This is a genomic window from Saccharothrix longispora (genome assembly GCF_030852425.1).
Taxonomy (GTDB): domain Bacteria; phylum Actinomycetota; class Actinomycetes; order Mycobacteriales; family Pseudonocardiaceae; genus Actinosynnema; species Actinosynnema longispora.
Window position 1 is genome coordinate 1 of the sequence record NZ_NSDM01000020.1, and the last position, 56,687, is coordinate 56,687.

At 73.0% G+C, this 56,687-nt stretch carries 53 protein-coding genes, 1 tRNA gene and 1 pseudogene (1 of these 55 running past the window's edge); 22 read left to right on the plus strand and 33 right to left on the minus strand.

Annotation, left to right across the window (positions count from 1 at the left end; genetic code table 11):
- Window positions 1-297 (minus strand): helix-turn-helix domain-containing protein (locus tag CKY47_RS32755; RefSeq protein WP_306750225.1); only part of this gene is annotated, 297 nt, incomplete at its 3' end.
- A gap of 612 nt (window positions 298-909) precedes the next feature.
- On the opposite strand from CKY47_RS32755, the gene CKY47_RS32760 reads away from it, so the two are divergent.
- From CKY47_RS32760 to CKY47_RS32785, 6 genes and pseudogenes are all read left to right on the plus strand, one after another.
- Window positions 910-1,590, plus strand: coding sequence for a YbaB/EbfC family nucleoid-associated protein (locus CKY47_RS32760; RefSeq protein WP_306750226.1), 681 nt, complete (start codon window positions 910-912; stop codon window positions 1,588-1,590).
- Window positions 1,591-1,597: 7 nt separating this feature from the next.
- Entirely contained in the window at window positions 1,598-1,918 is a 321-nt protein-coding gene (locus CKY47_RS32765) for a WXG100 family type VII secretion target (RefSeq protein WP_306750227.1), read from the plus strand.
- An 11-nt stretch (window positions 1,919-1,929) separates the two neighbouring features.
- Entirely contained in the window at window positions 1,930-3,060 is a 1,131-nt protein-coding gene (locus CKY47_RS32770; protein WP_306750228.1) for a hypothetical protein, read from the plus strand.
- Window positions 3,060-3,872 (plus strand): hypothetical protein, encoded by an 813-nt coding sequence (locus tag CKY47_RS32775; RefSeq protein WP_306750229.1) that lies wholly within the window; start codon window positions 3,060-3,062, stop codon window positions 3,870-3,872. The genes CKY47_RS32770 and CKY47_RS32775 overlap by 1 nt, the downstream gene beginning before the upstream one ends.
- Before the next feature lie 372 nt (window positions 3,873-4,244).
- Window positions 4,245-5,055: pseudogene (locus CKY47_RS32780) on the plus strand (helix-turn-helix domain-containing protein); the annotation flags it as partial.
- A 120-nt stretch (window positions 5,056-5,175) separates the two neighbouring features.
- The gene (locus tag CKY47_RS32785) at window positions 5,176-6,204 is read left to right on the plus strand and encodes an integrase core domain-containing protein (RefSeq protein WP_306750343.1); all 1,029 of its coding nucleotides are present in this window, start codon (window positions 5,176-5,178) and stop codon (window positions 6,202-6,204) included.
- Window positions 6,205-6,306: 102 nt separating this feature from the next.
- On the opposite strand, the gene CKY47_RS32790 is transcribed toward CKY47_RS32785, so the two are convergent.
- From CKY47_RS32790 to CKY47_RS32820, 7 genes are all read right to left on the minus strand, one after another.
- Window positions 6,307-6,380: transfer RNA gene (locus tag CKY47_RS32790), tRNA-Pro, on the minus strand.
- 180 nt (window positions 6,381-6,560) lie between these two features.
- On the minus strand, window positions 6,561-7,679 hold the full coding sequence (locus tag CKY47_RS32795) for a sensor histidine kinase (protein WP_306750230.1): 1,119 nt from the start codon (window positions 7,677-7,679) through the stop codon (window positions 6,561-6,563).
- Complete coding sequence (locus tag CKY47_RS32800; RefSeq protein ID WP_306750231.1) at window positions 7,676-8,335, minus strand: response regulator; 660 nt, start codon at window positions 8,333-8,335, stop codon at window positions 7,676-7,678. Before CKY47_RS32800 ends, CKY47_RS32795 begins: the two co-directional genes overlap by 4 nt.
- Window positions 8,336-8,356: 21 nt before the next feature.
- Window positions 8,357-9,763, minus strand: coding sequence for a ribosome biogenesis GTPase Der (der, locus tag CKY47_RS32805; protein ID WP_306750232.1), 1,407 nt, complete (start codon window positions 9,761-9,763; stop codon window positions 8,357-8,359).
- Window positions 9,760-10,404, minus strand: a complete 645-nt coding sequence (locus tag CKY47_RS32810) for a lysophospholipid acyltransferase family protein (RefSeq protein ID WP_306750233.1) — start codon at window positions 10,402-10,404, stop codon at window positions 9,760-9,762. The genes der and CKY47_RS32810 overlap by 4 nt, the downstream gene beginning before the upstream one ends.
- Window positions 10,401-11,129 carry a (d)CMP kinase gene (cmk, locus tag CKY47_RS32815; protein WP_306750234.1) on the minus strand — a complete coding sequence of 243 codons (729 nt, stop codon included), beginning with the start codon at window positions 11,127-11,129 and terminating at the stop codon, window positions 10,401-10,403. The genes CKY47_RS32810 and cmk overlap by 4 nt, the downstream gene beginning before the upstream one ends.
- Before the next feature lie 347 nt (window positions 11,130-11,476).
- Complete coding sequence (locus CKY47_RS32820) at window positions 11,477-12,595, minus strand: DUF1015 family protein (RefSeq protein ID WP_306750235.1); 1,119 nt, start codon at window positions 12,593-12,595, stop codon at window positions 11,477-11,479.
- An 18-nt stretch (window positions 12,596-12,613) separates the two neighbouring features.
- On the opposite strand from CKY47_RS32820, the gene CKY47_RS32825 reads away from it, so the two are divergent.
- From CKY47_RS32825 to CKY47_RS32840, 4 genes are all read left to right on the plus strand, one after another.
- Entirely contained in the window at window positions 12,614-13,096 is a 483-nt protein-coding gene (locus tag CKY47_RS32825) for a cation:proton antiporter regulatory subunit (RefSeq protein WP_306750236.1), read from the plus strand.
- A 5-nt stretch (window positions 13,097-13,101) separates the two neighbouring features.
- On the plus strand, window positions 13,102-14,283 hold the full coding sequence (locus CKY47_RS32830) for a cation:proton antiporter (RefSeq protein ID WP_306750237.1): 1,182 nt from the start codon (window positions 13,102-13,104) through the stop codon (window positions 14,281-14,283).
- A gap of 69 nt (window positions 14,284-14,352) precedes the next feature.
- Window positions 14,353-15,540, plus strand: a complete 1,188-nt coding sequence (locus CKY47_RS32835) for a S8 family serine peptidase (RefSeq protein ID WP_306750238.1) — start codon at window positions 14,353-14,355, stop codon at window positions 15,538-15,540.
- A gap of 206 nt (window positions 15,541-15,746) precedes the next feature.
- Window positions 15,747-16,286, plus strand: a complete 540-nt coding sequence (locus tag CKY47_RS32840) for a DUF6319 family protein (protein ID WP_306750239.1) — start codon at window positions 15,747-15,749, stop codon at window positions 16,284-16,286.
- A 66-nt stretch (window positions 16,287-16,352) separates the two neighbouring features.
- Here CKY47_RS32840 and CKY47_RS32845 read toward each other — a convergent pair whose 3' ends face one another.
- A complete protein-coding gene (locus CKY47_RS32845) occupies window positions 16,353-17,309 on the minus strand; it encodes a quinone oxidoreductase family protein (RefSeq protein WP_306750240.1) in 957 nt (318 codons plus the stop codon).
- A 5-nt stretch (window positions 17,310-17,314) separates the two neighbouring features.
- Window positions 17,315-18,118, minus strand: coding sequence for an SDR family oxidoreductase (locus tag CKY47_RS32850; RefSeq protein WP_306750241.1), 804 nt, complete (start codon window positions 18,116-18,118; stop codon window positions 17,315-17,317).
- 127 nt (window positions 18,119-18,245) lie between these two features.
- Between CKY47_RS32850 and fabG the strand changes: the two genes are divergently transcribed.
- Both fabG and CKY47_RS32860 read left to right on the plus strand, forming a co-directional pair.
- A complete protein-coding gene (gene fabG / locus CKY47_RS32855) occupies window positions 18,246-19,007 on the plus strand; it encodes a 3-oxoacyl-ACP reductase FabG (RefSeq protein WP_306750242.1) in 762 nt (253 codons plus the stop codon).
- Between the two features lies 1 nt (window position 19,008).
- Window positions 19,009-19,461, plus strand: coding sequence for a MaoC family dehydratase (locus CKY47_RS32860; RefSeq protein ID WP_306750243.1), 453 nt, complete (start codon window positions 19,009-19,011; stop codon window positions 19,459-19,461).
- A 60-nt stretch (window positions 19,462-19,521) separates the two neighbouring features.
- On the opposite strand, the gene CKY47_RS32865 is transcribed toward CKY47_RS32860, so the two are convergent.
- The 7 genes from CKY47_RS32865 to CKY47_RS32895 all read right to left on the minus strand — a co-directional run bounded on the left by CKY47_RS32865 (window position 19,522) and on the right by CKY47_RS32895 (window position 26,787).
- Window positions 19,522-20,094 carry a TetR/AcrR family transcriptional regulator gene (locus CKY47_RS32865; RefSeq protein WP_306750244.1) on the minus strand — a complete coding sequence of 191 codons (573 nt, stop codon included), beginning with the start codon at window positions 20,092-20,094 and terminating at the stop codon, window positions 19,522-19,524.
- Window positions 20,095-20,117: 23 nt separating this feature from the next.
- Window positions 20,118-20,873, minus strand: a complete 756-nt coding sequence (locus CKY47_RS32870; RefSeq protein WP_306750245.1) for a hypothetical protein — start codon at window positions 20,871-20,873, stop codon at window positions 20,118-20,120.
- Window positions 20,860-22,314: a vWA domain-containing protein gene (locus CKY47_RS32875; protein WP_306750246.1), complete on the minus strand. Its 1,455-nt coding sequence runs from the start codon at window positions 22,312-22,314 to the stop codon at window positions 20,860-20,862. Before CKY47_RS32875 ends, CKY47_RS32870 begins: the two co-directional genes overlap by 14 nt.
- Window positions 22,311-23,453, minus strand: a complete 1,143-nt coding sequence (locus CKY47_RS32880) for a hypothetical protein (protein ID WP_306750247.1) — start codon at window positions 23,451-23,453, stop codon at window positions 22,311-22,313. Before CKY47_RS32880 ends, CKY47_RS32875 begins: the two co-directional genes overlap by 4 nt.
- A 115-nt stretch (window positions 23,454-23,568) precedes the next feature.
- A complete protein-coding gene (locus CKY47_RS32885) occupies window positions 23,569-24,330 on the minus strand; it encodes an SDR family NAD(P)-dependent oxidoreductase (RefSeq protein ID WP_306750248.1) in 762 nt (253 codons plus the stop codon).
- Window positions 24,330-25,532: an acetyl-CoA C-acetyltransferase gene (locus CKY47_RS32890; protein WP_306750249.1), complete on the minus strand. Its 1,203-nt coding sequence runs from the start codon at window positions 25,530-25,532 to the stop codon at window positions 24,330-24,332. The genes CKY47_RS32885 and CKY47_RS32890 overlap by 1 nt, the downstream gene beginning before the upstream one ends.
- Before the next feature lie 106 nt (window positions 25,533-25,638).
- A complete protein-coding gene (locus tag CKY47_RS32895) occupies window positions 25,639-26,787 on the minus strand; it encodes an acyl-CoA dehydrogenase family protein (protein ID WP_306750250.1) in 1,149 nt (382 codons plus the stop codon).
- An 86-nt stretch (window positions 26,788-26,873) separates the two neighbouring features.
- Between CKY47_RS32895 and CKY47_RS32900 the strand changes: the two genes are divergently transcribed.
- Window positions 26,874-27,497 carry a TetR/AcrR family transcriptional regulator gene (locus CKY47_RS32900; RefSeq protein ID WP_306750251.1) on the plus strand — a complete coding sequence of 208 codons (624 nt, stop codon included), beginning with the start codon at window positions 26,874-26,876 and terminating at the stop codon, window positions 27,495-27,497.
- Window positions 27,498-27,535: 38 nt separating this feature from the next.
- Here CKY47_RS32900 and CKY47_RS32905 read toward each other — a convergent pair whose 3' ends face one another.
- The 3 genes from CKY47_RS32905 to CKY47_RS32915 form a co-directional block, all read right to left on the minus strand.
- On the minus strand, window positions 27,536-28,747 hold the full coding sequence (locus CKY47_RS32905; RefSeq protein ID WP_306750252.1) for a PIN-like domain-containing protein: 1,212 nt from the start codon (window positions 28,745-28,747) through the stop codon (window positions 27,536-27,538).
- Between the two features lie 87 nt (window positions 28,748-28,834).
- Complete coding sequence (locus CKY47_RS32910; RefSeq protein ID WP_306750253.1) at window positions 28,835-29,107, minus strand: GlsB/YeaQ/YmgE family stress response membrane protein; 273 nt, start codon at window positions 29,105-29,107, stop codon at window positions 28,835-28,837.
- Window positions 29,108-29,123: 16 nt separating this feature from the next.
- On the minus strand, window positions 29,124-30,044 hold the full coding sequence (locus CKY47_RS32915) for a sporulation protein (protein WP_306750344.1): 921 nt from the start codon (window positions 30,042-30,044) through the stop codon (window positions 29,124-29,126).
- A gap of 192 nt (window positions 30,045-30,236) precedes the next feature.
- Here CKY47_RS32915 and CKY47_RS32920 point away from each other — a divergent pair, with 192 nt between their 5' ends.
- The 3 genes from CKY47_RS32920 to secA2 all read left to right on the plus strand — a co-directional run bounded on the left by CKY47_RS32920 (window position 30,237) and on the right by secA2 (window position 37,102).
- On the plus strand, window positions 30,237-33,221 hold the full coding sequence (locus tag CKY47_RS32920; RefSeq protein ID WP_306750254.1) for an acetyl-CoA carboxylase family protein: 2,985 nt from the start codon (window positions 30,237-30,239) through the stop codon (window positions 33,219-33,221).
- Window positions 33,222-33,231: 10 nt separating this feature from the next.
- The gene (locus CKY47_RS32925; protein WP_306750255.1) at window positions 33,232-34,527 is read left to right on the plus strand and encodes an MFS transporter; all 1,296 of its coding nucleotides are present in this window, start codon (window positions 33,232-33,234) and stop codon (window positions 34,525-34,527) included.
- 253 nt (window positions 34,528-34,780) lie between these two features.
- Window positions 34,781-37,102, plus strand: a complete 2,322-nt coding sequence (gene secA2, locus CKY47_RS32930; protein ID WP_306750256.1) for an accessory Sec system translocase SecA2 — start codon at window positions 34,781-34,783, stop codon at window positions 37,100-37,102.
- A gap of 51 nt (window positions 37,103-37,153) precedes the next feature.
- On the opposite strand, the gene CKY47_RS32935 is transcribed toward secA2, so the two are convergent.
- Window positions 37,154-37,420: a hypothetical protein gene (locus tag CKY47_RS32935; protein ID WP_306750257.1), complete on the minus strand. Its 267-nt coding sequence runs from the start codon at window positions 37,418-37,420 to the stop codon at window positions 37,154-37,156.
- Window positions 37,421-37,532: 112 nt separating this feature from the next.
- Window positions 37,533-38,465, minus strand: coding sequence for an extracellular catalytic domain type 1 short-chain-length polyhydroxyalkanoate depolymerase (locus CKY47_RS32940; RefSeq protein WP_306750258.1), 933 nt, complete (start codon window positions 38,463-38,465; stop codon window positions 37,533-37,535).
- 85 nt (window positions 38,466-38,550) lie between these two features.
- On the opposite strand from CKY47_RS32940, the gene CKY47_RS32945 reads away from it, so the two are divergent.
- Window positions 38,551-39,903 carry a tannase/feruloyl esterase family alpha/beta hydrolase gene (locus CKY47_RS32945; protein WP_371320778.1) on the plus strand — a complete coding sequence of 451 codons (1,353 nt, stop codon included), beginning with the start codon at window positions 38,551-38,553 and terminating at the stop codon, window positions 39,901-39,903.
- A gap of 76 nt (window positions 39,904-39,979) precedes the next feature.
- Here the strand turns inward: CKY47_RS32945 and CKY47_RS32950 are convergent, their stop codons facing one another.
- The 3 genes from CKY47_RS32950 to CKY47_RS32960 are packed head-to-tail and all read right to left on the minus strand — an operon-like array spanning window position 39,980 to window position 43,986.
- Window positions 39,980-41,842, minus strand: coding sequence for a helix-turn-helix domain-containing protein (locus CKY47_RS32950; RefSeq protein ID WP_306750260.1), 1,863 nt, complete (start codon window positions 41,840-41,842; stop codon window positions 39,980-39,982).
- Window positions 41,843-41,846: 4 nt separating this feature from the next.
- Window positions 41,847-43,181 carry an MFS transporter gene (locus tag CKY47_RS32955; RefSeq protein WP_306750261.1) on the minus strand — a complete coding sequence of 445 codons (1,335 nt, stop codon included), beginning with the start codon at window positions 43,179-43,181 and terminating at the stop codon, window positions 41,847-41,849.
- 43 nt (window positions 43,182-43,224) lie between these two features.
- On the minus strand, window positions 43,225-43,986 hold the full coding sequence (locus CKY47_RS32960) for a 3-hydroxybutyrate dehydrogenase (protein WP_306750262.1): 762 nt from the start codon (window positions 43,984-43,986) through the stop codon (window positions 43,225-43,227).
- A 195-nt stretch (window positions 43,987-44,181) separates the two neighbouring features.
- Here CKY47_RS32960 and CKY47_RS32965 point away from each other — a divergent pair, with 195 nt between their 5' ends.
- Window positions 44,182-44,367: a hypothetical protein gene (locus CKY47_RS32965; RefSeq protein WP_306750263.1), complete on the plus strand. Its 186-nt coding sequence runs from the start codon at window positions 44,182-44,184 to the stop codon at window positions 44,365-44,367.
- Window positions 44,368-44,382: 15 nt separating this feature from the next.
- Here the strand turns inward: CKY47_RS32965 and CKY47_RS32970 are convergent, their stop codons facing one another.
- From CKY47_RS32970 to CKY47_RS33000, 7 genes are all read right to left on the minus strand, one after another.
- On the minus strand, window positions 44,383-45,570 hold the full coding sequence (locus CKY47_RS32970) for a hypothetical protein (RefSeq protein ID WP_306750264.1): 1,188 nt from the start codon (window positions 45,568-45,570) through the stop codon (window positions 44,383-44,385).
- Between the two features lie 308 nt (window positions 45,571-45,878).
- The gene (locus CKY47_RS32975; protein WP_306750265.1) at window positions 45,879-47,021 is read right to left on the minus strand and encodes an LCP family protein; all 1,143 of its coding nucleotides are present in this window, start codon (window positions 47,019-47,021) and stop codon (window positions 45,879-45,881) included.
- Window positions 47,022-47,112: 91 nt separating this feature from the next.
- Complete coding sequence (locus CKY47_RS32980) at window positions 47,113-47,502, minus strand: DUF3037 domain-containing protein (protein ID WP_306750266.1); 390 nt, start codon at window positions 47,500-47,502, stop codon at window positions 47,113-47,115.
- Window positions 47,486-48,280 carry a HipA family kinase gene (locus tag CKY47_RS32985; RefSeq protein WP_371320779.1) on the minus strand — a complete coding sequence of 265 codons (795 nt, stop codon included), beginning with the start codon at window positions 48,278-48,280 and terminating at the stop codon, window positions 47,486-47,488. The genes CKY47_RS32980 and CKY47_RS32985 overlap by 17 nt, the downstream gene beginning before the upstream one ends.
- Window positions 48,281-48,322: 42 nt before the next feature.
- Window positions 48,323-49,126, minus strand: coding sequence for an SGNH/GDSL hydrolase family protein (locus CKY47_RS32990; RefSeq protein WP_306750268.1), 804 nt, complete (start codon window positions 49,124-49,126; stop codon window positions 48,323-48,325).
- Between the two features lie 55 nt (window positions 49,127-49,181).
- Complete coding sequence (locus tag CKY47_RS32995) at window positions 49,182-50,240, minus strand: lactonase family protein (protein ID WP_306750269.1); 1,059 nt, start codon at window positions 50,238-50,240, stop codon at window positions 49,182-49,184.
- 142 nt (window positions 50,241-50,382) lie between these two features.
- Entirely contained in the window at window positions 50,383-51,249 is an 867-nt protein-coding gene (locus CKY47_RS33000) for a PPK2 family polyphosphate kinase (RefSeq protein ID WP_306750270.1), read from the minus strand.
- A gap of 141 nt (window positions 51,250-51,390) precedes the next feature.
- On the opposite strand from CKY47_RS33000, the gene rocD reads away from it, so the two are divergent.
- The 4 genes from rocD to CKY47_RS33020 all read left to right on the plus strand — a co-directional run bounded on the left by rocD (window position 51,391) and on the right by CKY47_RS33020 (window position 55,706).
- A complete protein-coding gene (gene rocD / locus CKY47_RS33005; protein WP_306750271.1) occupies window positions 51,391-52,614 on the plus strand; it encodes an ornithine--oxo-acid transaminase in 1,224 nt (407 codons plus the stop codon).
- Window positions 52,615-52,710: 96 nt separating this feature from the next.
- Window positions 52,711-54,084: a DUF2252 domain-containing protein gene (locus CKY47_RS33010; RefSeq protein ID WP_306750272.1), complete on the plus strand. Its 1,374-nt coding sequence runs from the start codon at window positions 52,711-52,713 to the stop codon at window positions 54,082-54,084.
- Window positions 54,085-54,166: 82 nt separating this feature from the next.
- Window positions 54,167-54,871, plus strand: coding sequence for a histidine phosphatase family protein (locus tag CKY47_RS33015; protein WP_306750273.1), 705 nt, complete (start codon window positions 54,167-54,169; stop codon window positions 54,869-54,871).
- Entirely contained in the window at window positions 54,849-55,706 is an 858-nt protein-coding gene (locus tag CKY47_RS33020; RefSeq protein ID WP_306750274.1) for an NAD(P)H-hydrate dehydratase, read from the plus strand. Before CKY47_RS33015 ends, CKY47_RS33020 begins: the two co-directional genes overlap by 23 nt.
- Window positions 55,707-55,876: 170 nt before the next feature.
- Here CKY47_RS33020 and CKY47_RS33025 read toward each other — a convergent pair whose 3' ends face one another.
- Window positions 55,877-56,687: the 3' portion of an ABC-F family ATP-binding cassette domain-containing protein gene (locus CKY47_RS33025; protein WP_306750275.1), read on the minus strand. It continues 809 nt past the right edge of the window; the window shows 811 of its 1,620 coding nt (coding positions 810-1,620); its start codon lies off the right edge, out of view; it ends in the stop codon at window positions 55,877-55,879.

Genomic DNA, 56,687 nt, shown 5'->3' on the forward strand with positions numbered 1-56,687 from the left:
GTAGGCCAGTCGGGCGGCCCGTTCACCGGCGGCGCGGAGGTCGTCGGCCAAGCCGGCGAGCAGGTCCACCGCTTCGCGGACGTAGCGCCAGGCGGTGCTGTGGGAGATGCCGAACCCGACGGCGAGGCGGGCGTGGATGTCGCCGTTGCGCAGGTGGGCAAGTACGAGCAGCGCCTGACGGCCGGGTTCCAGTCGACGCCATCGGGACCGACGCCGTGTTCGTTCCGCGCGGATGAGATCGGCCAGGCGGATGAGGGTGTGGTTGGACAGCGGAATCGCGGCAGGGTAAGACAGCACGGCGAGGCTCCCGGTTGGGGCATCGGATCTTGGTCGACTGCTGTCTTACCGGGAGCCTCGCCCACCGCGCCCCATCACCCAGCCCGGGCCGTGACCTGCACCGTCACGATGAAAATGGCTCAGTAAGCAGCACGAACGGTGCCAACCAAGCAGGGCGATATAGTCGTGCAGCAACCGCGAGTCGCCTTCAGTCCAACTTGAAGAGACGACCACTTGACCAACCGATATGTTGTCGACTCAACCCCCAGAATCGCCCAAACAATGACCTGAGCTGTGAAAACACTAAATCGGCAGGCGGCGGCGGTGCAGTTTGATGCACTTCATCGCGGTTCACTCCGGTTCATTCTCCTTGAATCCTCCCAATCGCCTCCCATCTTCCTTCCACTGCAGATTTATGTCGACCGCAACAGCCCTCGAACACATGTGCGTTCGACAAGCGCCCGTCTGCAAAGGCTCAATGCACAGGTCAGGGCCAAGGGGCTACCACTCCTGAACGGCCTCCGTCTCTTCCCACCCATTCGGGCACACAACGGACCCTTCACCTGCCATTATGGTTCCCGCTCCGTCGGCACCGCACGTGTCGTCGAGTCCGAACGTCCGGGAGGTCTTGTCGTGTCGGCTGAGTTCGACCAGCTCGTCGCCCGGTTCGAGCAGTTCCAGGCCAGGCTGCACCGGGTCGACGGGCAGTTCGCCGGCATCGGGGAGATGCAGCGGGAGTTGGCCTCGATGGAAGTGGTGGCGACCTCGCCGGACCGCGCGGTGACCGTCGTGGCGGGCCCGTCCGGGTCGATCAAGGACATCCGGCTGACCGACCACGCCATGCGCCGCCCGCCGCAGGCATTGGCTGCCGCGCTGATGGCGACCCTGCGCCAGGCCGTGGCCGAGGCCGCTCGCCGCCAGGCGGGCATCGTGGAGAACGCGCTCGGTGACGACATGCACCTCACCGACCAGGTGCTGGAGACCCAGGCGCAGCTGTTCGGGGTCACGCCGCAGGAGCTGCGCGCCATGACCGGGCAGGACCCGGCGCCCGCCGGCCCGTCCCATGGCGGTCCGCCACCGACGAGCCCGCCGCCGCACACACCGCCCGGGTCGGGGCCGGGGTTCCATCGGATGCCGCCCAACCCGCCCACCCGGCCAGCCCCGCCCCGCCGCCCCACGCCGGTCGAGGAACCGGAGGACTTCTCGCAGCGCCGGTTCCTCCGCGACGACCAACCGCCCTCACCTCCACGGCCGGGCCCCGCGCAGGACCGGGATGGTCGTTTCCCCAACCTCTACGACGACGAGGACCGGTGAGCCCACGATGAGCGGCTTCGAGGTCAGCCCGGACGAGCTGCGGGTCTTCGCCGGCAAGCTCGACGGCCACCGCGCCACCGCCGCCGAGATCGCCGGCCTGGCGGCCAAAGCGGACGTGTCGAACAAGTCCTGGGGCGTGGTCGGCCTGTTCGTCAAGGACAACTACACGCAGATGCTGAATGACCTGAACGAGTTGTTCACCGCCATGCAGGAGGGCCTGCAATCCGGTGCGGACAAGTTCACCGGCGCGGCGCAGGACTACGCCGACCAGGAGGAAGCGGTCAAGCAGCTGTTGAACGGCCTGCAGATCGAGCTGGACAACCAGTAGGGGCATCCACGATGGCGGAAGTGAAGACCACGGCCGGCGGCGTCGAGATCACTGTCGGGGAGAAGGACACCGGCCAGAAGGTCGCCGAGGCGGTCCCCTTCTACGGCAACTACCTCAAGACCGCGGAAGCGCTGGGCAAAGCGCAGAAGGACGGCGGCGCGGAGGTGACCGGCCTGGCCTCCGAGGGCACCGCCCTGATCGGGGCACTGGGCACGTCGGCCTACGGCATCGCCACCGACCCGATCGGCTGGCTGGTCGGCCAGGGGCTGAACTTCCTGATCAGCGTCGTACAGCCACTGGAGGATGCGATCCACTTCGTCAGCGGCGACGGCCCCGCACTGGCCCAGGCCGCGGAGAACTTCAACGCCATCGGCAAGGGCGTGGCCGAGCTGCGCAAGAAGTTCGACGAAGACCTGCAGAACTCGGTGATCAGCTGGGGCGGCCCCGCATCCGAGGTGGCGGGCGCGAAGCTCGGCGAGTTCGCGAGCGGCATCGACGGCGTGGCCGGCCAGGCCGGCGAGCTGGCGCAGATGCTCCAGATCTCCAGCATGATCATGACCATCGTCGAGGACTTCATCAAGGCGATCCTCACCGAACTGGTCACCTGGCTGATCATGATCTGGATACCCGCGCTGGCTGCAGCCGTGCCCAGCTTCGGGGCCTCGACCGCCGCCGCGGGCGCCGCGACCGGCGTGCGGGTCGCGGCCACCGGCAGCCGGGTGGCCCGCATCGTGGCCAGGCTTAAGCAGTTCCTGACCAGGATCCTCGACTTCCTGCGCAACCTGGCCCAGCGGGTCGGCAACGTCAAGACCGCCTTCCAGCGCTCCATGGCCAACAAGCAGATCAGCCACGCCGTCGCGGTCGAGATGAGGAAGGCGAAGCTGCCGGGCAGCGATTCACCGATGGTGAAGATCTGGGGCAAGAACGGCATGCTCGGCGAACGGATGCAGGACGGGTTCGACAAGTCCATGGTGGGTGCGGTCACCGACGCGACAGCTTCACAGCTGGGTGTCGGCAAGGGCACCAACGCCGGTATCGACAAGCCGATCCGGAACTACGGCGCAGGCCAGAAGGCCGCCGACTACGACGACACCGGCTCCGACCAGTCCAAGCAGCAGACCGAGGGGGACCTGGACATCTGATGGAGTACGTCCTCGATCTCGCACCGCTCATCGCGATCATCCTCGGACTGCTCGGCCTCGTGTTCTGGTGGCGTTGGCGCACCAAGCGCAAGGAGGAATGGGAGCACTCCGACGCCCTGTCCACACTCGCCGCCACCCCCGGAGGGAAGGTGGTCGGTCGGGAGGAGGCCCGCGCCTGGACAGCCGACCTGCTGCCACCCATGAAGTCCGACACCGAGGGCTTCATCGGTTGGCTGGGCACGGTGCGGCGGCCCCGCTTCGAGACCGCGCTGGACTTCCGGCGGGACGGCTGGTCGGTGCGCGTGAGCGAGGCGTCGATGGAGCAGGCCACCTCGGACAGCTCGAACACGTTCTACGAGCACCGGATCGAGGTTGCGACCTCGCCCCTGCCGGCGATGAAGATGTGCCGGCGGCTCCACGAGGGCTTTATGGGGCGACCGCCGACCCCGGCCCAGGCCGAGGCCGTCGGGCCGGCCGGTGAACCGCCGACGACCGCGGTGCGCGAGCAGCTGGACTGGCTGCCGGTCGGGCTGCCGGAACCGGCGAACCGGGAGTTCACCGTGTTCTCCACCGACCCGGCCGCCGTGTCCCGCGCCTTCACCCCCCAGGTCGCCGAATGGCTGGTCGCCGAGGCCGGCCCCAACCCGTTCCAGAGCCCGATGCCCATCCTGCTGATCTTCGAAGCGGGTTTCGCCTACACCACGGCGTCCCAGCGGATCGACCCCGACTACCTCCTGGCCCGCGTCGACATCATCCTGGGCCTGCTCGACCGGATGGGCGCGACCCCGGCCATCCCGCCCGTGACGACCTGAGGTCACGTGCCGAGGCCCGGCCGGCCAAACGGTGCGCAGCAGTTCCGGCAGTCGTCAAGCGGCACTCAACGACCTTCATCCGGCTGGCGGGCTGGTCGGTCCTGCCCGGCCGTTCCTCGACAGCCTGTGGGTGCCAGAACTCTGCAGAGGGATGCCGAGCTGTGGCGATCATGCCTCCTCTGCCGACAGGGCATGATCGTGAGGTGTGGCGTTACGACTGCTGTACCTGATCTTCGTCCGACTCGGTGGTTGGCTAGTTGTTGCGGGTCATGACGTTGGTGACGGCGGGTAGGACCTGAAGTAGGGGACGGGTCTTTCGGCGGCAGGATGAGAAGTGCGACCCACTCGTCCGCCGAGCAGAAAGACCCGTCCGTGCTCCACCGTAACGCGCCGCTGTCCGTCGAAGGCCGCCACCGCCTCGTCCAGCGTTGTAAGACCCGCCCGATCGCCCATGTCGCGGCCGAGATGGGCATCTCCCGGCAGTGCGCCTCCAAGTGGGTCAACCGCCATCGCCGCTTCGGCGAGGCCGGCCTGGCCGACCGCCCCAGCACTCCGCACCGGCAGCCCACCGCAACCCCCGCCGAGGTCGTGGTCCGGATCGAGCGGCTGCGGCGGGACCGCAAGTGGTCGGCCCGCCGCATCGGCCTGGAACTCGCCGCCGACGGCATCACCGTCTCGGTGCGCACCGTCGGCCGGCACCTGGCCCACCTGGGCCTCAATCGCCGCCGGTTCCTCGACCCCACCGGCGAGAACAACCGCGTGCCGCGGCGGATCGTGGCCCGCTGGCCGGGGCACATGGTCCACCTGGACGTCAAGAAGGTCGGCGTCATCCCCGACGGCGGCGGCTGGCGGGTCCACGGCCGGGGCAGCGAGCAGGCCAAACAGGTCGAACGCCAGCACCGGCAAGCCCCGCAGCTACACCTACCCGCACTCCGCGGTCGACGGGTTCTCCCGCCTGGCCTACACCGAAGCCCTGCCCGACGAGAAAGCGGTCACCGCGATCGGCTTCACCCACCGCGCACGGGCGTTCTTCGCCGCCCACGGCATCGATCACGTCCACCGCATCGTCACCGACAACGGCTCCCGCTACCGCGCCCACGACTTCGCCACCGTGCTACGCGGCGCCCGCCACCAGCGCATCACGCCCTACACGCCGCGCCACAACGGCAAGGTCGAGCGCTACCTGTGCCGCTCGAAAGTCATCGTCTCTGGTAGAGCAAACCTGTCACGGTGTTGCGAGCATGTCTGGGTGATCGTGTCCCTGCTGTTCAAGGTGGCCCGTAGGTTGCTGTCCGTCCCGTCGGTGCTTCTTCGGAGCGAGGCGGCGAAGGACGCCGAGCTGCTCGTGTTGCGGCACGAGAACGCGGTCCTTCGTCGACAACTGGCGGGTCAGGTTCGCTACGAGCCTGCGGACCGGTTCTGGTTCGCCGCCCTGTCCGGGCTGGTGGACCGTCGCCGGTGGCGGGAGGTCTTTCCGGTGACGCCGGGCACGCTGCTCGCCTGGCACCGCAGACTCATAGCTCGTCAGTGGGACTACTCGGCCCGTCGACGCACCGGACGCCCACCGACACGAGCGGCGGTCAAGTCGCTCGTGCTGCGGCTCGCCCAGGAGAACCCTCGGTGGGGTCATCGGCGAATTCAGGGTGAACTGGCCCGACTCGGCCACAGGATCGCCGCCTCAACGGTCTGGCAGATCCTGCACGACGCGGGCATCGACCCGGCGCCCCGCCGCACCGGTCCGACCTGGAAGGAGTTCCTCACCGCCCAGGCCCAGGGCATCATCGCGGCGGACTTCCTCCACCTCGACACCGTGCTCGGCAATCGCCTGTATGCACTGGCATTCCTCGAACACGGCACCCGACGCCTGCACATCACCGGCGTCACCGCCCACCCGACCCAGGCATGGACCACGCAACAGGCCAGGAACCTCGCCACCGACCTCGGACACCGGATGGAGTCCTTGCGCTTCCTGATCCGCGACCGCGACGGCAAGTACGGCCAAGCGTTCGACGCCGTCTTCCGGGCCGACGATCTTCGCGTGATCACGAGCGCGCCGCAGGCACCCCGGATGAACGCCCATTGCGAACGGGTCATCGGCACCATCAGACGCGAACTCCTCGACCACATCCTGATCACCGGCGAGAGCCACGCACGTCAGATACTCACGACCTACGAAGACCACTACAACCGGCACCGACCCCACCAGGCCCGAGACCAGCTACCACCCGAAGCCCGGCAACACCCCGCCGCGATACACGACCTCGACACCCACAGAGTGCTCCGCACCCGCATCCTCGGCGGACTCATCAACGAGTACAGACACACTGCCTGACCAGCAGCGATGACTTCTCGAGCGGCACAAGATCGACACTAGCGCACGAAAAAGCCCGCTGACCTGGGCTTTCATCCAGATCGAGCGGGCTTCTTCAGACCGTCGGGACGACAGGATTTGAACCTGCGACCCCTTGACCCCCAGTCAAGTGCGCTACCAAACTGCGCCACGTCCCGGCCGCATCCCGTTGTGGGGTGCGCGCATAGCTTAGCGCACCCGCAACCGGCCCCCGACGCGGCCCCCCGACTTTGCCGAACAGGGGGTTCTACCTGCGGAGACGGCGGAGGCCCGTGGTGGGCGGGCCTCCGCTGCCTTCCCCTCGGTCGGTACCGAATCCCCCGGTCGACGCCCGTCCACTATGCGGTGGCGTGGTCGGGGGCACTACCGCCTTTAGTCGAGTCATCTCCGTCAACTTTCGGGTGACCCGTCGGTAGCGTCGCCTCCAGCGTGAAGCTGCCGTCGGCCCTTGCTGTCGTCGTCAGGGTGCCGCCCAGCAGGCTCACCCTCTCGGAGAGGCCGTGCAGGCCCTTGCCGCCGTGGTCTGCGGTGGTGGCCGCCGGAGTGGGTGGGGGGCTGTTGGCCACGAGCAGGTGCATGCGGTCGCCGTGGGCGGTGATCCGGATCTCCACGGTGGCGCCCGGTGCGTGTTTGGTGACGTTGGTCAGGGCCTCTTGGACGACCCGGTAGGCGGCGCGCCCCACGGCTGCCGGCGGCGGTGGGCTGTGGCTCTCGCAGGTGACGGTCAGGCCTGCGGCTCGGGCTCGGTCGACCAGGGGTTGCAGGCCCTCCAGTCCTGGGGTCGGCTCAGGGGTGAGGAGGCCCAGGGCCGCTCGCATCTCGGTCAGCGACTCCTTGGCCAGTGCTCTCAGTCGGCGGGCCGTGTCCCTGGTGTCGCCGTCCTGGGTGGTGGCGGCCAGGGCTGCCGCCTCCACGGCTATGAGGGTGGCGTGGTGGCCTACGGCGTCGTGGATCTCGCGGGCGATCCTGGCTCGTTCCGCTGCCCTCGCACCGTCTTCCCTGGCCTCCAGTTCGGCGGCGCGGGCGCGGTGGGCTTCGGCGAGGCTCGCGGTCAGTTCGCGCCTGGTGGTGATCAGGGCACCGAGGGCGGTGGGGGCGCCGGACATGAACAGGCTGAACGTGACGGTCAGCAGTGCGGCGCCCGGAGGCAGTCCTTCGTGGGCTATGACGAATGCGGAGGGGACGACGGTCGCCAGCGCCACCCAGGTGATCATCAGCGGGGGGCGGGTCGTTCGTCCCAGGTGGTAGAGGGCCACCACGGCGGGTGGCCAGCCGAGGCCGCCCACCAGGGCCGGCAGGCAGAGGGCGGCCGCGGCCGAGGGGGCGCGGTGGCGCAGGGGGAGCAGGAGGCATGCCGCCAGGGCTGTGGGGATGGACCAGGTGAACGGGACGCCGCCGGCCATCAGGACCATCGCCGCGGGAACGGTGACCGCCAGGGCTTCGATCAGCACCGTCACCACGCGTCACGCACCTGGTGGGCCACGAGGGCTGCTTGCACCCGGTTCTCCACGCCCAGCTTGGTGAGGACCGTGGAGACGTAGCTCTTGACGGTGGCTTCGCTGAGCCCGAGCGAGGTGGCGATGGCCTGGTTGGACCGGCCCGACGCGAGCAGGGACAGGACTTGGCGTTCACGGGCGCTGAGGCCGTCCAGGTGTTGCGTCTCGCGGAGCCTGCGGGTGCGGAGCTTGGGCAGCAGGCGGGCGGTGATGCGGGGGTCCAGGACGGCGCCGCCGGCCGCCAGGTCGAGCATGGCGCGGACCAGGGTTTCCGGCTCTGCGTCCTTGAGCAGGAAGCCCTGGGCGCCCAGTTCCAGGGCGGTGGCCACGTAGTCGTCCAGGTCGAACGTGGTCAGCACGGCCAGTGCGGGCGGTGACGACCAGGCGAGCAGCGCCTTCAGCGCGGCCAACCCGTCCATGCCGGGCATCTGCACGTCGACCAGCGCCACGTCGGGGCGCGTGCGGCGGACGACGTCGAGCAGCGCGGCGCCGTCCGCGGCCTCGCCGACGACCACGACCCGGCCGTCGGCTTCGAGCAGCGTCCTGAGGCCCCGGCGCAGCAGCGGTTCGTCGTCAGCGAGGACCAATCGCACCGGCACTCCGCCAGGCAACCGCATTCGGCCTGGCGGAGCAACCGGTCACTTCTTGGCGCGCTTCTCCCGGACGCGGACGGAGATGCGGACGGGGCTGCCTTCGAAGCCGAATTCCTCGCGCAGTTTGCGCTCGATGAACCGCCGGTATCCGGCCTCCAGGAAACCGGTGGTGAACAGCACGAACGTCGGTGGGCGGGTGGCGGCTTGGGTGGCGAAGAGGACCTTGGGCTGCTTGCCGCTGCGCACGGGTGGCGGGGTGGCGGCGATGAGGTCGTTGAGCCAGGAGTTCAGCCGTCCGGTGGGCACGCGGGTGTCCCAGGAGCCCAGCGCGGTGCGCAGGGCGGGTGCGAGCTTGCGCACGGCGCGGCCCGTCAGCGCCGAGATGTTGACGCGTTCGGCCCACGGCACGCGGACCAGGCCGCGTTCGAGTTCGCGGACCATCGCGTGGCGCCGGTCCTCGTCGACGAGGTCCCACTTGTTGAAGGCCAGCACGCACGCGCGACCGGAGTCGACGACCATGCTCAGCACGCGCAGGTCCTGCTCGCTGATGGGTTCGGACGCGTCCAGCAGCACGATCGCCACCTCGGCCGATTCGATGGCGGCCTTGGTGCGCAGTGACGCGTAGTACTCGGCGCCGGACGCGAAGTTCACGCGCTTGCGCAGGCCGGCGGTGTCGACGAACCGCCACGTGTCGTCGTCCAGTTCGACGAGCGAGTCGACCGGGTCGACGGTGGTGCCCGCGGTGGCGTCGACGACGGACCTGTTCTCGCCGGTCAGGCGGTTGAGCAGGGATGACTTGCCGACGTTGGGGCGGCCGACGAGGGCGACCCGGCGGGGGCCGCCGCGCTGTGCCTCGAACGTCTCGCGCGGCGTCTCCGGCAGTGCTGTGAGGATCGCGTCGAGCATGTCGCCGGAACCGCGGCCGTGCAGGCCGGACACGGGGATCGGCTCGCCGAGGCCCATGGACCACAGGGACGCGACCTCGGCGGCGAGCCGTTCGTCGTCGACCTTGTTCGCGACCAGCAGCACGGGCCGCTTGGAGCGGCGCAGCAGCTTCACGGCGGCCTCGTCGTTCGTGGTGGCGCCGACGGTGGCGTCCACGACGAACAGGATCGCGTCGGCGGTGGCCATGGCCAGTTCGGCCTGGGCTGCGACCGCGGCCATCATGCCGACGGCGTCGGGTTCCCAGCCGCCGGTGTCGACCACGGTGAACTTGCGGCCGTTCCACAGCGCGTCGTAGGCGACGCGGTCGCGGGTGACGCCCGGCACGTCCTGCACGACCGCTTCGCGGCGGCCGATGATGCGGTTGACCAGGGTCGACTTGCCGACGTTCGGTCGGCCGACCACGGCCAGCACGGGCTGCGGCGGCGCGCCGCCCTCGTCGCCGTACTCGTCGTCGGTGAACGCGGTCCAGTCGGACTCGTCCGCCCAGGTGCCGTCCAAGTCCGTCATCGAACTTCTCCTCGCTGGCTGTCGAGCTCGGCCACCAGCGTGGCCAAGCGGTCGCGGACCTGCTCGGTGGCCTTCACGAGCGCCTGCCGACCCTTGTCGGCGGGCAGCTCGAAAGCCTCACCCACGAGCACGTCCACCACGGGCCGGAACCTCCGTCGGGTTCCGGCGGGGCGCAGGGTGCCGCGGCACGCCACGGGTACGACGAGCGCGCCGGACGAGCGGGCGAGCCACGCGGCGCCCTGCTGCGCCTCGTTCACGTCGCCCGTGCCGCGGGTGCCCTCGGGGAACACGCCGATCACGCCGCCGGCCCGCAGCACCTTCTGCGCGGCGAGCAGCGGTGTGCGGTCGGGTTCGCCGCGGCGCACGGCCAGCTGGCCGATCGCGCGCAGGCCGGTGCCCGCGACGCCCTTGAACATCTCCTGCTTGATCAGGAAGACCACGCGGCGGGGGAAGGAGCCGAAGAGGATCGGTCCGTCCGCCATGGAGCTGTGGTTGGCCACGATGACGACCGGGCCGGTGCGGGGCACGCGGTCGACGTGGTGCACGCGGACCCGGAAGAACAGCCGGAGCGGGCGGCGCGAGATCCACCGGCCGATGTCGTGCAGCCGGGGTGGCGTCCCCTCGGGGAGCGGATCGGTCACCCGTGCACCCGTCCGCTCGGTTGGGCCAGCAGGTCGTGCTCGTCGACCAGCGCCAGCAGTGCGGCGAGCACGCCGGCCAGGTCGAGGGAGGTGGTGTCGAGGACGACGGCGTCGTCGGCGGCGCGCAGCGGGGACACGGCGCGGGTCGAGTCGTAGGCGTCGCGTCGTTGCACGTCGGCGAGGGTGGCGTCCAGGGTGGACGGGCGGCCGGACGCGGCGTCCTGCTTGGCGCGGCGGGCGGCGCGGGCTTCGGCGTCGGCGGTGACGTAGACCTTGAGCGCGGCGTCGGGGGCGACGGTGGTGCCGATGTCGCGGCCTTCGACGACGATGCCGCCCGCTTCGTCGAGCGCGGTGGCGATGACGCGGCGCTGTTCGGCGACGAGCAGCGCGCGCACCTCGGCGACGGCGGAGACCGGGGACACGGCGAGGGTGACCTCGGGGCCGCGGATCTCGACGCCGACGTCCGCGCCGTCGAGGTGGGTGGTGGAGCGCTCGGGGTCCGTGCCCTGGACGAGGGTGGCCGCTCGGGCGACCCGGGTCACCTCGGCGGGGTCGGCGAGGTCGACGCCGGCGCGCAGCACGGCCAGCGTGATGGCGCGGTACATCGCACCGGTGTCGAGGTAGCGTGCTCCCAGTGTCGACGCGAGCCGACGCGCTACGGAGGACTTGCCGGTGCCGGAGGGACCGTCGAGGGCCACCACGCCACGCAGCTCACCGTGTCCCACGGGGGTTTCCTCCTTGAGGCGGTACTGCGGTTCGTCAACCTCCAATTGTGCCTGGTGCGGAGCGTCACACGCGCATCGGCCCGTTCAGCCGCCCCTCGGCCCGGTCGCACGCTCGCGCGGGGGTCGCCGCCAGGGGTCCCCCTGTTTCACCCTGCCGGCGTGGACCGACGGAACGGGGTGCCCGGCGAGCCGCCTGTGGACAGGTCGACGGGCTGTCCGCGGACTGCGGACGGACTGCCGGGGGTTGTCCGCGGGTCGCGGCCAGGCCGGGAACGGGCTGCGCACGAGCGCGGGCAGCAGACGAGGGCGGGCAACGGGACGGCACCCGACACGCGGCGGCCCGGCGCTCACGCCCTGCGCAGGTCCGCCAGCAGCAGCCCGCTGCGCGGCTTCGGGGTGAAGTAGGTGCTCTTGCGCGGCATCCGACGCCCGGCCTCGTGCACGGCCAGCACGTCCGCCAGCGGCACGGGGGCGATGCGCACCACGGCGTCGACGCCCGCCGGCACCGGGTCGGTGACCGGGCGGACGTGCGGGCTGCCCAGGCCGAGGGCGCGGCCGAACAGCACCTCCTCCACGACGGCGTGGTCGATGGGCCTCGGACCGGCGCCGTCGGGGACGGGCAGCGGCACGCGCACGGCCTCGGCGCCCGCCACCACCACGACCGCGCCCGGTGTCGGCGGGGTCGTGGGCGGGACCGGGGTGGCGTCCAGGCCCACCGCCCGCCATGCCGCGACCAGGCCGCCCATGCCCAGCCCCGTGTCGGCGAGCGCCCGGTGGATGGGGCCGATCCGCAGCGCGGGACCGGCGGTGACCAGGGCGAGCAGGCCGGTCAACCCGGCCGAGGCGGCGACCCGGTGGTTGCCGTCGGCGACCATGAGCGGGTGGGCGCCGGCGGCGTCCAGGAGTTGGTCCTGGTGCTCACCCGGCCCCACCAGCCACAGCCGGTGCCGCCGCCCGCCCGGGTCGACGACGGACGCGGCGGGCTCGTCGTCCACCGCCGTCACCAGGTCGGTCAGCGCGGTGTGCCCCACCGGCACGAGCATGGCGGCGCTGGTGGCGCACCCCAGGTCGGCCAGCACGCGGGCGCGTTCGGCGACCACCTCGGGGTAGACGTCCTCGGTGTGCCCGACGGCCGCCGGGTCGGCCATGCACAGCAGGCCGTGCGCGGTGCCGTCCGGGCCGTCCACGCGGTAGGGGGCGACGACGTCGCGCACCTCGCGGTAGGCGGTGCCGCGCAGTCGGGCGAGGTCGGCCCTGGCCCGCGGGAGGGCGTCGGGCAGCGGGACGCCCGCGGCGAGGGCGGCGGGGGTGCGGTGCGGGTGCTGGACGGCGAGCAGCGTGCCGGGGCGTGCGCGGGCCAGGGCGGCGGCGATGCGCTCGGGTTCGGCGAACTCGTCCACGTCGGGGCCCGGCACACCGCCCTTGACGACCCAGCCCCGTCCAATCGACCTCACCCGTCGGATCACCGGACTATGATCGGGCACATGAACGTCGAGGTCACGCCGCTCCCCGGAATCGGCACCCGCCAGGACTTCATGATCCGCGCGGGCAGGCGGATCGGGGTGATCACCTACCGCGACGGCAAGTTCGAGCTCATCGTGTCGCACTCGGACGACCCCGACGGCTGCGCGGCGTCCATACCGCTCTCGGCGGCCGAGGCGGGCACGCTCGCCGGCCTGCTCGGCGCGCCGCAGCTGGTCGCGCACCTGGAGGAGCAGCACCGCGACGTCGCGGGCATCTCGACGCAGCAGTTCCCGATCGTGCCCGGTTCCCGGTTCGACGGGCGCCCGCTGGCCGAGACGGAGCTGCGCACCCGCACGGGCGCCTCGATCGTCGCGGTCGTGCGCGCGGGTTCCGTGCACCCGTCGCCGCGCCCGGACTTCGTGTTCGGGGGCGCCGACCTGGTCGTCGTGGTCGGCACGCGTGAGGGCCTGAACGCGGCCGGTGAACTGCTGGGGAGTGGCTGAACACCTTGCACAGCACAGCCATCGCACTGATCCAACTCGGCGCGGTCTTCTTCGGTCTGGGCCTGCTCGGCAAGATGGCCTGGCGCATCGGGATCTCGCCGATCCCGCTCTACCTGGTCGGCGGCCTGGCCTTCGGGCAGGGCGGGCTGGTCCCGCTGCACGGCATCGAGGACTTCACGCACATCTCCAGCGAGATCGGCGTCATCCTGCTGCTGCTCCTGCTCGGCCTCGAGTACTCGGCGGCCGAGCTGATGACGGGTCTCAAGCGGTCGTGGACGGCGGGTGTCCTGGACATCGTGCTGAACGCGGCGCCCGGCGCGGCAGCGGCGCTGATCCTGGGCTGGGGCCCGGTGGGCGCGCTGGCGATGGCCGGCGTCACCTACATCTCGTCCTCGGGGATCATCGCGAAGGTCCTCGGGGACCTGGGCCGGCTCGGCAACCGGGAGACGCCGGTGGTGCTGTCGGTCCTGGTGTTCGAGGACCTGGCGATGGCGGTGTACCTGCCGATCCTGACGGCCGTGCTGGCGGGCGTGAGCTTCGTGGGCGGCCTGACGGCGGTGGGCATCTCGCTGCTGGCCATCACGGTGGTGCTGGTCGTCGCGCTGAAGTTCGGCCGGTACGTGTCGGCGATCGTCGACAGCCCGGACCCCGAGGTGTTCCTGCTGAGGGTGCTCGGCGCGGCGCTGCTGGTGGCCGGTGTGGCGTCGCAGCTGCAGGTGTCGGCGGCGGTGGGCGCGTTCCTGCTGGGCATCGCGATCTCCGGTTCGACCGCGGAGAACGCGACGCGGATGCTGGAGCCGCTGCGGGACCTGTTCGCGGCGATGTTCTTCGTGGTGTTCGGCCTGAACACCGATCCGGCGTCGATCCCGCCCGTGCTGGGGCTGGCGGTCGCGCTGGCGGTGGTGACGACGCTGACGAAGGTCGCCACGGGCTGGTGGGCCGCGAAGCGGCAGGACATCGGGAAGATGGGCCGGGCGCGGGCGGGCGCGGCGCTGGTGGCGCGCGGCGAGTTCTCGATCGTGATCGCCTCGCTCACGGTGGCGTCCGGCGCGGTGGACGGGCGGCTCGCGGCGCTGGCGACGGCGTACGTGCTGCTGATGGCCGTGCTGGGCCCGGTGGCCGCGCGCGTCGTCGAACCCGTCGTGAAATTCACCCAAAAGCGTGGTAAGGAACCGGCGACGGTCTGACCCTGTATCCCGGCGTTCGGCGGCGGCCTCCTGATGGGCGACTGCCGCCGAACCCCGAAGGGGGTCGTCATGTCACAACCAACAGGCGCCGGGACCACGGGCCGCTACCTGGTGCTCCTGGAGGACAGGTCGGTCGCGGCCGGCGCCCGGGAGATGAGCCGGGTCGCGGGCATCACCGCCACCAGCACCGCCGACCACGCCACCACCGCCGAACTGGCCGCCGCGGACGGCCTGATCTTCCAGGACCTCGGCATCGCCGTGGTCGACGCCACGCCCGACCAGGTGGCGCGGTTGTCGCGGGCCGCCGAGGCGCCGGGGCCGATCGCGGTGGTCGAGGCCGAGCGCGTCGTGCAGGCGTACGACACGGCCGACACCGGGCAGGCCGCCGCGGTGGACGAGTCGGTGTTCACGTGGGGCCTCCAGGCCGTCGGCGCGAACCTCAGCTCGGCCACCGGCAAGGGCGTCCGGATCGCCGTGCTGGACACCGGTTTCGCCGCGGACCACCCGGACTTCGCGGGCCGCGCGGTGATCACCAACTCGTTCGTCGAGGGCGAGACCGCGGACGACGCGCACGGCCACGGCACGCACTGCGTCGGCAGCGCCGCGGGGCCGCGCACGCCCGCGTCGGGCGGGCCGGGGTACGGCGTCGCGCACGAGGCCGAGGTCTACGCGGGCAAGGTGCTGTCCAACGCGGGCTTCGGCTCGGACAGCGGCATCCTCGCGGGCATCGAGTGGGCCATCGCGAACGGCTGCGCCGTCGTGTCGATGTCGCTGGGCGCGGCCGTGCGGCCGGGCACGCCGCACTCGCTGGTCTTCGAGCAGGCGGCGACGCGCGCGCTGGCCAAGGGCACGCTGATCATCGCGGCGGCGGGCAACGAGAGCAGGCGGCCCGGCTCGGTCAACCCGGTCGGCCACCCCGCGAACTGCCCGTCGATCCTCGCCGTGGGCGCGGTGGACGTGCACCGGGGCGTCGCGTTCTTCTCCTGCGGCACCGTCGACGCGGTGGGCCAGGTCGACCTGGTCGGGCCGGGCGTCGACGTCTACTCCAGCTGGAACCGCGAGGACGGCGCCCTGGGCAGGCACAAGCGCATCCAGGGCACGAGCATGGCCACGCCGCACGTCGCGGGCGTCGCCGCGCTCGTCGCCGAGAAGCACGGCGCGCGCGGGTGGGAGCTGTGGGCGAGGCTGGCGCAGTCCGGCCGCCGCCTGGACCTGCCCTCCACGGACGTCGGCGGCGGGCTGGTGCAGGCACCCTAGGCACGCGTCGGCCCGGGCCGCGGCGGTCCCGGGCCGACGCCTGCGGGTCCGACCGCCCGGCCGCGCGGCGCTGTCGGGTGAGGGCGCTGTCAAATGGGGCGCTGTCGGGTCGAACCCCTACGCTGTGCGGGTCGATCGTCCCCCGGTCGAACACGTGTTCTATGATCGCGGGTCGAGCCGGACGCGCAGAGAGGACAACCGAGATCGTGCAGGCGGACACGCTCGTGGAGCAGGAAGACAAGGTGGACGCCGTCGCGCCCGCCGCACCCGTGCAGGAGGACGCGCCCGTGCCGCAGGAGAAGCCCGAGCCCGGGGTGGAGGCCGACGCCGCACCCGAGCTCAAGAGCGAGCCCGAGGCCGAGACCGCACCGAGGACCGCGCCCAAGGCCGAGGTCGCGCCCAAGGCCGGGAGCGGCCCGAAGCCCGAGGACGCCGAGGCGAAGCCCGCCAAGCGCGCCAAGTCGACGGCCAAGAAGACCCGCACGGTCGAGCTGACGCTCACCGTCACCGGGACCGCCGACGGCGAGTGGCAGGCCGACCTGGTGCACGGCACCAGGCGGGTCGTGCAGGGCCTGAGCATCTCGGCCGCGGCCGTGTCGCGCGCGGCCAAGGAGCTGCACGAGGACATCGCCGGCGGCATCGAGGACGTCATCGAGACCGCTCGCGCCCAGCACCGCACCCGCATGGAGGAGTTGGAGGCCGAGCTGGCGAAGGTGAAGGCCGCCCTCGCCGAGCTCAACGACTGAGCCGACGCACCCCGCGGAGGGCCGCCCGCGCACCGCGCGGGCGGCCCTCCGTCGTCGGGAGGGGGATCAGCGCGAGGGGTCGAGGACGAGCTTCCCGGTCGACCGCCGCGAGCGCAGGTCCTCGTGGGCGCGGCGCACCTCGGAGAGGCCGTACTCGCCCCCCGGCACGGCCCGCAGGTCGCCCGCGAGCACCAGGTCGAACAGCTCGCCCATGGCCCGGTGCACCACGCGGCCGGGCAGCGTGAAGGCGTGCGGCAGCCACATGCCGGCCACGGCGGTGGAGCGGACGAGCAGCTTGCCGGGCGGGATCGGCGACGGCTGCTCGCGGCTGGCCATGCCGTAGAACGCGAGCCGGCCGAACGGCGCGAGCGCCGCGACGCTCTGGTCGGTGACCGCGCCGCCGGTCATGTCGAGCACGACGTCGACGCGGCGGCCGTCGTTGGCCTCGCGCAGGGTGGCCGTCATGTCCGGCGAGGTCGAGTCGACGGCCACGTCGGCGCCGAGTCCGAGGGCGAGGGCGCGCTTGTCCTCGCTGCTGGCGGTGGCGATGACGCGACCGGCGCCCCATCTCTTGGCCAACTGCACGGCGATCGTGCCGACCCCGCCCGCAGCGGCGTGCACGACGACGGTCTCGCCCTCCTCCAGGTGGGCGCTGCGGCGCAGCAGCAGCCACGCCGTGGCGCCCTGCACGACCATGCTGAGCGCGGTCACGTCGTCCACGCCGTCGGGCACGTCGAACGCGGTCGCCTCGGGCACGACGGCCTTCTGCGCGTACCCGCCGCCGCCGGAGGTGAGGGCGACGACGCGCCGGTCGCCGGCGGTGCCGACGACCTCGCCGCCGGGCACCAGCGGCAGTTCCTGCTTGGCCAGGTAGGAGTTCTCGGCCTGGTGGGTGTCGGCGTAGTTGAGGCCCGCGCGGCTGACGTCGACGAGGAGTTCCCCCGGTCCGGCGACGGGGTCGGGCAGGTCGACCTCGGTGAGGACCTCCGGTCCGCCGAACTCGGTGATCTGGATGGCGCGCACGGGTGTCAGCTCTCCTCGGGGACGTGGGACGTGGTCAGCGGGTCGCGGGTGAAGCGGACGCGCTCGCCGGTGGCGGTGCGCGGACCGGGCGGGTTGGGGAAGGTGAACGGGGCGCTGGGACGCCCGGCCTGCACGAACCAGCATTCACCGGGTTGGCCGGAGCGCAACACGGAGACGAACGCGTCGACCACGTCGTCCACGCCCATGATGGGCATCCCGGCGGCCTCCAGTGCATCCTTGACGCCGGTGACGATGTTCGTGTCGGCGAACGACGGGCAGACCGCGTTGACCGTGATGCCGTGGGCGGCGAGCACGGGCCCGAGGCCGCGCACGAGGCCGACGACCGCCGCCTTGTTGGCGCCGTAGAGGGGGTCCATGGGCATCGCCATGAGGCCGGCCATGCTGGCGGTGGCCACGATGCGCCCGCCGCCGCGCGCCCTGAGCGCGGGCAGGGCGGCGTGCACGCCGTACACGACGCCGTCGAGGTTGATGCCCATGACGGTGCGGTACCGCTCGACGTCGAAGTCGTCGAAGGTGAAACCGGTGGCGATGCCGGCGTTGAGCACGGCGACGTCGAGGCCACCGAACCGCTCGACGGCCAGGGCCACGGCCGCCTCGCTGTCGCGGGGGTCGCGCACGTCGCAGTGGACGAAGGCGCCGCCCACCTCGTCGGCCACGGCCTCGCCGCCCGCGTCGTCGACGTCGGCGACGACGACCGAGGCGCCGGCCGCGGCGAGCCGCCTCGCCAGGCCCGCGCCGATGCCGTTCGCGGCTCCGGTGACCAGTGCGACCTTGCCCGAGAACTCCACCGCGCCTCCTCTGGCGACACATTCCGACCAGTCGGTATGGTTCACCCGACGCGCTCTGGCGTCAAGGCGAGCCCACGAGTAGGTTACTAAGCGGTTGCTTAGGCCCGCAGATCAAGGAGGACTGACCGTGGCCGAGACTGACGCACGGGTGGCGATCGTCACCGGCGCCGCGCGGGGCATCGGCGCCGCCGTAGCCACCCGCCTCGCGCAGGACGGGTTCGCCGTCGCGCTGCTCGACCTGGACGAGGACGGCTGCGCGGACGCCGTCGGGAAGATCCGGGCCGCGGGCGGCACGGCCCTCGCGGTGGGGGTGGACGTCGGCGACAGCGCCGCGGTGGAGGCGGCCGTGCAGCGCGTGGCCGACGAGCTGGGCCCGCCGGTCGTCCTGGTGAACAACGCGGGTGTCCTGCGCGACAACCTGCTGTTCAAGATGACCGACGACGACTGGGACACGGTCGTGAACGTGCACCTGCGGGGCTCGTTCCTGATGAGCCGCGCGGTGCAGCGGTACCAGACGAAGGCGGGCTGGGGCCGGATCGTGAACCTGTCCAGCACCTCCGCGCTGGGCAACCGGGGCCAGGCCAACTACGCCGCCGCCAAGGCGGGCCTCCAGGGCTTCACCAAGACGCTGGCCATCGAGCTGGGCAAGTTCGGCGTCACGGTCAACGCGATCGCCCCGGGCTTCATCGCCACCGACATGACCGCCGCCACCGCGGCCCGCGTCGGCGTGGACTTCGAGGACTTCAAGAAGGGCGCCGCCGCCGCCATCCCGGTCGGCCGCGTCGGCACGCCCGAGGACATCGCGCACACGGCGTCGTTCCTGGTGAGCGACGGCGCGGGGTTCGTGTCCGGTCAGGTCCTGTACGTCGCCGGCGGACCGAAGGACTGACATGCGGGTATTCGCGAACCTCGACGAACTGGCCGCCGCCCGGGGCGAGCACCTGGGCTTCGGCGACTGGCACGAGATCACCCAGGACGAGATCAACCTGTTCGCCGACGCCACCGGCGACCACCAGTGGATCCACGTCGACCTGGAGAAGGCCGCCGCCGGACCGTTCGGCGCCCCGGTCGCGCACGGCTACCTCACGCTGTCGCTCATCCCGATGCTGGTGCGCGACGTCTACACCGTCCAGGGCTTGAAGATGGGCGTGAACTACGGCCTGAACAAGGTCCGCTTCCCCAGCCCGGTCACGGTGGGCTCGCGCGTCCGGGCGGGCGCCGAGCTGGTCGAGATCACCGACACCGCGCAGGGCAGGCAGGCGGTGGTGAAGGTGACCGTCGAGATCGACGGCCACCCCAAGCCCGCGTGCGTCGCCGAGACCGTGGTGCTGCTCGTCGCCTAGCGGGAGGACTCGGCGGAACCGCCGGGCCACGTCCCCCGGCGTGGCCCGGTGCCCCGCACCCTAGGCGGGGCGCAGCGACCCCAGCAGCAGATCGGCGAAGTGCCCGCCGACCTGCTCGGCCGACAGCGGGCCGTCCGCGCTGTACCACTGGCCGAGGTGGTGCACGGTGCCGAAGAAGTAGTGGACGGTGAGGTCCGCGGGCACGTCGGCGCGGAACACCCCCGCCTCCTGGCCCTCCTCGACCAGCGAACGGAACCGCTCGTGGTAGCGGCGTCGCTCGGCGCGCACCTCGCGGCGCTTGTCCTCCGCCAACTGGTCGGCCGAGCGGAAGTACACGCGGGCCTGGTCGAAGTTGTCCACGGAGGTCACGACGACGTCCACGGCGGCGGCGCGCAGCCGTTCGGCGACCGGCGCGGACCCGTCCGCGATCCCCACCAGCCGCTCGGTCTGCATCCGCAGCAGGCTGCCGTAGATCTCGTGCAGCAGGTCGTCCTTGGACCCGAAGTAGTGGTACATGGCGCCCTTGGTGACGCCCGCCAGGTCGACGATCTCCTGCACCGCGACCCGGTCGAAGCCCTTCGCGGCGAACAGCCGGGTCGCCGCGTCGATCAGCCGCTCCGGTACCGATGCCATGCGCCAAGCATCGCACGCGGCGATCACTGGAACATCGCGATGGGTCGCACGACCAGGTGCCCCTCCTCCGCCTTCCACGCCTGCACCTTGCCCAGGCACCGGGCGTGGAACCCGCCGTCGGGCACCACGTCGTCGCGCAGCCCCGAGTCCAGGCACTCGACGCGCACCTGCGGACCGGTCTCCGGGTCGTCCGGGTCGCCGAACGGGGCCAGGAACACCGTCGTGCCGTCGCCCTGGGAGTGGACCCGGAACACGCCCTTGACCGACACGTACGAGTCGACGCGCCGCAGCCGCACCGCCCCCGAGGCGCCCAGGTGCTGCTCCAGGGCGGTGTTGCGCAGCAGCGTCCGGTCGCGCAGGTCCACGTGCACCACGCCGGAGGCCGACTCCAGCGCGCCCAGCAGCACGCCGATCACCGCGATCGGCTCGGAGTTCTCGATGTAGGTCTTCACCACCTCGCGCCCGGACGTGCGCACGCCCTCCACCCCGAGGTCGAGGCCCTTGAGCGCGATCTTGCCGTCCTTGGTGACGCCGACGCGGTCCACGACCTCCTTGGTCATCGCGTCGCCGTACCGGCCGACCTGGTAGAGGTCCATCACGGACTTCTCGTTGAGGTAGATCGTCAGCCCCGGCACGTCGCGCGGGGGCGCGAACCGGTGCCGGGAGCGCCACGCCCACACCGCCACGCCGACGGCGACGAGCAGCGCGAGGGCGGTCACCACCCACACGACCGCCCACGGCCACCAGACGGACCACCACAGCGCCCTATCGACAGCCACGGATCTCCCTCACCGCCTCCGGCAGCGACCCGGAGGTCGCGTCCACGACCCGGCCGCCGCCCGCCAGCGCCACCCGGGCCAGCTCAGCCGGGTCGGCCTCGCCGAACCGGATCGCGTACGTGCGGGGCGGGGCGGGCCACGCGGCCAGCAGTTCGTCCGCGCTCATCCCCGCGTTGTTCTCGCCGTCGGTCATCAGCACGACCGTGCCGCCGCCCGCGAGCCGGTAGGCGTGGTCGAGGGCGGAGAAGATCGCCGTGTGGCCGGCCAGCCCCGCCGAGCCCAGCGCCCGCGACAGCTCCGCCAGGTCGGCCTCGCCGCGCACGGTCACCGACCGCTCCTCCAGCACGGTCCCGGCGAACCGCACCAGCACCACCGTCTCCCCCACCCGGAACCGGTCGAAGCCGCCGCCGAGGCCCAGCGTCGCGAACACCTCGCGCAGCCCGGCGATGCGCGGGCCCTCCATCGACGTGGAGTGGTCGAGCACGAACACCACGGTGGCGGGCTGCCCGGCCCGGTCGTAGGCGGCGAGCAGGGAGTCCACCACGTCCTGCGTCGCCGGGAAGTACAGCGCCGTGCCGACGGGTTCGCGCAGCTGCGCCACGCGATCCAGCGAGGCGTCGACCGGGCGGCGCAGCGTGCGCTCCATGATCGACTTCTGGGCGGACGGCGTGCGCAGCCAGTCCACCACCCGGTCGTAGACCGCCCGCTTGCCCGGTTCGAGCAGCATCAGCGGGTAGTCCGACAGCACGATGCCGTCACGCGGGTAGACGACGTCCAGCGGTTCGCGCAGCCGCCCGGAGGCGTTGAGCGACAACACGGTCGACTCGTAGCCGACGACGGCGTCCACCTCGTCCTGCCGCCGCACGTACTCCTCGGCGACCTCGGCCGCGCCGTCCGCGCCGACCACCCGGCCGGTGAGGAAGCCCTGGAGCTTGTCGCACGCCACGTCCCCGGGGCGCAGCGCCGCGCCGGTGCCCGCGGCGGCCGTGGCGACGCCGATCAGCGCGGCCAGGCCGCTGCCGGCCACCCTCGGGTCGGCCATCGCGAACCGCAGCTCCCCCGCCGCCGCGCGGGCCGCCACGTCCGCCCACGACCCGCCGCGCAGCCCGTCCGCGCGGCCCGCCTTCACGCCCAGCACCAGCGGCGAGAGCATCGTGCTGGTGGACAGCGGCACGTCGGCGCCGCGCAGCCGCAGGTAGCGGTTGGTGGCCAGCCAGGCGAGGTCGTGGCCGGTGCCCGCGGCCAGCTCCTCGCTGGCCCGCACCGTGCCCCGGTAGTCGAGCTTCAGCTCCACGCCGGTGTCGCGGCGCAGGTCGGCCAGCACCGGTTCGAGGTCGGCCAGCTCTGAACCGGCGAGCACGGTCACCACGACGGGGTCGGGCGTCGCGGTCGTGCAGCCGCCCACCAGCGCCAGGACCAGCAGTGCGGCGAGCCGCCTCACAGGGGCACCCCGCTCGGGCAGCGGGCGACCTCGCCGATCATCGCCGCCAGGTCCTCGGACCTGGGCAGGAACGTCTCGGTGCCGCCCGCGCCGGGGTCGGGTTCCTCGATGCCGCGCCCCGCCAGCACGTCGCCCAGGGACGCGCTGCCCGCGCGGCCGAGCCGGAACCCCAGCTCCAGCGCGCGCCGCCGCAGGTCCGGGTCGGTGTCCAGCAGCCGGCCCACCCGCTCCCCCGCCTCGCTGAACGCGATCAGCCACGGCTCGGTGTGGTGGTGGGCGTCGGGGTAGAGCAGCACGCGGGAGGCGTCCACCGCGCCCGTCTCCTGCTTGGTGCGGATCTGGTAGGCCAGGTACTGGTGCTCGTAGACGACGCCGACGGGCGCGAACGTGCGGCCGTCCGGTGCGAAGAAGGTGCGGCCGATGCCCGCGCCGAACTGGCCCTCGACCTCGAACAGCGGCCGGACGCGGGCCGCGACCTCCGCCGCGTCGGCGGCGGTGGGCGTGCGCTTGCCGTTGAGCGCGAACGCGACCAGCCCGAGGTAGGCGGCGCCGGAGTAGGCCCGGCACGGGTCGGGCGACTGGGCGATGACCTGGTTGGCGTTGCCCAGGCCCGTGCCCAGCGCGGCCCAGGTCGTGTGCGACCGGGTCAGCTCGACGAACGCGGCCATGTCGAGCCGGTAGTAGAGCGAGCCCTCGCTGCGGGGCGTGGCGACGCCCCCGGGCCCGAGCGCGTCGGCGTACTCGCGGAACGCGGCGACCACCAGCGGCGTGGTGAACGGGTAGAACAGCGTGCCGCCCAGCTCGTCGTGGATGCGCCGGGCGGTGACCTGGCCGGACGGCATGACGAAGTCGAAGGAGTCGGCCTTGTCCCGGGAGATCTCCAGCGAGCCGCCGGAGTCGGTCAGGTGCACCTGGATGCCCTTGGACATCAGGATGCGGCGGACCTCTCCGTCGTTGAAGAAGTCCGCCTTCGACGCCATCAGGGCGCGGACGACGGTGACGGCCTGGAACGGCAGGGCGACCGTGCCTCCCGCGAACAGCGCGACGACCCCCACGAGCGCCAGGCCCGCGGAGACGCCGAACGGCAGCAGGAAGCGCTTGCGCCGGAAGACCGGGCGAGGCGGGTCGAGGACGGTCAAGCCTGGCTCGTCGGTCGTGCTCGTCGCGACCACGGGACTCCCCTGCGCCGGTGATCGAGGTGCCGGACCACCAGGTTAGGTCGCCCCGTGCCGCGACGTCACCACAACCGGCGAATCAGCCCCCGAGCGTCACGCCGCCGTCGACGACGAACGTCGCGCCGGTGGTGTAGCCACCCGCCGGGGAGGCGAGGAACACCACGGCCGCCGCCAGCTCCTCCGGATCGCCCACCCGGCCCAGCGGCAGGCGCGCGATGTGCCCCTCCAGGTAGCCCTCGGGGTACTGGTCGGTCATCTCGGAGGCGAAGTAGCCGGGCGCGAGGGCGTTGACCCGGATGCCCTTGCGGCCGGTCCACTGCTGGGCCAGGTCGCGGGTCAGGCCGAGCAGTCCGGCCTTCGACGCGGAGTAGGCGGCCTGCGGCAGCCCGCCGGAGACCAGGCCGAGCACGGACGACACGTTGACGATCGACCCGCCGTCGGTCATCACGGCCGCCGCCGCCTGGGCCATCCAGTAGGCGCCGTTGAGGTTGACGTCCATGACGCCGAGGAACTGCTCGGGCGTCTCCCGCGACGCGGGCACCGCGGAGGCCACGCCCGCGTTGTTCACCAGCACCGCGACCCGGCCGAAGTCGGCGGCGGCGCGGGCCACCTCGCGGCAGTCGTCGGGCTGCGCCACGTCCGCGGCCACGACCAGCGCCCGCCGGCCGGCCGCCTCGACCAGCCGCGCGGTGGCCTCCAGGCGGTCCACGCGCCGCGCGGCCAGCACGACGTCCGCGCCCGCCTCGGCGAGGCCCTTGGCGAACGCCACGCCCAGGCCCGACGACGCGCCGGTGACGATCGCGACCTTCCCGTCGAGCCGGAACTTGTCGAGGATGCCCATCAGGAAAGCCTTTCCAGGATGATCGCCATGCCCTGACCGCCGCCGACGCACATCGTCTCCAGGCCGAACTGCGCGTCGCGGGCGCGCATCCCGTTGATCAGGGTCGTCATGATGCGCGCGCCGGTGGAGCCGAACGGGTGGCCCAGCGCGATGGCGCCGCCGTGCACGTTGAGCTTGTCGACGTCGATGCCGAGCGCGCGCTGGCTGCCCAGCACCTGCACGGCGAACGCCTCGTTGATCTCGACCAGGTCGATGTCGCCGATGGACATGCCCGCGTGCCCGAGGGCCTGCCGGGTGGCGTCGACGGGGCCCAGTCCCATGATCTCCGGGCTGAGGCCGGACACGCCGGTGGACACGATGCGCGCCAACGGCGTCAGGCCGAGCTCGCGCGCCCTCGTGTCGCTCATGACCACCACGGCCGCCGCGCCGTCGTTGAGCGGGCAGCAGTTGCCGGGCGTGACCGTCCCCTGTGGACGGAAGGACGGCGTGAGCGCGCCGACCGCCTCCGGTGTCACGCCCTTGCGCGGGCCGTCGTCGGTGCGCACCACCGTGCCGTCGGGCAGGGTCACCGGCGTGATCTCGCGCTCGAAGAAGCCGTCGGCGATCGCCTTCTCGGCCAGGTTGTGCGAGCGCACGCCGAACTCGTCCTGCTCGGCGCGGGAGATGCCGAGCAGCGTGGCGACGTTCTCCGCGGTCTGCCCCATGGAGATGTAGTAGTCCGGCAGCAGGCCGTCCTCGCGCGGGTCGTGCCACACCTCGTTGGTCGCGGCGGTGCGCTCGGTGCGGGTCATCGCGTCGGCGAACAGCGGGTTGAGGTACGGGTCGCCGTGCCGGTAGCGGGAGACGCACTCCACGCCCGCGCTGACGAACGCGTGCCCCTCGCCCGCCTTGATCGCGTGGAACGCCATCCGCGCGGTCTGCACCGAGGAGGCGCAGAACCGGTTGACCGTGGTGCCGGGCACCGTGTCCAGGCCGAGCTGCACCGCGATCCGGCGGGCCGCGTTCTGGCCGTGCTCGTCCTGCGGTTCGGCGCACCCCAGGTGCAGGTCGGTGATCTCGCGCGGGTCCAGCTCGGGCACCTGGGCGAGGGCCGCGCCGACGATCTGCGCGGCGAGGTCGTCCGGTCGCAGGTCGACCAGCGACCCCTTGCGGGCGCGGCCGATCGGGGACCGCGAGGTGGCGACGACGACAGCCTCGGGCATGGGATCTCCTCATCTTCTGCCGCTGCTTCGCAGACGGCGGGCTCGGCCGCCGGGAAGTCGGCCCATCGGGGCGTCGCGGCCTCGCGTGGGGGTGCGCGCCGGGGGACTACAGGCCCAGGTCGCGGCCGATCAGTTCCTTCATGATCTCGTTGGAGCCGGCCCAGATCCTGGTGACACGGGCGTCCATCCAGGCGCGGGCCACGCGGTACTCGGTCATGTAGCCGTAGCCGCCGTGCAGCTGCACGCAGGCGTCGATGACCTCGTTCTGCACGTCCGAGCTCCAGTACTTCGCCTTGGCGGCGTCGGTGGCGGACAGCTCGCGGCGGGTGTGCGCGTCGGTGCACTGGTCCAGGAACGCCTGCGTCACGTCGACCTTGGTGACCAGTTCGGCGAGGGTGAACTTGTTGTGCTGGAACGTGCCGATGGCCTGGCCGAACGCCTTGCGCTCCTTGGCGTAGGCGATCGTCTCCTCCAGGATCTGCCTGGCGTGCGCCAGGTTGGAGATGGCGCCGCCGAGGCGTTCCTGCGGCAGGCGCTCCATCATGTGGATGAAGCCCCTGTCGACCTCGCCGATGACGTTCCCGGCGGGGATCAGCACGTCGTCGAAGAACAGCTCGGCGGTGTCGGACTCGGGCTGGCCGACCTTGTCGAGCTTGCGGCCGCGCTCGAAGCCCTTCATGCCGGTCTCGACGGCGAACAGCGTGATGCCGCGGGCGGGCTTGACGTCGGGGTTGGTGCGCGCGGCGATGACCACCATGTCGGCGGAGAACCCGTTGGTGATGAACGTCTTCGAGCCGTTGAGGACCCAGTCGGAGCCCTTGCGCACGGCGTTGCTCTTGAGCGCGGCGAGGTCGGAGCCGCCGGACGGCTCGGTCATGCCGATGCCCGTGGTCATCTCGCCCGAGCAGAACCGGGGCAGCCAGCGCCGCTTCTGCTCCTCGGTGCACAGGTCGGCCAGGTAGGGGGCGACGACGTCGCCGTGGATGCCCAGGCACGACGCCATGCCGGCGCTGACCTTGGACAGCTCCTCGCCGAGGACGGCGTTGAAGCGGTAGTCGTTCGCGCCGCTGCCGCCGTGCTCCTCGGGGATCTCCAGGCCGAGGAGGCCCTGGCGGCCCGCCTCCAGCCACACCTCCCGGTCGATGTGCCGCTGTTCGACGAACTTCTCGTACCCCGGCTTGAGCGTGCGGTCGACGAATGCCCTCGCGGTCTCGCGGAACGCGTCGTGGTCGGGTTCGAACAGCGTGCGGCGCACTCGGGACCTCCATACTAAGCGGTTGCTTAGGCCTAAGCGTGTGCTTAGCGTGCGGTATCGTCCGACTTCGTGTCAAGGAGGGTGTGATGACGTCGACCCGCGGCGAGTTCGCGCTGCTGGACGAGACCTGGGCGTCGGTGACGCCCCCTGCGGCGAGGCGCATGCTCATCGCCGCGGCCGCCGCGTTCTCGGTCCGCGGCTACCACGCGACGACCACGCGGGACATCGCCGCGCAGGCCGGCATGTCCCCCGCCGCGGTCTACATCCACTACCGGTCCAAGGAGGAGCTGCTCTTCCAGATCTCCCGGGTCGGGCACACGACGTCGCTGTCCGTGCTGACCCGCGTGCCCGACGGACCGCCGGCGACGCGCCTGGCGGCGGCCGTGCGCGCGTTCGCGTCCTGGCACGCCGAGTTCCACACGACCGCGCGGGTCGTGCAGTACGAGCTGAGCGCGCTGACCCCCGAGCACCTGGCCGAGGTCGTGGAGCTGCGCCGGCGCATCGAGGCGGCCGTGCGCGACATGGTCGAGGCGGGCGTGCGCGCGGGCGAGTTCGACGTGCCCGACGTGCGCGGCGCGGTGCTGGCGGTGCTGTCGCTGTGCATCGACGTGGCCCGCTGGTTCAAGCCGGACCGGGGCCGCACGCCGGAGGAGATCGGCGACCTGTACGCGGACCTCGTGCTGCGCATGGTGGGCGCGTCCGCCCCCTGAGGGTCGCATCCCGAGGCCCGGCCCTCGGGATGCGACCCTCAGGGCGTCAGCCAGCCCTGCTCGCGGGCGGAGTCGGAGCCGTCCCACCCCGCGCCGGAGCGCCACACGGCCGGCACGCCCAGCACGCTCACGCCGTTGAGCAGCATGTCCGCGGGCCGTTCGGGGAAGACGACCACGCCGATGCCCGCGTGCCTGCGCGCGAGCCCGCCGATCCACGCCGCGGCGGCCCTCGGGTCGCCCCGCTGCGCGTCGAGCACCAGCGCGCCGCGCTCGACGCCCCGGCGCTCCCCCTCGACGACCACGTGGTTGCGCCGGTAGTCGACCACCACCGCCTCGAAGCCCTGGTCCGCGACGAACGCGCCGGCCAACCGCTCCAGCCCGGTGACGTCCTCCCGGGGCCGCGCGGCGCGGCCGACGTCGGCGAACGACCCCTCCCGCACGGCGAGGTCGAACTGCTCGCGGGCGTGCCGCAGGAAGGTGTCCGGGCGCATCAGGAACAGCCGCACCCCGGCCGCCGCGCGCAGCTCCTCGTACAGGTCGGGCCGGGGACCGCGGGGGTTGCCCTCGTCGTCGACGCGCCACCAGCCCTCCCCGGAGCCGCCGGTGACGAGCAGGACGTCCTGCCGGCGCGCGGTGGCCTCGACGAGCAGTTCCCGCCAGACCGCGCGCCGCGTCGGCTCGCCGGACGGCTCGTCGGCCGGGTCGTGGGGGCGCGGTTCGCCGACGCGCCCGTAGAGCAGGCCGTCGAGGTCGGCCACGACCGGGTCCTCCTCGGTGTCGGCCACGGCGGTGACGTGCCGCCGGGCGACGTCGGTCAGGCGGTCGGCCACGTGCCCGTGCGCGTCGCGCAGGCCCTGCTCCAGCCCGTGCAGCGACTCGGCGTCGAGCGACACCCGGTCCGCCCAGGCGCGCAGGCCGCGCAGCGCCTGCTCCTCGGCCGCGGCGAGGGCGGCGGTCGCCTCGTCGGTCGCCCGCCCCACGTCGCCGAGCGCGGCCTCCCGGCCCCGCCAGAACCCGGCCAGCGCCTGGTGCGGCACCCAGAGGCGGTCGCGCACCCGGTGCAGCGCCTTGAGCAGGTCCGCGCGGGCGGCGGCGGGGTAGCGGTAGAGGTCGAGCAGGGTCGCGGTGTCGAGCACGACCATGCCGCGCGCGAACAGGTCGCGGTGGTGGTCGGGCCGCGCCGTGCGGTAGGCGCCGAAGTCGTCGAGGATTCCCCTGGTCGTGCCGTCGATCGGCTGCGCGTCGGGCATCCCGGGATTGTCGTCCCCCCGCCTCCGCCCGGGGAGCAGGGGTCCCCGGGGGACCTCCCGGGCCGGAGGTCCCCGGGACCGGACCGGCTAGCGCCTGGACGTCTTGCCGTAGAAGCCCGCCGCGAGGCTGACGCCGACGGCGGAGATGACGACCTGGAAGAGCAGTTCGAGCCAGTCGACGCGCGGTGTCTCCTCGACGCCGAACGCGCGGGCCACGAGCGTGCCCAGGAAGGCCGCCACGACGCCGACCACGATCGTCAGCCAGATCGGGATGGCCTGCTTGCCCGGCGCGACCAGCTTGCCCAGCAAGCCGATGACGAGGCCGATGATCAAACCGCCGATGACGCTGTCGATGCCCATGACGCCTCCTGCCGGGTCACTCGCCCTCGAAGAAGTCCCCGACCTCGTCGAGGGCCTCACCGAGGATCATCCCACCGAACACGCCGGCCGCGGCCCCCGCGACGAGGCCGCCGGCGCCCATCCCCCGACCGTGGTGACCGCCGTGGTGACCGCCGTGCATCCCGTGACCGCCGGACGAGCGCCTGCCCGCGACCTGCTCCATCCACTGGTGCACCAGCGCCGCCCAGTCCGTGCGGACCACCTCGTCGTGGGTCATCGCGAAGTGCCCGAACGAGTCGCCGCCCTGCCGGAACAGGCCGCCCCGGCGGTCGGCCTCCAGCACCGTGTAGAGGTGGTGCGGGTCGGTCACGAAGGTCAGCTCCAACTGGCTGATCCTGGACAGGAACTGCTGCGGCGGCAGGAACTCGATCTCCTGGTAGAACGGCAGCTGCTGCGGCACGCCGTGGATGCGGCCCTGCTCGTTGTCGGCCCGCTGGAAGCGGAAGCCGAGGGCGCCGAACGCGTTGAGCACGTGCTCCTGCGAGTGCACCGGGTGCACGGCGACCGGGTCGAGGTCACCGGGGTCGACGGCGCCGCGCACCTCCAGCTCGGTGCGCAGGCCCATGGTCATGCCGTGCAGCGGTTGGCCGTGCACGACGGTCAGCGGCGTCTCCAGCGGCACGGGGAACCGGAACGGGAGCACGAGGTTCTGGCCGGGGCCGACGGCGACGCGCCGGCCGACGACGAGCCGGGCGAACTCGACGGTGCGGTTGTGCTCGTTGTCGCCGCTCTCCACCTCGACCCGGGTGACGAGCGACAGCTTGACCTCGTCGATGTCGGCGGGGTGGTCGCCGCCCATGATCCGGACCTCGCCGGTGAGCAGCTCGCCCGGCCGGACGTTCGGGTTGGCCAGCACCGTGTCCACCGTGGGACCGCCGACCCCGAACGCGCGCAACATCCTCTTGAAAACCACGGTGGTGCCTCCTGGACTGCTCTCCGGATCGCGCCCCTGGGGCCGAATGCACCAAGGACGTCCCACCCGGTGGATCGGTTCCCTCTGGACGAACGCTAAGCCCGGGTGCCAGTATGCGACCGCCGTCACATACTAAGCGGTCGCTCAGGACCGTGGAGACGCTCTGGAGGTCAGCCCGTGCCCACGCTGCTCGTCGCCAACCGGGGCGAGATCGCCGTCCGCGTGCTGCGCGCCGCCGCCGACCTCGGCTGGGGCACCGTCGCGCTGGTCACCGATTCCGACGACGCGCACGCCCGGTTCGCCGACCGCGCCGTGCGCCTGCCCGACCAGCGGTCGTACCTGGACGCGGACGCGGTGCTCGGCGCGGCGTCCGGCTGCGACCTGGTGCACCCCGGCTACGGCTTCCTCGCCGAGAACGCCGGGTTCGCGCGCCGCTGCGCCGAGGCCGGCCTGACCTTCGTCGGACCGCCGCCCGAGGTGCTGGAGCTGCTCGGCGACAAGACCCGGGCCCGTGCGCTGGCCGCCGGCGCGAGCGTGCCCGTCCTCGCCGGCGCCGGCGAGGACTTCGAGGGGTTCTTCCGGGAGCACGGGGCGTGCGTGGTGAAGGCGGTCGCGGGCGGCGGCGGCAAGGGCGTGCGGGTCGTGCGCCGGCTCGCCGACCTGGACGCGGCGGTGCGCCGGTGCCGGGCGGAGGCGCTGGCCTCGTTCGGCGACGACGCCGTGTACGTCGAGGAGCTGCTGGAACCCGCCCGGCACGTCGAGGTGCAACTGGTCGGCACGACCGTGCTCGGCGACCGCGACTGCTCGGTGCAGTCGCACCACCAGAAGGTGATCGAGGTCGCCCCCGCGCCGGACCTGGCCGACGACCTGCGCTCCGCCCTGCACGACGCGGCGACCGTCATCGCCCGCGCCGTCCGCTACACCGGGCTCGGCACGGTGGAGTTCCTGCTCGCGCCGGACGGGCGGTTCGCGTTCCTGGAGGCCAACCCCCGCCTCCAGGTCGAGCACACCGTCACCGAGCAGGTCACCGGCCTGGACCTGGTGCGGGCGCAGCTGCTGCTGGCCTCCGAGGTCGAGCCGGACCTGGCGCACACCCCGCGCGGCAGCGCGCTCCAGCTGCGGGTCAGCCTCACCTCGACCGGGCGGCTGTCGGCGTTCACGCCGCCGACCGGGCCGGGCGTGCGGGTGGACACGCACGCCTCCGTCGGCTACCGGGCGGGCCTGGGCTTCGACCCCCTGCTGGCGAAGGTCGTCGTGCACGCCGACGACCCGGCCACGGCGCTGCGGCGGGCCAAGCGGGCGCTCGACGAGTTCACCGTGGACGGCGCCCGCACGAACATCCCGTTCCTGCGCGGCCTGCTGGACCACCCGGACGTGCTGCGCGCGCACACCGGCCTCGTCGACTCGCTGCCGCGCGAGGACACCGGCGCGCGCTCCCCCGTGCAGGGCGTCGTGGTCGCGGTCGAGGACGGCCAGGTCGTCGTCGAGGCGATGAAGATGCAGCACGTCGTGCCGGTCGGCGACGGCCGCGTGCTGGTGTCGGTGGGCGACCAGGTGCCGGAGGGGGCGCTGCTCGCCGAGGGCGTGGACGCGGCGGGCGTCGACATCGGGGCGACCGCGAAGGCCGTCGAGGTGGACCTGGACGACGTGCGCCCCGACCTGGCCGAGACGCTGGCCCGGCACGACTTCGCCCGCCCGGAGGCGGAGGCCGCGCGGCACGCGGCCGGCCGGCGCACCGCGCGGGAGAACATCGCCGACCTGTGCGAGGACTTCACCGAGTACGGCGGCCTCGCCATCGCCGCGCAGCGCCGCCGCCGGTCGCTGGACGAGCTGGTCGAGCGCACCCCCGCCGACGGCCTGGTCGCGGGCATCGGCGTGGTGGGCGGCGAGCGGGTCGTGGCCATGTCCTACGACTACGCGGTGCTCGCGGGCACGCAGGGCATCCGCAACCACGCCAAGAAGGACCGGATGTTCGCCCTGGCCGAGCGGCAGCGGCTGCCCGTGGTGCTGTTCGCCGAGGGCGGTGGCGGTCGGCCCGGCGACACCGACCACGACGGCGTGAGCTGGCTGGACTGCATGGCGTTCCACCTGTTCGCGAAGCTGTCCGCGCTGGTGCCGCTGGTGGGCATCGCGTCGGGCCGGTGCTTCGCGGGCAACGCCGTGCTGCTGGGCACGTGCGACGTGGTGATCGCGACGCGGGACGCCACCATCGGCATGGGCGGCCCGGCGATGATCGAGGGCGGCGGGCTCGGCGTGTTCCGGCCGGAGGAGGTCGGGCCGGTCGACGTGCAGGTGCCCAACGGCGTCGTCGACGTGCTGGTCGCCGACGACGCCGAGGCGGTCGCCGTGGCGCGCAAGTACCTGTCGTACTTCCAGGGGCCGGTGGACCGGTGGGAGTGCGCCGACCAGCGCCTGCTGCGGCACGTCGTGCCCGAGGACCGGGTGCGCGCCTACGACGTGCGGGCCGCGGTGGGGACGCTGGCCGACACCGGCTCGGTGCTGGAGCTGCGCGCCGCGTTCGGGCGCGGGATCGTCACGGCGCTCGTGCGGGTCGAGGGCAGGCCGCTGGGGCTGATCGCGAACGACCCGGCGCACCTGGGCGGCGCGATCGACTCCGACGCCGCCGACAAGGCCGCCCGGTTCCTCCAGCTGTGCGACGCGTTCGACCTGCCCGTGCTGTCGCTGTGCGACACGCCGGGGTTCATGGTCGGCCCGGACGCCGAGCGCACCGCCACCGTGCGGCACCTGACCCGGCTGCTCGTGGCGGGCGCGAACCTCGACGTGCCCTTCGGGTTCGTGGCGCTGCGCAAGGCGTACGGGCTGGGCGCGCAGGCGATGGCCGCGGGCAGCCTCAAGGTGCCGCGGTTCGCGATCTCGTGGCCCAGCGGCGAGTTCGGCCCGATGGGGCTGGAGGGCGCGGTGCGCCTGGGGTACCGGCGCGAGCTGGACGCCATCGACGACCCCGCGCAGCGGCGCGAGGCGTTCGAGGCCATGGTCGCCGCCGCCTACGAGCACGGCAAGGCGCTCAACGTCGCGTCCGCGTTCGAGATCGACGACGTCGTCGACCCGGCGGACACGCGGCACTGGGTCACCACCCAGCTGACCTCCCCCGACCGCGTCGCGCGGGTCGGGAAGAAACGCCCGTTCGTGGACACCTGGTGAAGGGAAGAGAATGGTCACGACCGCACCACCCGACCAGCGCCGCACGCTGCGCAAGCTCATGGGCGCAGGCCTCGTGGGCAGCAGCCTGGAGTGGTACGACTTCTTCATCTACGCCACCGCGGCGGCGCTCGTGTTCCCGAAGCTGTTCTTCCCGGGGGCGACGCCGCTGATCGGGCTGCTGCTGTCGTTCAGCACGTTCTGGGCGGGCTTCGTCGCCCGGCCGATCGGCGGCCTGGTGTTCGGGCACGTGGGCGACCGGTTCGGCCGCAAGCCCGCGCTGGTGGCGTGCCTGGCGATGATGGCGCTGGCGACGTTCCTCATCGGCCTGCTGCCGACCAGCGCGTCGATCGGCGTGCTGGCGCCCGTGCTGCTGGTGGTGCTGCGGTTCCTCCAGGGCATCGCGGTCGGCGGCCAGTGGGGCGGCGTCGTGCTGCTGCTGACCGAGACCGCCGGGCCGGGCAGGCGGGGCTTCGCGGGCACGTTCGGCCAGGCGGGTGTGCCGCTGGGCGTGATCCTCGGCAACGTGGCGTTCCTGCTGGTCGGCGCCCTGGTGCCGGCGGCGGAGTTCGCGTCGTGGGGCTGGCGGGTGCCGTTCCTGGCCAGCGCGCTGCTGTTCCCGGTGGTGCTGTTCATCCAGCTGAAGGTGGAGGACAGCCCGGTGTTCCGGGAGATCAAGGAGCGGCGCGCGTCCGCCCCGGCTCCCCCGGCCGCGCCGCTGTCGGAGGTCCTGCGCACCCACCGGCGGCCGGTGCTGCTGGGCGCGGGGCTGATGTTCGCCTCGAACGCCGTGTTCTACGTCAGCATCGCGGGCGTGCTGGACTACGCCACGCGGGACCTCGGCCTGACCCGCAACTCGGTGCTGGTCGTGACGCTGCTGTCGTCGCTGCTGTCGGTGCCGGTGATCCTGCTGGCCGGTCGCTGGTCGGACACCCACGGGCGGCGACCGCTGATCATCGCGGGGGCGGTGGGGATGACGGTGTGGGCGTTCCCGTACTTCTGGTTGATCGACACCGCGTCGCTGGGGCTGATCTTCGTGGCGCTGGCCGTGTCGGGCGTGGCGTCGAGCCTGGTCTACGGCCCGGTGGCGGCCTACCTGGCGGAGCTGTTCGAGCCGCAGGTGCGGTACTCGGGGGCGTCGCTGGCCTACCAGCTGGCGTCGATCCTGGTGAGCGGCGGCACGCCGTTCGTCATGACGGCGCTGCTGGCGGCGACCGGGACGTCGATGTCGGTGTCCGCGTTCCTGCTGGTCATGGGCCTGGTGACGCTGGGTTCGGTGCTGGGGCTGCGGGAGACGCACCGCACCTGACGGGCCGGGGTGGGAGCGGCGACGACGGTCGACCGCCCGGGGGGGGCGCGCCCACGGGGGCGCGCCCCTTCCCCGGTTCCCCGGGTACCACGGGGGTGACGACGCGTAGTCGGCCCCGGAAGGGCGCTGTGCCGGAAAGTGCCCGATTCGTCCCTTCGTCCTCGTGGTAGTGCGGAACCCGCGTGTCGAGACGAGTGAACGGTCAACCGGGTGACGTGCGGAACGTTGTCGCCTTGCCGTACGTTGCCGTGCCGTGACCACTCTCCTGGGACGGTTCAAGCAGCAGCTGCGCCGGTTCGCGCAGAAGCCCGGCTCCGCCGACCTCTCGCCCTACCGCAAGCTGCTCGACGAGGTGAACGAGCAGGCCGAGCGGGTGAAGGCGCTGAGTGACGAGGAACTGACCGCGGCCGCCACGGCGCTGCGCGGGAAGTCCGAGTTCGGCCGCCAGGAGCTGGTCGAGGTCTGCGCGCTCGGCCGGGAGGCCGCCGACCGCGCCCTGGGGCTGCGACCGTTCGACGTGCAGGTCCTGGGCGCCCTGGGGCTGCTGGAGGGCCACGTCGTCGAGATGGCCACCGGTGAGGGCAAGACGCTCTCCGGCGCCATCGCCGCCGCCGGCTTCGCGCTGCGCGGCGACCGGGTGCACGTGGTCTCGGTCAACGACTACCTGGCCCAGCGCGACGCCCAGTGGATGGGCCCCCTCTACGAGCTGCTCGGCGTGAGCGTCGGCTGGATCGACCAGGGCTCCAAGCCCGAGGAGCGTCGCGCCGCCTACCAGGCCGAGGTCACCTACTCCTCGGTCAGCGAGATCGGCTTCGACGTGCTGCGCGACCGGCTGTCCACCGACGAGGGCGACCTGATCGTGCCGGAGCCCCGCGTGGCGCTGGTCGACGAGGCCGACTCCGTCCTCGTCGACGAGGCGCGCGTGCCGCTGGTGCTCGCGGGCTCCACGGCCGGTCCCGCCGTCGACCCCGCCCTGGCCGACCTGGTCAAGCGGCTGCGCCGCGACCTGCACTTCGAGATCGACGACGAGGAGCGCAACGTCTACCTGACGGGCGCGGGCAGCGAGCTGGTCGAACGGGCGCTCGGCGGCATCGACCTGTACTCCGACGAGCACGTGTCGACCACGCTGTCCAAGGTCAACGTCGCCCTGCACGCCCAGGTGCTGCTGCACCGCGACGTCGACTACATCGTGCGCGACGGCAAGGTCCACCTGATCAACGACACCCGCGGCCGGATCGCGAAGCTCCAGCGCTGGCCCGACGGCCTCCAGGCCGCCGTGGAGGCCAAGGAGAACGTGGCCACGACCGACGCGGGCGAGGTGCTCGACTCGATCACCGTGCAGGCGCTGCTGAGCCGCTACCCCACGGTGTGCGGCATGACCGGCACCGCGGTCGCCGTGGCCGAGCAGCTGCGCGACTTCTACCAGCTGGAAGTGCTGGTCATCCCGCCGAACGTGGAGACGGTCCGCGAGGACGAGGCGCCCCGCCTGTACGCGACGCTGGAGCAGAAGGAAGCCGCGATCGTCGCCGAGATCAAGGAGGTCCACGGGACGGGCCGCCCGATCCTCGTCGGCACGCTCGACGTGGCCGAGTCCGAGCGGCTGTCGCGCAAGCTGTCCGAGGCCGGCCTGGAGTGCGTGGTCCTCAACGCGAAGAACGACGCCGAGGAGGCCGCGATCATCGCCGACGCGGGCTCGTTCGGGCGCGTCACCGTGTCGACCCAGATGGCGGGCCGCGGCACGGACATCCGGCTGGGCGGGCACGACTCGACCGACCGGGAGCGCATCGCCGAGCTGGGCGGCCTCTACGTCATCGGCACGGGCCGGCACTCGTCGTCGCGGCTGGACGACCAGCTGCGCGGTCGCGCGGGCCGCCAGGGCGACCCCGGCGGCTCGGTGTTCTTCTCCTCGCTCCAGGACGAGCTGGTCACCCAGTACGTGCCGGACCACGACGAGCCCGCCGAGGTGGACGAGGAGACCGGCCGCGTGACCGACTCGGGCACGCTGCACACCGTGGAGCACGCGCAGCGCATCGCCGAGGGCGTGCAGCTGGAGATCCACCGCAACACGTGGCGCTACAACAAGCTGATCGAGCACCAGCGGCTGCTGCTGCTCAAGCACCGCGACAAGCTGCTGCGCACGGAGCTGGCGTGGGAGGAGCTGTCCTCGCGCAAGCCCGACCGGGTGCACGAGCTGGAGGACCTCGACCACGAGATCAAGGTCAAGGCGGCCCGGTTGGTCGCGCTGCACCACCTCGACCAGCGGTGGAGCGACCACCTGACGTTCCTGACCGACCTGCGCGAGGGCATCCACCTGCGGGCGCTGGCCAGGCAGAACCCGCTGGACGAGTTCCACCGGGAGGCGATCCCGGCCTACAACAGGATCGTGCCGGACGCCTGGGACGAGGCGGAGGAGACGTTCGCCAAGGTGCAGATCGACGCCGACGGCGCGCACCTCGCCGAGGCGGGCGTGCAGCGCCCGAACACGACGTGGACGTACCTGGTCAACGACAACCCGTTCTCCTCCGGTCTGGAGGAGACGTTCAAGGGCCTGGTGAAGCTGGTCCGCCGCCGCTGAGCGGCGGACGGGGGTCGTGCGGGCTGGGAGCGGCCCAGCCCGCTGCGGCGGTCAGACTGCGGGGGCGGCCAACGTCGCGTCGTCCACCGGGTCGGCCTGACGGGGCAGACCGGTCGGCTTCGGCATCCGCTGCTGCACCGCCTGCTCGGTGAGCGCACGGATCTCCGCCAGGATGTCCAGGTGCTGCTTGGACGGTGGCGGACCGACGAAGTTGGAGTGGTCGAACGCGGTGCGTTCGGCCAGGTGGGCCAGGTTCCGGATGCGCTGGATCAGGTCCCACTCCTGCTCTGCGCGCTTCGAGCGCCGTTGCTCAGTCACCCCGGAAGCAGACACCTCACGCCGGGTGAAGGTAAATCACCTGGAGGTGCGAACTTCGCTGCGTCAACTCAGCTACCCCGACCGGCCGCGACAAAACACCCCGATCGGAGGTCTAAAGGCTCCACTCCTGTGCTAGGTGGTAGGCCGCACAGGCATTCACGTCCAGCACGAAAGCCGTTGCCGTCCCGCACTGCTGAGGTGACCCGCCGGGATCGACCGGTTGGCCGTGACCCATACCGGTGACGGTGTGGGAACGGACCACAGGCGACCCCGCGTTGTTGAAGTACGTCGCACGGGGGTAACCCGAAACGGTGTCGGTCACGTCGGCGGTGGCGTCGGTGCCGTGCACGTCGGTCCACTGCTCGACGATCTCCCGCTGGTTGGCCGCGACGACGGTGTGGTCGGCCGTCCCGTGCCACACGGTCATCGTCGGCCACGGACCCCGGTGCGACGACGCCGCGCGCACCTTGTCGCCCCACTGCCCCGGCGTGAGGTTCCTGCCCGGGTTCATGCAGCCGAACGCGTCGATCACCGTGGTGGCGCAGCCCGCGGGCAACCCGGCCACCACGCCGCCGCCCGAGTACACGTCGGGGTAGGCGGCGAGCAGGGCCGAGGTCATCCCGCCGCCCGCGGACAGCCCGGTGGCGAACGTCCGCCCGGTGCCGAAGTCGGCCTTCATCCGGGCGACCATCGAGTCGATCGACGCCGCCTCGCCCTGCCCGCGGGCGGTGTCGGCGGCCTGGAACCAGTTGAAGCACTTGTTGAGGTTGTTGGCGCCCTGCTGCTGCGGCAGCACGACGGCGAACCCCATCCGCCCGGCCAGCGACACCCAGCCGCTGGACGTGCCGTAGCCGGCGTCCTGCTTGCAGCCGTGCAGCACGACCACCAGCGGGCTCCCCGCGGGCAGCCCGTCCGGCACGTGGCGGAACATCCTCAGGTTTCCGGGATTCGGCCCGAACGAGGGAACTTCGACAACGCTCGCGGCGTGCGCGGGTGGCGCGAACACCGTCATCGACAACAGGGCGACCAGTGCGAGTACGCGCATGCGGACCTCCTTGTCCGCACCCGACGGTAAGAGCGGCCCCGCACCGGGCACGATGGCTGCGCGCACCACAACCGCCGCACCGGCCATGGGGGCCGCGACCATTCCGGGCCGCCGCGAACCGCCCTACGGTCCACGGGTGAACATCGCCGTCCCGCTGATCGCAGCGCTCCTCGCGACCACGGTGCAGGCGGTGCCCGCGTCCGCCCGAGAGGGATGCGGCCCCCTGCGCGTTCCCGGTGCCGCGCACCAGGAACTGACCCACCTCGACGACCTGTCCACCGCCGGTGGGCGCACCGACCCGGCCGACTGGGCGGGCCTCACCCCGGCCGGCCTGCCCGCGCCGACCCCGGTGGCGGGCACCCAGGTCGACGGCTACTTCCCCGACTCCTCCACCGGCAACACCAACAACGGGTGGGCGCACGACTCGCAGTTCGTGATCCGCCTGCCGCGCCGCTGGAACGGCGGCCTCGTCGTGACCGGCTCGCCGGGCGTGCGCGAGCAGTACGCGAACGACCGGGCGATCAGCGACTTCGCGCTGGCGCGCGGGTACGCGTTCGCGGCCACCGACAAGGGCAACACCGGCGTGACCTTCCACCGGGACGGCGAGCGGCCGGGGGACGCCATCGCCGAGTGGAACCACCGCGTCACGCAGCTCACCCGCGCCGCGCGGACCGTCGTGGCCCGGCGCTACTGCCGCCCGCCGTCCCGCACCCTGGCCACCGGCATCTCCAACGGCGGCTACCTGGTGCGCTGGCAGCTGGAGAACCACCCCGAGCTGTACGACGGCGGCGTCGACTGGGAGGGCGCGCTGTGGTCGGCGCGCGGCCCCAACCTGCTGACCTTCCTGCCGCCCGCGCTCGCCGGGTACGCGACGGGCGACCGCGCGGCGGTGGTCGCGGCGGGCTTCCCGGCCGAGTCGGAGTTCCTCTGGCCGTTCCACCACCAGCACTACTGGGACCTGACCCAGCGGATCTACCGCGAGGAGCTGGACCCGGGCTGGGACGGCGCGACCGAGGCGGGCACCCCGTTCTGCGCGCCGGGCACGCCGCTGTGCGACGCCGACTACGACTACGCGTCACGGCCGGCGGCGCAGCGGACCGTCGCCCGCATCGCCCTGACCGGTCGCATCGGCAGACCGCTGCTCACCCTGCACGGCACCCTGGACGCGCTGCTGCCGATCGGCAAGAGCTCCGACGCGTACGCCGACCTGGTCCGCGCGGCCGGGCGCGGCCACCTGTTCCGGTACTACCGCGTCGAGGGCGGCACGCACGTCGACTCGCTGTACGACGCCTTCCCGGACCGCCTGCGCCCGCTGACCCCGTGCCACCGCACGGCGTTCGCGGCGCTGGAGGGCTGGCTGGCCGGCACCCGCCCGCCCGCGTCCGCGACCGTCCCGCGCCCCGCGGTGGTGAGCGCGACGGAGTGCGCCCTGGCGTGAACGCCCCGCCCGGCGTGACCCGCCCGGCGTGCCCGCGGTGGGCGCACCGGGCGGGTCACGCCGGGCGGCGGCGCGGTCAGGGCTGCCCCGAGCCCACGACCCGCATCAGCTTCAGCGCCAACTGCACCTCCAGCACCCGCTCCGGCGACTGCCAGTCCTCGCCCAGCAACGACGCCACCCGGTCCAGCCGCTGCACGACCGTGTTCACGTGCACGTGCAGCTCCTCCTTGGCCCGGCTGAGGTTCGCGCCGCACGCGAAGTACGCGGTGACCGTCCGCACCAGCTCGGTGCCCCGGCTCGCGTCGTAGTCCAGCAGCGGCCCCAGCGTCGCGCGCACGTACCCGGTCACGTCGGCCCGGTCGCCCAGCAGGACGCCGACGAACCCCAGGTCGGCCAGGGTGCCGCCAGTGCCCCGCCGGTCGAGCTGGAGCAGCGCGCGCAGGCACCGCACGGCCTCGGCGTGCGCGGTCGCCACGTGCTGCGGCCCGTGCGCCGGGCCGCCCGAGCCCACGGTCACCGGCACGCCGACGGCGGCGCCCAGCACCCGCGCGGCGTCGTGCGCGGCGCGGCGGAGGTCGGCCCCCGGCAGCACCAGCACCACGTGCTCGCCGTGCGTGCCCGCCAGCCCCCGGCACGCCGAGGCGTGGTGCGCGGCGGCGGCCGGCAGCCGGTCGCGGGGACCGTCGGCGACCAGGACGACGTGCTCGGCGACCAGTTCGACGCCCACCCGGCGGGCGCGGGCCCGCAGCGCCACCGGGTCCGGCCCGGTCGACGCGAGCAGGTCGGTGATCAGCTCGCCGCGCACCTTGTTCTCCGCCTCGGCGACCGTGCGGCGCAGGAGCAGCAGCAGGGCGGTGACGACGCCCGCGCGCTCGAACAGCCGGCGGTCCGCGTCGCCGAGGTCGGGGCGGTCGGTGAGGGTCAGGCCGCCGAGCAGCTCGCGGCCCGCCAGCACCGCGCACACCCACGTGCCGTCCTGCGGCACGGCCCGGCCGCTCGCCCGCGAGGCGTTGACCGCGGGCCGCGACGACAGGACCCGCGCGGTGCCGATGCGGGCCAGCTCGCCGCCGTCCGCGTCGTGCACCACGATCCCGCCGCCGAGGACCTGCGCCACGGCGGCGGCCACCTCGGGCACGTCCGCGCCCCGCAGCACGAGGTCCGTCAACCGGTCGTGGGCCTCCTCGGCGCGGCGCATGGCCTCGTTGTGCGCGCGGATCGTGCCGCCCGCGGCGCGGGTCTCCTCCAGCAGGTGCGCGGTGTCCAGCGCGATGGCCGCGTGGTCGGCCAGCGACGACAGCAGCGCCACCTCCTCCGGCGGGAACTGGCGCGGCGACCGGTTGGCCGCGTACAGCACGCCGATGACGCGGCGGTCGAGCTTCAGCGGCACGCCGAGGATCGCGACCAGGCCCTCGTCGCGCACGGCGGCGTCGATCGGGTCGGTGTGGTCGAACCGGTCGTCGGCGAAGTAGTCGGCGGTCACGTAGGGCCGCGCGGTCTGCGCCACGAGCCCGCCCAGCCCTTCGCCCATGCCGAGCCGGACCTGTTGGAACAGCGCGGAGATCGATCCGTCGGTGACCCGCATGTACGTGCCGCGCTCGCCGACGTCGTTCATGCTCAGGTAGGCGATGTCGGCGCCGAGGAGCTGCCGCGCGCGCCGCACGATGGAGCGCAGCACCGCGTCCGGGTCGCGCACGCCCGCCAGGTCGTTGGCGGTGTCGAACAACGCTTCCAGCTCGGCCTCGCGACGGCGGTGCGCGGTGAGCGTGCGGTGGACGCGCATCGCCCACTCGGCCGCCCGCGCGACCCGGTCCAGCCCGACCCCGGTCACGCCCGCCGCGCGGGCCGCGGGGAGCACCTCCGCGAGCCGCTCGCTGCCCGCGTCGTTCGCCAGCAGGTCCAGCAGCTCCAGCAGGTGCTCCACCGCGTCCGCCCCACTCATGCGCTCATGCTGTCACCGAGGAGCGCTCCCCGGTGGTCCGGTCCAGCGACGTCCCCTTCGTCTCCTTGGCCGCCGCCACGGCGATCACCGTGATCACGCACATCGCCACCACGTACAGCACGACGGGCAGGGTGCTCCGGTACGCGGCGAGCAGGGCGGTGGCGATGAGCGGGGCCACGGCGCCCGCCGCGATCGACGCGAGCTGGTAGCCGATGGACGCGCCCGAGTAGCGGACCTTCGTGCCGAACAGCTCGGAGAAGAACGCGGCCTGCGGGCCGTACATGGCGCCGTGCAGCACGAGCCCGACCGTGACGGCGAGGGTCATGGGCACGAACGACTTCGTGTCCAGCAGGGCGAAGAAGGCGAACATCCACGCGGCCATGCCGACCGTGCCGAGCAGGTAGGTGGTGCGGCGGCCGATGCGGTCCGACAGCGCGCCCCACAGCGGGATCGTGACCAGGTGGGCGAAGGACGCGATGAGCACCGCGTTGAGGCCGGCCGACCGCGGCATCCCCAGCTCGCTGGTGATGTAGACCAGGATGAACGCGGTGATCACGTAGTACGACACGTTCTCCGCCATGCGCGCGCCCATGGCGATCAGCACCTCGCGCCAGTGGTGGCGCACCACCGACACGATCGGGGCCTTCTCGGGCTGCCTGGTCGCCTCGGCCCGGCGCTGCGCCGCCAGGAACACGGGCGATTCCTCGACGCTGAGCCGGATCCACAGTCCGATGAGGACCAGCACCCCGGACAGCAGGAACGGCACGCGCCAGCCCCACGACAGGAACGCCTCCTCGTCGCTCTGCACGGCGGCCAGCACGGCGAGCACGGCGGTGGCGAGCAGGTTGCCCATCGGCGCGCCCGCCTGCGGCCACGACGCCCAGAAGCCGCGCCGCGCCGCGCTGCCGTGCTCGGACACGATGAGCACCGCGCCGCCCCACTCGCCGCCGAGCGCGAAGCCCTGGACCAGCCGCAGCAGCGTCAGCAGCAGGGGCGCGGCCACGCCGATGGTGGCGTACGTGGGCAGCAGGCCCATGGCGAACGTCGCGGCGCCCATCAGCAGCAGGCTCAGCACGAGCAGCTTCTTGCGGCCGAGCTTGTCACCGTAGTGGCCGAACACCAGGCCGCCGAGCGGTCGGGCCAGGAAGCCGATCGCGTAGGTGGTGAACGCGAGCAGCGTCCCGACGAGCGGGTCGGCGCTGGGGAAGAACAGCTTGTTGAACACCAGCGCGGCGGCCGAGCCGTAGAGGAAGAAGTCGTACCACTCGACGGTGGTTCCGACGAGGCTGCCTATGACGACCTTGGCGAAGCCGGGTTTCGGCGGGTTCTGCACGGTCATGGCGGTCACCACTTCGTTGGGGGTGTGCTTGCGGGGGAAGGGGTTACTGGGCGGTCCAGCCGCCGTCGATCGTGAACGAGGCGCCGGTGACGTGGCCGGAGTGCGCCCCGCACAGCCACCGCACGACGGAGGCCACCTCGTCCGGTTCCACGAGCTGCTTGATGGCGTGCCGGGCCAGCAGCACGTCGGCGAGCACGCGGTCCGGGTCGATGCCGTGCGCCCTGGCCTGGTCGGCGACCTGGTTCTCGACCAGGGGCGTGCGGACGTAGCCGGGGCTGACGCAGTTGCTGGTGACGCCGTGCGGCGCGCCCTCCAGCGCGATGACCTTGCTCAGGCCCTCCAGGCCGTGCTTGGCGGCGACGTAGGCGGACTTGAAGGCGCTCGCGCGCGTGCCGTGCACGCTGGAGAGGTTGACGACCCGGCCCCAGCCGCGGTGGTACATGTGCGGCAGGACGTGGCGGGCGAGCAGGAACGGCGCGGTCACCATGACCCGCTGGAGCAGCTCGAACCGCTCCGGCGGGAACTCGTGGACGGGGGCGACGTGCTGGAGGCCCGCGTTGTTGACCAGGACGTCGACCTCGGTGGGCAGGCCGGACACGTCGCCGGTCAGGTCGACGGCGTGGCCGGTGCCGCCGACCTCCCGGGCGACCTCGGCCACGCCGTCGGCGTCGCGGTCCACCACGTGCACCTTCGCGCCGGCGGCGGCGAGCGCCACCGCCACCGCCCGCCCGATGCCGCCGGCGGCGCCGGTGACCAGGGCGGTGCGGCCGGAGAGGTCGTCGCTGTGACCGGGGACACTCGTCATGGCCCGAAACGCTAGGTGACCTGCGGTTCGCCGCCCATGTGAGTGGTCTACACAACGTGCGGGCGTCGGGTGTGTTCAGGCAACAGTGAGCGACACGGGCATCGACTTCATGAATACCTACTGAAGTTGGCGTTGCGACATGAGTAGTCTGCTTTGGCCCGATCGGGGGACCAACCAGGCTATGGGGGTTACCAAGTGTCACTCACGCCGATCTACGACGACCTGCTGCGCGAGTTCGAGGGGATCATCCTGGCGAGCCGGGACGTGCCGACCGACGGGGCCGCGGAGAACGGGGAGCGGGCCGACGCCCCGGCCACCGGGGCCGCTGTCGAGACGACCTCGGGGACCATCGACCAGGCCGCCGACACCACGACCGGCTGACCGGCGGGGCGCGCGTCAGCCGCGGGGACGGCGGCGGAAGGCCGCGCGGAGCTGACGGCGCACCCGCCGACCGGCCAGGCCGATCGGCGCGACCACCGAACCGCGCACCCAGCGCACCGGTGCGACGACCGCGCCCCGCCAGACCCGACGGACCCCGCGGCCGACCGGCGCCAGGACGGTGTCCCGCACCCACCTGGCCGGGGTCACGACCAGCGCCCGCCAGGCGCGCGCGAGTCCCCGCCCCAGCGGCCGCAGCGCCCGCCGGAACACCCACACCGCCCCGGCGCGCAGGCGGCGCCCCACCGCCGCCAACGCGCGCCCGACCCGCCGGAACGCCCACACCAGCGCGCCCAGGAACAGCCGGAGCAGCCACCACACCCCGGCGCCCACACCCCGCAGGGGTCGGACCACCACGTTCCACCCGACCCACCGCAGGCCGCGCCCGGCCCACCGCCCCACCGACCGCAGGCCATTCCCGACCTGCCGCCGAACCCACCGCACCCCGGCCCCGACCGCCCGGGCCGCCCGCACCACGACGCGTCGCCACACCCACGACACCCCACGACCGGCCGGCGCCACGCCCGTCCGCCACACCCACCGCGCCGGGTCGAGCACGAGCACTCGCCCCGCCCGGCGCAGTCCGCGCCCGGCAGGTTGCACCAACTCCCGCGACACCCACCGACCCACCGCGCGCACCCCGCGCCCGGCCGGTCGGGCCACCACCGCGAACGTCCACCGGGACGCCCGGCGCACCATCCCGCCGCCGGCGCGCAACCCGCGCCCGACCGCCCCCGCACCGGCGCGCAACCTCCGCCCCACAGCCCCCGCACCGGCGCGCACACCCCGTCCCACCGGGCGCAGGACCGCGACGAGGACCCACCGCCCCGCCCACGACACCGGCCGCACCGCGAACCGCCCGACCGCGCCGGCCACCAGGTGCCCGATCGCGCGCAGGCCGCGTCCCACCGCGCCCGTCACCCGCGCCACACCGCGCCACACCGGACCGAGAGCCGCGCGGAACGAGCGGATCACCTTCCCGCCGAACGCCCACACCCTCGCCGCCGACGCGGCGACCGGGCGCAGCGCCAGGCGGTGCACCGCCTCCCACGCCAACCGCACCGGCACCACGACCAGCACCGCCACGGCGCGCGCCACCCACACCGCCCAAGCGGGCGGCTCGACCTCGTCCTTTTCCCCCGTCATGCCACTCGGACGCACCCGGAGGGCGAGCGGTGCCGCTCGGCGCCGCCATGCGATGAGCGCCTCAACGCCCACCGTCTCATCCGCCCCGGTGACACCGGGGCCCAACCGGCACAAGAAGTCCGCGCCCCGCGAGTCGTAAGCCCGCGCCCCGCGAGTCGTAAGCCCGCGCCCCGCGAGTCGTAAGCCCGCGCCCCGCGAGTCGTAAGCCCGCGCCCCGCGAGTCGCACGTTCGCGTCGGAGCGTGAACTTACGACTCGCCAGGCCTGAACTTGCGACTCGCGGGGCGCGGACTTACGACTCGCGGGTGGTTACTTCGGTTGTTCCAGGAGGTCCGCCGGGACCGGTTCGTCCTTCTCCAGGGCTCCGAACAGGCGCAGGGCGTTGTCGCGGTCCCACTGGACGACGGAGCCCGCGCCGGGCACGGTCGGCGTGCCGCCCACGGGCACCGTGACCGTGTCGACTCCCCCGCCCATCGCGAACGCCATGCCCGCGAGGTGGTGCAGGTGGTCGTCGGAGTTGACCGAGATCGAGTCGGTGCTCGCGAACAGCAGCGGGAACGCGCGGAACGGGTTGGCCAGCACGCCGACGCTGGTGGCCTTGTCGCTCAGCGCGGCCAGGAACTCGCGCTGGTTCTGCACGCGCTGGAGGTCGGCCGTGGCGAACGCGCGGGTCCGGACGAAACCGAGCGCCTGCGCGCCGTTCAGCTCCTGGCAGCCGGGCTGGAGGTCCAGGCCCGCCAACGGGTCCTGCATCGGCTCGTCGATGCACATGTCCACGCCGCCGATGGCGTCCACGATCCCGGCGAACCCGCCGAAGCCGATCTCCATGTAGTGGTCGACGTGGATTCCGGTCGCGCCTTCGATGCTCTGCACCAGCAGCGACGGTCCGCCGATCGCGAACGCCGCGTTGATCTTGTTCTTGCCGTTGCCGGGGATGTCCACGTACGAGTCGCGCGGCACGCTCACCAGCGTCGCCTTCCCGGAGCCGTCCGGGATGTGCAGCAGCATGATCGTGTCGGTGCGCCGACCGCCCGCGTCACCGGTGGCCAGCTCGGCCTTCTGCTCCTCGGTCAGGTCGTCGCGCGCGTCGGACCCGACGAGCAGCCAGTTGGTGCCCGGGGTGTCCGCCGGCCGGCCCTCGTAGTCGCCGAGCGCGTCGATGCGGCGCAGCGACGAGTCGACGTACACCCACATGCCGACGCCGAGCGCCAGCAGCAGCACCAGCACGACCGCGACGATCCGGCCGACCCGGCGCTTGCGGCGCGGCGGCGCCTGCCGGTAGCCGCCGGCACCGGCCCTCGCGACGGCGGGTGCCCGGCCGCCACCCTGGCGTGCGCCCTGCTGCGGCTGCTGGTAGCCGGGTTGCGGGTAGGCGCGCGTGCGCTGCTGGGGAGGACGCTGCGCGGGGCGCCCTCCCCCTTGGTACCCGCCCTGCTGATACCCGCCGTTCATCTGGCGACCCCGCTCCGTGTGTCGGCCACTGCTCGCAGATAAGGACGCGACGCGTGGCAAGAGGTTGCCAGCCTAGTGGTCGGGTCGCGCCCTAGTGGTCCGGCGGGAGCACGAGGGCGGCCAGCAGGCGGTCCAGTTCGGCCACCGGGTCGTCGGTGAGGCCGGTGTGCGCGGGCGAGGTCTGCACGATGGTGGACCGGGGCGCGGTGAGCCACCGGAACCGCTGCCCGGCCGACGTGCGCGCCACCGGACCGGCGGTCGGCGAGCCGTCGCACGACAGCCCCAGGTGCTCCAGGCTCGCCCGCAGCACCTCGACGTCCAGGAACGGGTCGAGCGCCAGCACCCGCTTCTCGTCCACGTGCACGCGCGCACCGAGGAAGTCGAGGTCCTTGCAGTAGACGAGGACGCCGACGTTGACGAACTCGCCGCGCTCCTGGCGGGGCACGGCGCGCAGCAGCGCGTACTCAAACACGTGCGGCACGGGCGGCCTCCAGTGCGTCGACCCACGTCCGCGGCGCGGCCAGGCGGGAGGTGAAGAACTGCTCGTACGCGCCGCGCACGGCGTCCGGCGTGCCGAACGCCTCGTCCTGCGCGAGCCACTCGTCGGGCACGAGCGCCAGCACCTCGCGCACCAGTTCCGGGGTCACGCGGGCGGTCAGCTCGGCGTCCACGTCGGCCAGCGGGCCGGCGAACGGCAGCATCAGGTGGTCGGCCGCGTCGAACCGGTAGGTCGCCGCGGGGAACCGCTCGGGCCGCCACGAGTGGTGGAAGTACAGCGAGGCGCCGTGGTCGATGAGCCACAGCTCCCGGTGCCACAGCAGCGTGTTGGGGTTGCGCCAGCTCCGGTCGACGTTGAGCGTCAGGGCGTCCAGCCACAGCAGCCGGGTCGCCAGGTCGCTGGACGGCTCGCGCACCACCGGGTTGTAGTCGAACGAGCCGGGCAGGTAGTCCAGCCCCAGGTTCAGGCCGCCGCTGGCCTTGAGCAGCTCCTGGACCTCCTGGTCGGGCTCGGCGCGGCCCAGCTCGGGGTCCAGCTCCGCGAGCACGAGCTCGGGCACGCGGAAGCCGAGGCGACGGGCCAGCTCGCCGACGACGATCTCGGCGATCAGCGCCTTCACGCCCTGGCCCGCGCCCCGGAACTTGAGCACGTACATGCCGAGGTCGTCGGCTTCGACGAGGCCCGGCAACGAACCGCCCTCCCGCAGGGGCGTGACGTAGCGGGTGGCCGCGACCTGGCGCAGCCCGTTCGTGGGGTTCACGCCCGGCATCATCGTCAATGCCGGGCGCGGACCGCCAACCGGTTACGCCGCGGAGCCCGCCAGGGCCGGCAGGTAGCCGGACGCGTGACCGGCGAGGTTGGGGTGGTAGGAGCGGTCGACGGGGACGAGGACGAGCCCGTTCACCCACGGGTCGGCCGCGCACGCGCCGTGCCCGTCGAACTCGTCGCGCACGTCGGCGAACCGGAACCCGGCGGCCTCCGCCCGCGCGGCGGTGACCTCGGTGATCACGTCGACGGCGTGGTTGAGCGCCTCCCGCTTGGGCCCGGTCATCAGGCACCACGAGTCGAACGAGAACAGCTTCGGGTAGCCGACCACGACGACGTCCGCCCGGTCGGACGAGCGGCCGTTCGCGCGGTCGGCCAGCCGGTCGCGCACCTTCCCGTAGAGGGCGTCGAGGCGGCCGGGCAGCTCGCCGCGGATGAACGCCTCGGCGGTGGCGACGCGGTCGCGGCACCCCTGGTCGTCGCTGAGGGCGCAGGTGATCATGACGTCCTTGAACCCGGCGTCGTTGCCGCCCGCCTGCACGGTGACGAGCCCGGTCCTGGGGGTGACGCGGTCGGCCTGGGCGGTGACCTCCGCGGTGGTGGCCTGGGAGCAGGCGACGGTCACCAGGGTGGCGCCGGTGAGTGCGGCGAGCAGGTTCGGGTAGGCGTGCGGGCTGCGCCGGCAGTCGTCCTGGGCCTCGTCGCCCGCGCCGAGGCCCGCCGCGTAGGAGTCGCCCAACGAGACGAGTTCCAGCGCGGCGGGCTCGGGAACGGCGGGCGCCGACCAGGCGGCCGGCGCGGTGGCGAGGACCACGAGGAGTGCGACCAGGATCGTCTTCATGGGGGTGGTCGTACCACTGTGGACGGTCCGCGCGGCCGAAATGGACCCGGTGGTGTTACCCCCGGAAGGCGACGCAGACCGGGATCGGCGCGTCGGTCGACGACACCTGCCGCAGTCCCCCGGTGGCCCGGTCGACGGCGAACACCGTGACGTCGCCGGAGTTCTGGTTGGCGGCCAGCAGGAACCTCCCGGCCCGGTCGAGCACGATGTGCCGCGGGTACTTCCCGCCCACCGGCGTGGTGCCGACCAGCCGCAACGCCGCGCCGGACCGTTCGACGGCGAACACGGCGACGCTGTCGTGCCCCCGGTTGGAGAGGTAGACGAACCGGCCGTCCGGCGACACCAGGACCTCGGCCGGGTAGTTGCGCGGGGTGGTGGGCGCGCCCTCGGGCAGCGTGCTCAGCCTCGGTCCGGGCTTGAGGGCGCCGCGCTCGTAGCTCGCCACCACGATCGTGGAGTCCAGCTCGTTGGCGATGTAGGCGAACCTGCCGTTCGGGTGGAACGCGAGGTGCCGCGGCCCGGCGCCGGGGTGCAGGCGCGCGGTGCCCGCGAGGGTCAGCGTGCCGACCTCCTCCAGCTTGTAGCTGTAGACCGAGTCGGTGCCCAGGTCGACGGCGAGCACGAACTCGCCGCGCGGGTCGGGCAGCACCTGGTGGGCGTGCGGCCCCTCCTGGCGCTCGGGGTCCGGCCCGGAGCCCTGGTGCCGCACGAGGTCGGTGCGCTCGCCCAGCCCGCCGTCAGGGCGCACCGGGTGCACCGCGACGCTGCCCGAGCTGTAGTTCGCCGACAGCAGGAACCCCTTGTGCAGTGCGAGGTGGCACGGGTCCGCGCCACCGGTGCTCCGGCTGTTCAGCACCTTGGGCACGCCGTCCGCGCCGACCGCCAGCGCGGTCACCTCGCCGTCGGACTGCTCGTTGACCGCGTAGGCGAACCTGCCCGCGTCGACCACGAACGACGGGTTGGCCACGTCCTCCACCACACCGGTCACCCGCAGCCGCCCGGTCGCGGGGTCGAACGCGCCCAGCCCCAGCCCCGTGCCGCCACCCGGCCACGTGGTGTAGGTGCCCAGGTAGGCGCGCACCTCTCCACGCGCTTCGGCCACACCCTCGGTCATCAGCAACCCCGCTCCCACGCCAACCGCCCCCAGGAACCGCCGCCTGTCCACAGCCACACCGAACCTCCGCTCGCCCGCCCGCGGCGGTTCCACAGTGGCCCAGGCCACTGTGGCAGAGCAAGAGGTGCAATGAAGATTGCGTCTAGCGCAACGGGTCGGCGTCCCGGAGGCGTGCCAACTCGACCTCCGGATCGTACGAGGGCTCGGGCCGTCGCGGGGCCAGGTCCCGGAGCGCCCCGAGGAGAAGGCTCGCCACCGCCCAGTTGCGGTACCACTTGCGGTCCGCCGGCACCGCGTACCAGGGCGCGGCCTCGGAGCAGCGGACCAGCGCGTCCCGGTAGGCCTCCCGGTAGGCGGAGAACTTCGCCCGCGCGGCGAGGTCGGCCGGGTCGTACTTCCACTGCTTGAGCGGGTCCTCCAGGCGGGCGAGGAGCCGTTCCTTCTGCTTCTCGGGCGAGATGTGCAGGAAGCACTTCACGAGGGTCACGCCCTGCTCGACCAGGTCCGCCTCGAACTCGTTGATCAGCGCGTACCGGCGTCCCCACTCGTCCTCGGGCACCAGCCCGTCCACCCGCGCGACGAGCACGTCCTCGTAGTGCGAGCGGTCGAAGACGCCCAGGTAGCCGGGCGGCGGGACCTGGCGGCGGATGCGCCACAGGAAGTCGTGCGACCGCTCCTCGGGCGTGGGCCTGCCGAACGCGGCGACCCGCACGCCGTGCGGGTTGACCAGGCCCAGGACGTGCCGGATCGTGCCGCCCTTGCCCGAGGTGTCCATGCCCTGGAGCACCAGCAGCACGCGCCGCCTGCCGCCGCCGACGCCCTCAGCGAAGAGCGCCTCCTGGAGTTCGTCCAACTCCTCGCCGATGCGCGCGACCTCGCCCGCGGCCTCCTCCTTCGAGCGCGGACCGACCGGGGTGGCGGCCGGGTCGAGCGCCGCGAGGTCCACCGATCCCGGGTTCACCCGGAAGATGTCGGAAACGGACTGGACCTGCGCCGACTCTTTCACCATCGTCGCAACCTAGCCCGCCCGCCAGGGCGGTGCACCTCATGCAACGAATCACCGTCGAACGAACGAATTGCGCAACGAACTCACCGGATGCGCAACGGCTAGCGGCTGAAATCGCTGGCATCGGCCCCTTAGCCTGGTTACATGACCGCCACCTTCCTCCCCGCCACGGAGCAGTTCATCGCGCTCGACGAGGAATGGAGCACCCACAACTACCACCCGCTGCCGGTCGTGATCTCGCACGGCGAGGGCGCGTGGGTGACCGACGTCGAGGGACGCCGCTACCTGGACTTCCTGTCGGGCTACTCGTCGCTGAACTTCGGGCACCGGCACCCCGACCTGGTGGCCGCGGCGGTGGAGCAGCTCGGCCGCGTCACGCTCACCAGCCGCGCGTTCCACCACGACCGGTTCGGCGCGTTCTGCCGCGAGCTGGCCGAGCTGACCGGCACCGACCTGGTGCTCGCGATGAACTCCGGCGCCGAGGCCGTCGAGTCGGCGATCAAGGTGGCCCGCAAGTGGGCGTACCGGGTGAAGGGGGTGCCGGCGGGCGAGGCGGAGATCGTGGTGGCCGGGTCGAACTTCCATGGCCGCACCACGACGATCGTGTCGTTCTCCACCGACGACACCGCCCGCGACGACTTCGGGCCGTTCACGCCGGGCTTCCGCGTCGTGCGGTACGGCTCGCTCGACGACCTGCGCGCCGCGGTCACCGACCGCACCGCCGCCGTGCTGCTGGAGCCCGTGCAGGGCGAGGCGGGCGTGGTCGTGCCGCCCGCCGGCTACCTGCGGGGCGTGCGGGAGCTGTGCGACGAGCGCGGCGTGCTGATGATCGCCGACGAGATCCAGTCGGGGCTGGGCCGCACCGGCGAGCTCTTCGCGCTCGACCACGAGGGCGTGCGCGCCGACCTGTACACGCTGGGCAAGGCGCTCGGCGGCGGCATCCTGCCGGTGTCCGCGGTGGTCGGGTCGCGCGACGTGCTGGGCGTGCTGCGGCCCGGTGAGCACGGTTCGACGTTCGGCGGCAACCCGCTGGCGTGCGCGGTCGGGCGGGCCGTGGTGCGGCTGCTGGCGACCGGCGAGTACCAGCGGCGGTCCCGCGAGCTGGGCGCCCACCTGCACGCGCGGCTCGGCGAGCTGGTCGGGCACGGCGTGGCCGAGGTGCGCGGGCGCGGGCTGTGGGCGGGCGTGGAGATCGCCCCCGGCGGACCGCGCGGCCGGGAGGCCTCCGAGGCGCTGGCCGGGCTGGGCGTGCTCTGCAAGGAGACCCAGGACACCACCCTGCGCGTCGCGCCGCCGCTGATGATCTCCCGCGAGGACCTCGACCGCGGGATCGACGCGATCGGGCAGGTTCTCCGCACCCGCGGGTAGCTCTCTGCCCGATTTCTACCCGCGAGGCTGATTTCGCAGGTCACAGACGTGTGGAGGTCGGTGCACCCGCCGGCCTCGACGCGCATCATTACCCGCATGGGTGAACGGAAGCGGGCCGAGGCGGCGCAGGCGCTGGGCCGGTGGGTCGAGCCGGAGGAGGTCCTGGCCCGAGGTCGGGAGCTGCGGGCCGCGGTGGGCCACGAGGCGCACCGCGAGGTGCTCCTGGCGCACGACCGGCCGTCCGTGGTCGAGTTCGTCGACGCGTCCAACGAGGGCAGGCTGCCCGAGTTGGTGCCATTGCGGGTCGGCCGCATGCTCGCCTCGCCGTTCGCGTTCTTCCGGGGCAGCGCGGGCCTGATGGCGGGCGACCTCGCGGCCGGCGCCCGCACGGGGCTGGACGCCCAGCTGTGCGGGGACGCGCACGCGGCGAACTTCGGGCTCTACGGCACGCCCGAGGGCACGATCGTCATGGACGTCAACGACTTCGACGAGACGCTGCCCGGCCCGTGGGAGTGGGACCTCAAGCGGCTGGCGACGTCGCTGGTGCTGGCGGGCCGCGAGGGCGGCGTGTCGGAGAAGGGCTGCCGCGACGCCGCCGAGGACGCCGTCAACGCCTACCGCAACGCCCTGCGGCGCCTGGCCGCCATGCCGTTCCTGGAGTCGTGGAGCGCCCTGGGCGACGAGTCGGCGCTGTCCAGGACCAAGGCCGACGACCTGCTCGACCACTTCACCAAGGCCGCGTCCAAGGCGCGCAGGAACACCAGCGCCCGGGTCGCCGCGAAGTGGACCCGCCGGGAGGGCGAGCACTGGCGGTTCATCGCGGACCCGCCCGTGCTGACCCGCGTCACGCCGGGCACCGCGCGGGCCGTGGTCGACGCGCTGCCGTCCTACGTGGACACCCTGCGCGAGTCCCGCTACAACCTGATCATGCGCTACGGCGTGTCCGACGTGGCGTTCCGCGTGGTCGGCACGGGCAGCGTCGGCCTGCGCAACTACCTCGTGCTGCTGCACGGCAACGGCGACGAGGCGCTGGTGCTCCAGGCCAAGGAGGCCCGGCCGTCCGCGCTGGCGCCCTTCCTGAACACCGCGCCGGTCAGGCACGAGGGCAAGCGGATCGTGCACGGCGCGCGGCTCGTGCAGGCCGAGACCGACATCCTGCTCGGCTGGACCACCATCGAGGGCAGGCCCTACATCGTGCGGCAGTTCCGCAACCGCAAGGGCGAGATCGACGCGACCACCCTCAAGCGCGAGGACCTGGACGACTACGGCCGGCTGGCGGGCGCGCTGCTGGCCCGCGCGCACAGCCGCTCGCTCGACCCGAGGCTGCTGGCCGGGTACTGCGCGGGCGGCGACGGCCTGGACGACGCCATCGCCCGCTACGCCCTGGACTACGCCGACCGGACGTGCGCCGACCACGAGGAGCTGGTGCGCGCCGTCAAGTCCGGTCGGCTGCCGGCCGAGATCGGGTGACCCCCGCACCGGAGCGACCCCTCGTCGGAGCGACCCCCTCGTCGGGGTGCCCGCCGCGCCCGGGAGGGCTAAGTTCGTGCGGGTGGACTGGATCGGAGTGATCAGGCACGGCGAGAGCACCGGCAACGTGGCCCGCGAGGTGGCCGAGTCCGGCGGGCACGAGGTCATCGACATCAGGCAGCGCGACGCGGACGTGCCGCTGTCGGAGGAGGGCGAGCGGCAGGGCCGGGCGCTCGGCCGCTGGTTCGCCGCGATGCCGCGCGAGCAGTGGCCGGACGTGGTGGTGGCCTCGCCCTACCGGCGGGCCGTCGACACCGCGGCGCACGCCCTGCGCGGGCACCCGAGGATGCTCGTCGACGAACGGCTGCGCGACCGCGAACTGGGCGTGCTGGACCTGCTGACCACGCACGGCGTCGCCGCGCGCTACCCCGACGAGGTGGTGCGCAGGCGCAGGCTGGGCAAGTTCTACTACCGGCCGCCGGGCGGCGAGTCGTGGGCGGACGTGGCGCTGCGGCTGCGGTCGCTGCTGCGCGACCTGGACGGCGCGCGGGTGCTGCTGTTCGCGCACGAGATCACCCCGTTCCTGCTGCGCTACCTGCTGGAGTGCGTGCCGGAGCGGGACATGCTGGCGTACGCGCACAACTCCACCGTGCCGAACGGGTCGCTCACCTCGTGGCATCGGGAGGGCGGCGCGTGGGTACTGGAGAGGGAGTTCGACGCCGACCACCTGGTCGAGCACGGAGCCGAGCCCACGGAGACCGAGGATGCCACCACCCGATCGGCCTGAACCCATCACGTCCGCGCTGCTGCGGGAGTGGCTTCCCGACCGCGAGGACCACGGCACCGTCCTGGTCGTCGGCGGGTCGCGGCGGGTGCCGGGGGCGGTGCTGCTGAGCGGCATCGCGGCGCTGCGCACCGGCGCGGGCACCCTCCAGCTGGCCACCGCCGACCGGCACGCCTCCGGCCTGGGCCTGGCCGTGCCGGAGGCGATGGTCGTGGGCCTGCCGGAGACCGGCTCGGGGGCGGTGTCGCGGGAGGCCGCCGACGTGCTGGGCGACCTCGTGGGCGACGCCGCGTCGCTGGTCGTCGGGCCCGGCCTGGTCGACCCGGACGAGACGGCGGCCCTGCTGGAGCGCCTGCTGCCTGCCACGCGGGGGCCGGTGGTGCTCGACGCGTTCGCGCTGGGCGCGCTGGGCACGCACCCCGAGCTGGGCGACCCGGTGCGCGGCCGGATGGTGCTCACGCCGAACACCGTGGAGGCGAAGTACCTGCTGGGCGGCGAGGACGTGGACGACCACGTGAAGGCGGCGGTGGCCATCGCCGACCGGCACGACGCCGTGGTCAACCTGATGGGTGTGGTGGCCGCGCCGGACGGCCGGGTGTGGCAGGACGCCACCGGGCACGTCGGACTGGGCACCTCGGGCAGCGGCGACGTGCTCGCGGGCCTGGTCGGCGGCCTGCTGGCGCGCGACGACGACCTGGCCCGCGCGACCTGCTGGGCCGGGCACGTGCACGCCATGGCCGGTCAGCGGCTCGTGCCGCGCACCGGCCTGACCGGGATGCTGGCCCGCGAGCTGCTCGACGAGGTGCCGCACGTCCTGGTGGAGCTGCGCTCCCGCTAGCCCCGGACGGCGCGCACCCCGAGGGTCCAACGCCCAGGTCGCGAGAGTCCCACGTTCGTGCCCTCCGAGTTCCACGATCGGCCGGTCCCGCCGTTCAGCGAAGGGTCCCGAACGCAGAACTCAGGGGGCCTGGGGGTTGGACTCCCGGGGCCTGGGCGTTGGCCCCCCGGTCAGCGGGTCCTGGCCACGCGGGCTTCGTCCCAGACCGGTTCGTCGACCTCCACCACCTCGCCGTCCGAGCGGAACAGCAGGAAGCGGTCGAAGGTGCGGGCGAACCAGCGGTCGTGGGTGACGGCCACGACGGTGCCCGTGAACTCCTCCAGGGCGTTCTGGAGCGCCTCGGCCGAGTTCAGGTCCAGGTTGTCGGTCGGCTCGTCGAGCAGCAGCAGGGTCGCGCCGGACAGCTCCAGCAGCAGCACCTGGAACCGCGCCTGCTGACCGCCGGACAGCGTCTCGAACCGCTGGTCGCCCTGCTTGCCCAGGCCGTACCGGCTGAGCACGGCCATCGCGGCGCCCCGGTCGAGGCCCTTGCGCCCGCCCTCGCCGTGCCACAGCACGTCGACGAGGGTGCGGCCGATCCACTCCGGGTGCTGGTGGGTCTGCGCGAACAGGCCGGGCACCACGCGCGCGCCCAGCCGGAACACGCCGGTGTGCGCGACGTCGCCGCCGCCGAGCAGTCGCAGGAAGTGGCTCTTGCCCGACCCGTTCGACCCGAGCACGGCCACCCGGTCGGCGAAGAACACCTCGGTGGAGAACGGCTTCATCAGGCCGGTCAGCTCCAGGTCCTCGCACGTGATGGCGCGCACGGCGGTGCGCCCGCCGCGCAGCCGGGGCGCGACCTTCTCGTCCGCGGGCAGCTCGGGCGGCGGCCCGGCCTCCTCGAACCGCTCCAGCTTCGCCTTCTGCACGCGGTACTTCGCGGCCATGACCTCGCTGATCCGCGCCTGCACCTGGAGGGTGCGGACGAGGTCGCGCAGCCGC

What these genes read in the sequence shown, in the direction of transcription:
- CKY47_RS32765 (WP_306750227.1), top strand. Translation starts at nt 1,598, where the DNA reads ATGAGCGGCTTCGAGGTCAGCCCGGACGAGCTGCGGGTCTTCGCCGGC.
- CKY47_RS32770 (WP_306750228.1), top strand. Translation starts at nt 1,930, where the DNA reads ATGGCGGAAGTGAAGACCACGGCCGGCGGCGTCGAGATCACTGTCGGG.
- CKY47_RS32775 (WP_306750229.1), top strand. Translation starts at nt 3,060, where the DNA reads ATGGAGTACGTCCTCGATCTCGCACCGCTCATCGCGATCATCCTCGGA.
- CKY47_RS32800 (WP_306750231.1), bottom strand. Translation starts at nt 8,335, where the DNA reads ATGCGGTTGCCTGGCGGAGTGCCGGTGCGATTGGTCCTCGCTGACGAC.
- der (WP_306750232.1), bottom strand. Translation starts at nt 9,763, where the DNA reads ATGACGGACTTGGACGGCACCTGGGCGGACGAGTCCGACTGGACCGCG.
- CKY47_RS32825 (WP_306750236.1), top strand. Translation starts at nt 12,614, where the DNA reads ATGAACGTCGAGGTCACGCCGCTCCCCGGAATCGGCACCCGCCAGGAC.
- CKY47_RS32835 (WP_306750238.1), top strand. Translation starts at nt 14,353, where the DNA reads ATGTCACAACCAACAGGCGCCGGGACCACGGGCCGCTACCTGGTGCTC.
- CKY47_RS32860 (WP_306750243.1), top strand. Translation starts at nt 19,009, where the DNA reads ATGCGGGTATTCGCGAACCTCGACGAACTGGCCGCCGCCCGGGGCGAG.
- CKY47_RS32865 (WP_306750244.1), bottom strand. Translation starts at nt 20,094, where the DNA reads ATGGCATCGGTACCGGAGCGGCTGATCGACGCGGCGACCCGGCTGTTC.
- CKY47_RS32885 (WP_306750248.1), bottom strand. Translation starts at nt 24,330, where the DNA reads ATGGGCATCCTCGACAAGTTCCGGCTCGACGGGAAGGTCGCGATCGTC.
- CKY47_RS32890 (WP_306750249.1), bottom strand. Translation starts at nt 25,532, where the DNA reads ATGCCCGAGGCTGTCGTCGTCGCCACCTCGCGGTCCCCGATCGGCCGC.
- CKY47_RS32900 (WP_306750251.1), top strand. Translation starts at nt 26,874, where the DNA reads ATGACGTCGACCCGCGGCGAGTTCGCGCTGCTGGACGAGACCTGGGCG.
- CKY47_RS32905 (WP_306750252.1), bottom strand. Translation starts at nt 28,747, where the DNA reads ATGCCCGACGCGCAGCCGATCGACGGCACGACCAGGGGAATCCTCGAC.
- CKY47_RS32910 (WP_306750253.1), bottom strand. Translation starts at nt 29,107, where the DNA reads ATGGGCATCGACAGCGTCATCGGCGGTTTGATCATCGGCCTCGTCATC.
- CKY47_RS32915 (WP_306750344.1), bottom strand. Translation starts at nt 30,044, where the DNA reads ATGTTGCGCGCGTTCGGGGTCGGCGGTCCCACGGTGGACACGGTGCTG.
- CKY47_RS32925 (WP_306750255.1), top strand. Translation starts at nt 33,232, where the DNA reads ATGGTCACGACCGCACCACCCGACCAGCGCCGCACGCTGCGCAAGCTC.
- CKY47_RS32940 (WP_306750258.1), bottom strand. Translation starts at nt 38,465, where the DNA reads ATGCGCGTACTCGCACTGGTCGCCCTGTTGTCGATGACGGTGTTCGCG.
- CKY47_RS32945 (WP_371320778.1), top strand. Translation starts at nt 38,551, where the DNA reads ATGGGGGCCGCGACCATTCCGGGCCGCCGCGAACCGCCCTACGGTCCA.
- CKY47_RS32950 (WP_306750260.1), bottom strand. Translation starts at nt 41,842, where the DNA reads ATGAGTGGGGCGGACGCGGTGGAGCACCTGCTGGAGCTGCTGGACCTG.
- CKY47_RS32955 (WP_306750261.1), bottom strand. Translation starts at nt 43,181, where the DNA reads ATGACCGTGCAGAACCCGCCGAAACCCGGCTTCGCCAAGGTCGTCATA.
- CKY47_RS32960 (WP_306750262.1), bottom strand. Translation starts at nt 43,986, where the DNA reads ATGACGAGTGTCCCCGGTCACAGCGACGACCTCTCCGGCCGCACCGCC.
- CKY47_RS32970 (WP_306750264.1), bottom strand. Translation starts at nt 45,570, where the DNA reads ATGACGGGGGAAAAGGACGAGGTCGAGCCGCCCGCTTGGGCGGTGTGG.
- CKY47_RS32975 (WP_306750265.1), bottom strand. Translation starts at nt 47,021, where the DNA reads ATGAACGGCGGGTATCAGCAGGGCGGGTACCAAGGGGGAGGGCGCCCC.
- CKY47_RS32990 (WP_306750268.1), bottom strand. Translation starts at nt 49,126, where the DNA reads ATGAAGACGATCCTGGTCGCACTCCTCGTGGTCCTCGCCACCGCGCCG.
- CKY47_RS32995 (WP_306750269.1), bottom strand. Translation starts at nt 50,240, where the DNA reads ATGACCGAGGGTGTGGCCGAAGCGCGTGGAGAGGTGCGCGCCTACCTG.
- CKY47_RS33000 (WP_306750270.1), bottom strand. Translation starts at nt 51,249, where the DNA reads ATGGTGAAAGAGTCGGCGCAGGTCCAGTCCGTTTCCGACATCTTCCGG.
- rocD (WP_306750271.1), top strand. Translation starts at nt 51,391, where the DNA reads ATGACCGCCACCTTCCTCCCCGCCACGGAGCAGTTCATCGCGCTCGAC.
- CKY47_RS33010 (WP_306750272.1), top strand. Translation starts at nt 52,711, where the DNA reads ATGGGTGAACGGAAGCGGGCCGAGGCGGCGCAGGCGCTGGGCCGGTGG.
- CKY47_RS33020 (WP_306750274.1), top strand. Translation starts at nt 54,849, where the DNA reads ATGCCACCACCCGATCGGCCTGAACCCATCACGTCCGCGCTGCTGCGG.